This window comes from Oerskovia turbata (genome assembly GCF_000718325.1).
In the GTDB taxonomy this organism is placed as follows: Bacteria; Actinomycetota; Actinomycetes; order Actinomycetales; family Cellulomonadaceae; genus Oerskovia; species Oerskovia turbata.
The window spans coordinates 1-43704 of record NZ_JOFV01000022.1 but is presented as its reverse complement, the minus strand read 5'-3'; the positions used below and the strand labels follow the sequence as shown (position 1 = coordinate 43704).

The 43704-nt window shown below is 71.6% G+C and carries 38 protein-coding genes, 1 pseudogene and 1 riboswitch; of the genes and pseudogenes, 25 read left to right on the top strand and 14 right to left on the bottom strand.

Going from position 1 to position 43704, the window contains the following annotated elements; genetic code table 11:
* From IE95_RS20245 to IE95_RS0117635, 4 genes and pseudogenes are all read right to left on the bottom strand, one after another.
* A pseudogene (locus tag IE95_RS20245) lies at positions 1-98 on the bottom strand (superoxide dismutase); the annotation flags it as partial.
* A 214-nt stretch (positions 99-312) separates the two neighbouring features.
* Positions 313-954 carry a lysophospholipid acyltransferase family protein gene (locus IE95_RS0117645; protein ID WP_030153363.1) on the bottom strand — a complete coding sequence of 214 codons (642 nt, stop codon included), beginning with the start codon at positions 952-954 and terminating at the stop codon, positions 313-315.
* Between the two features lie 172 nt (positions 955-1126).
* Positions 1127-2677, bottom strand: coding sequence for an outer membrane protein assembly factor BamB family protein (locus IE95_RS0117640; protein WP_030153362.1), 1551 nt, complete (start codon positions 2675-2677; stop codon positions 1127-1129).
* A gap of 43 nt (positions 2678-2720) precedes the next feature.
* Entirely contained in the window at positions 2721-3953 is a 1233-nt protein-coding gene (locus tag IE95_RS0117635) for an NYN domain-containing protein (protein WP_030153361.1), read from the bottom strand.
* Between the two features lie 125 nt (positions 3954-4078).
* Between IE95_RS0117635 and IE95_RS0117630 the strand changes: the two genes are divergently transcribed.
* The 9 genes from IE95_RS0117630 (at position 4079) to metE (ending at position 17885) form a co-directional block, all read left to right on the top strand.
* Positions 4079-5311: an ROK family transcriptional regulator gene (locus IE95_RS0117630; protein WP_051703271.1), complete on the top strand. Its 1233-nt coding sequence runs from the start codon at positions 4079-4081 to the stop codon at positions 5309-5311.
* A complete protein-coding gene (locus IE95_RS0117625; RefSeq protein ID WP_084690401.1) occupies positions 5311-6291 on the top strand; it encodes a carbohydrate ABC transporter permease in 981 nt (326 codons plus the stop codon). Before IE95_RS0117630 ends, IE95_RS0117625 begins: the two co-directional genes overlap by 1 nt.
* On the top strand, positions 6284-7180 hold the full coding sequence (locus tag IE95_RS0117620) for a carbohydrate ABC transporter permease (RefSeq protein WP_084690400.1): 897 nt from the start codon (positions 6284-6286) through the stop codon (positions 7178-7180). The genes IE95_RS0117625 and IE95_RS0117620 overlap by 8 nt, the downstream gene beginning before the upstream one ends.
* 42 nt (positions 7181-7222) lie before the next feature.
* Complete coding sequence (locus tag IE95_RS0117615) at positions 7223-8488, top strand: ABC transporter substrate-binding protein (protein ID WP_030153357.1); 1266 nt, start codon at positions 7223-7225, stop codon at positions 8486-8488.
* Positions 8489-8574: 86 nt separating this feature from the next.
* Positions 8575-9768 (top strand): glycoside hydrolase family 15 protein, encoded by a 1194-nt coding sequence (locus IE95_RS0117610; protein ID WP_030153356.1) that lies wholly within the window; start codon positions 8575-8577, stop codon positions 9766-9768.
* Positions 9765-12035 (top strand): glycoside hydrolase family 31 protein, encoded by a 2271-nt coding sequence (locus IE95_RS0117605; RefSeq protein ID WP_030153355.1) that lies wholly within the window; start codon positions 9765-9767, stop codon positions 12033-12035. Before IE95_RS0117610 ends, IE95_RS0117605 begins: the two co-directional genes overlap by 4 nt.
* A 369-nt stretch (positions 12036-12404) precedes the next feature.
* Positions 12405-14000 (top strand): Abi family protein, encoded by a 1596-nt coding sequence (locus IE95_RS0117600; RefSeq protein ID WP_084690399.1) that lies wholly within the window; start codon positions 12405-12407, stop codon positions 13998-14000.
* Positions 14001-14245: 245 nt separating this feature from the next.
* Positions 14246-14348, top strand: a riboswitch (SAM riboswitch).
* A gap of 112 nt (positions 14349-14460) precedes the next feature.
* A complete protein-coding gene (locus IE95_RS0117595) occupies positions 14461-15510 on the top strand; it encodes a methylenetetrahydrofolate reductase (protein ID WP_036572560.1) in 1050 nt (349 codons plus the stop codon).
* Positions 15511-15530: 20 nt separating this feature from the next.
* Positions 15531-17885: a 5-methyltetrahydropteroyltriglutamate--homocysteine S-methyltransferase gene (gene metE, locus IE95_RS0117590; RefSeq protein ID WP_030153352.1), complete on the top strand. Its 2355-nt coding sequence runs from the start codon at positions 15531-15533 to the stop codon at positions 17883-17885.
* Positions 17886-17990: 105 nt separating this feature from the next.
* On the opposite strand, the gene IE95_RS0117585 is transcribed toward metE, so the two are convergent.
* Positions 17991-18200 carry a hypothetical protein gene (locus IE95_RS0117585; RefSeq protein WP_030153350.1) on the bottom strand — a complete coding sequence of 70 codons (210 nt, stop codon included), beginning with the start codon at positions 18198-18200 and terminating at the stop codon, positions 17991-17993.
* 374 nt (positions 18201-18574) lie between these two features.
* Between IE95_RS0117585 and IE95_RS0117580 the strand changes: the two genes are divergently transcribed.
* Positions 18575-18844 (top strand): GlsB/YeaQ/YmgE family stress response membrane protein, encoded by a 270-nt coding sequence (locus IE95_RS0117580; RefSeq protein WP_030153342.1) that lies wholly within the window; start codon positions 18575-18577, stop codon positions 18842-18844.
* A gap of 145 nt (positions 18845-18989) precedes the next feature.
* Here IE95_RS0117580 and IE95_RS0117575 read toward each other — a convergent pair whose 3' ends face one another.
* The 7 genes from IE95_RS0117575 to IE95_RS0117545 all read right to left on the bottom strand — a co-directional run bounded on the left by IE95_RS0117575 (position 18990) and on the right by IE95_RS0117545 (position 25812).
* Positions 18990-19301, bottom strand: a complete 312-nt coding sequence (locus IE95_RS0117575; RefSeq protein WP_030153341.1) for a metal-sensitive transcriptional regulator — start codon at positions 19299-19301, stop codon at positions 18990-18992.
* A 167-nt stretch (positions 19302-19468) separates the two neighbouring features.
* Positions 19469-20722: an MFS transporter gene (locus IE95_RS0117570; protein ID WP_051703270.1), complete on the bottom strand. Its 1254-nt coding sequence runs from the start codon at positions 20720-20722 to the stop codon at positions 19469-19471.
* Positions 20723-21874, bottom strand: coding sequence for an FAD-dependent oxidoreductase (locus IE95_RS0117565; protein WP_030153337.1), 1152 nt, complete (start codon positions 21872-21874; stop codon positions 20723-20725). It abuts the gene before it with no gap.
* Between the two features lie 138 nt (positions 21875-22012).
* Positions 22013-22282 carry a YHS domain-containing protein gene (locus IE95_RS0117560; protein ID WP_030153335.1) on the bottom strand — a complete coding sequence of 90 codons (270 nt, stop codon included), beginning with the start codon at positions 22280-22282 and terminating at the stop codon, positions 22013-22015.
* Between the two features lie 53 nt (positions 22283-22335).
* On the bottom strand, positions 22336-24606 hold the full coding sequence (locus IE95_RS0117555; protein WP_030153333.1) for a heavy metal translocating P-type ATPase: 2271 nt from the start codon (positions 24604-24606) through the stop codon (positions 22336-22338).
* Positions 24607-24652: 46 nt separating this feature from the next.
* Positions 24653-25609, bottom strand: a complete 957-nt coding sequence (locus tag IE95_RS0117550; RefSeq protein ID WP_030153331.1) for a hypothetical protein — start codon at positions 25607-25609, stop codon at positions 24653-24655.
* On the bottom strand, positions 25606-25812 hold the full coding sequence (locus IE95_RS0117545; protein ID WP_030153329.1) for a heavy-metal-associated domain-containing protein: 207 nt from the start codon (positions 25810-25812) through the stop codon (positions 25606-25608). Before IE95_RS0117545 ends, IE95_RS0117550 begins: the two co-directional genes overlap by 4 nt.
* 288 nt (positions 25813-26100) lie before the next feature.
* On the opposite strand from IE95_RS0117545, the gene IE95_RS0117540 reads away from it, so the two are divergent.
* The 3 genes from IE95_RS0117540 to IE95_RS0117530 all read left to right on the top strand — a co-directional run bounded on the left by IE95_RS0117540 (position 26101) and on the right by IE95_RS0117530 (position 28781).
* A complete protein-coding gene (locus IE95_RS0117540; RefSeq protein ID WP_030153327.1) occupies positions 26101-27531 on the top strand; it encodes an MFS transporter in 1431 nt (476 codons plus the stop codon).
* 57 nt (positions 27532-27588) lie between these two features.
* The gene (locus IE95_RS0117535; RefSeq protein WP_051703269.1) at positions 27589-28137 is read left to right on the top strand and encodes a universal stress protein; all 549 of its coding nucleotides are present in this window, start codon (positions 27589-27591) and stop codon (positions 28135-28137) included.
* Between the two features lie 104 nt (positions 28138-28241).
* Positions 28242-28781, top strand: a complete 540-nt coding sequence (locus tag IE95_RS0117530; RefSeq protein WP_030153323.1) for a carboxymuconolactone decarboxylase family protein — start codon at positions 28242-28244, stop codon at positions 28779-28781.
* Positions 28782-28852: 71 nt separating this feature from the next.
* Here IE95_RS0117530 and IE95_RS0117525 read toward each other — a convergent pair whose 3' ends face one another.
* The gene (locus tag IE95_RS0117525; protein ID WP_030153321.1) at positions 28853-29539 is read right to left on the bottom strand and encodes a rhomboid-like protein; all 687 of its coding nucleotides are present in this window, start codon (positions 29537-29539) and stop codon (positions 28853-28855) included.
* 84 nt (positions 29540-29623) lie between these two features.
* Here IE95_RS0117525 and IE95_RS0117520 point away from each other — a divergent pair, with 84 nt between their 5' ends.
* Both IE95_RS0117520 and IE95_RS0117510 read left to right on the top strand, forming a co-directional pair.
* Positions 29624-30040, top strand: a complete 417-nt coding sequence (locus IE95_RS0117520; protein ID WP_030153319.1) for a VOC family protein — start codon at positions 29624-29626, stop codon at positions 30038-30040.
* A gap of 705 nt (positions 30041-30745) precedes the next feature.
* Positions 30746-31240 carry an FBP domain-containing protein gene (locus IE95_RS0117510; RefSeq protein WP_030153317.1) on the top strand — a complete coding sequence of 165 codons (495 nt, stop codon included), beginning with the start codon at positions 30746-30748 and terminating at the stop codon, positions 31238-31240.
* Between the two features lie 85 nt (positions 31241-31325).
* Here the strand turns inward: IE95_RS0117510 and IE95_RS19855 are convergent, their stop codons facing one another.
* Positions 31326-32267 carry a sugar-binding transcriptional regulator gene (locus IE95_RS19855; protein WP_030153315.1) on the bottom strand — a complete coding sequence of 314 codons (942 nt, stop codon included), beginning with the start codon at positions 32265-32267 and terminating at the stop codon, positions 31326-31328.
* 202 nt (positions 32268-32469) lie between these two features.
* On the opposite strand from IE95_RS19855, the gene IE95_RS0117500 reads away from it, so the two are divergent.
* From IE95_RS0117500 to IE95_RS0117455, 10 genes are all read left to right on the top strand, one after another.
* Positions 32470-33843, top strand: a complete 1374-nt coding sequence (locus tag IE95_RS0117500; RefSeq protein ID WP_084690395.1) for an MFS transporter — start codon at positions 32470-32472, stop codon at positions 33841-33843.
* A gap of 37 nt (positions 33844-33880) precedes the next feature.
* Positions 33881-35506, top strand: a complete 1626-nt coding sequence (locus IE95_RS0117495; protein ID WP_051703268.1) for an FGGY-family carbohydrate kinase — start codon at positions 33881-33883, stop codon at positions 35504-35506.
* Entirely contained in the window at positions 35503-36519 is a 1017-nt protein-coding gene (locus tag IE95_RS0117490; protein ID WP_051703267.1) for an NAD(P)-dependent oxidoreductase, read from the top strand. Before IE95_RS0117495 ends, IE95_RS0117490 begins: the two co-directional genes overlap by 4 nt.
* A gap of 53 nt (positions 36520-36572) precedes the next feature.
* Positions 36573-37199 carry a class II aldolase/adducin family protein gene (locus IE95_RS0117485; protein ID WP_030153307.1) on the top strand — a complete coding sequence of 209 codons (627 nt, stop codon included), beginning with the start codon at positions 36573-36575 and terminating at the stop codon, positions 37197-37199.
* Positions 37200-37230: 31 nt separating this feature from the next.
* A complete protein-coding gene (locus IE95_RS0117480; RefSeq protein WP_051703266.1) occupies positions 37231-38409 on the top strand; it encodes a zinc-binding dehydrogenase in 1179 nt (392 codons plus the stop codon).
* A gap of 60 nt (positions 38410-38469) precedes the next feature.
* Positions 38470-38868 carry a VOC family protein gene (locus IE95_RS0117475; RefSeq protein WP_030153304.1) on the top strand — a complete coding sequence of 133 codons (399 nt, stop codon included), beginning with the start codon at positions 38470-38472 and terminating at the stop codon, positions 38866-38868.
* A gap of 75 nt (positions 38869-38943) precedes the next feature.
* The gene (locus tag IE95_RS0117470) at positions 38944-39891 is read left to right on the top strand and encodes a PhzF family phenazine biosynthesis protein (protein ID WP_030153303.1); all 948 of its coding nucleotides are present in this window, start codon (positions 38944-38946) and stop codon (positions 39889-39891) included.
* A 105-nt stretch (positions 39892-39996) separates the two neighbouring features.
* The gene (locus tag IE95_RS0117465; protein ID WP_051703265.1) at positions 39997-41238 is read left to right on the top strand and encodes an MFS transporter; all 1242 of its coding nucleotides are present in this window, start codon (positions 39997-39999) and stop codon (positions 41236-41238) included.
* A gap of 139 nt (positions 41239-41377) precedes the next feature.
* A complete protein-coding gene (locus IE95_RS0117460) occupies positions 41378-42091 on the top strand; it encodes a LytR/AlgR family response regulator transcription factor (protein ID WP_030153299.1) in 714 nt (237 codons plus the stop codon).
* Positions 42088-43485 carry an ATP-binding protein gene (locus tag IE95_RS0117455; protein WP_051703264.1) on the top strand — a complete coding sequence of 466 codons (1398 nt, stop codon included), beginning with the start codon at positions 42088-42090 and terminating at the stop codon, positions 43483-43485. Before IE95_RS0117460 ends, IE95_RS0117455 begins: the two co-directional genes overlap by 4 nt.
* The last annotated feature ends 219 nt before the right edge of the window (positions 43486-43704 follow it).

Genomic DNA, 43704 nt, shown 5'->3' with positions numbered 1-43704 from the left:
TGGTGCTTGGAGTGGTGCAGCTCCATGATGCGGCCGGAGATGTGGGGCTCGAGTGCGCCGTAGTCGTACGACAGCTCGGGAAGGGTGTAGACAGCCATGGTGAGTCCTCTCGTTCGGTGTCGGCCACGCTAGGACCTCAACCGTGGTTGAGGTCAAGTCGGAAGCCCTCGGGGCGCGGCGGTGGCGGGCGGACCCGCCGGGCGCGATCCCTGGGGCACGTGGCCCTGCCCCGAGCACATCACGACCGGGCAGGTCTTGCACGTCCTTCTCAGGAACGTGGCGTGTCCTGGCCGATCGGTGACCGGCGGCCGGTCAGCTCGCGCGCTGCTGGCCGCTCATCGCGTGGATCGAGTCCATGACCTGCTCGGTGAGCTCGCGGCGGGCCTGCGCGGGCTTGCCCGACGTGATCTGGCGTGCGGTCTCGATGGGCGCCCCGAACTGGACGGTCACACGGTGGATGCGCGGGATCCGCGAGCCGACGGGCTGGACCTTGTCGGTGCCCTGGATCGCGACGGGCACGATCGGTGCGTGGCCCGCGAGCGCGAGCCAGGCGACCCCGGTGTGTCCCTTGTGGAGCTTGCCGTCGCGCGACCGCGTGCCCTCGGGGTAGATCCCGAACGCGCCCCCACGGTTGAGCACCTCGAGCGCGTCCTCGAGCGAGCGCTGCCCGGCGCGCGGGTCGTCGCGCTGCACGGGGATGTGGCCGAGGGTCGTGAAGAACCAGCGGGAGATCCGCCCCTTGAGCCCGGTGCCCGTGAAGTACTCGGCCTTGGCGAGGAACGTGACGTGGCGCGGGGCGACGATGGGGATGAGGAGCGAGTCCACGAACGACAGGTGGTTGCTCGCCAGGATGACGGGGCCGCGGCGGGGGATGTTGTTGAGTCCGGTCACCCGTGGCCTCAGCAGCGTGAAGGCCAGGAGCGACAGGATCAGCTTCAGCACCCGATACGTCATCGGACCATTGTGCACCGACGTGCACGCGGGGCCGACAGCGGGGCTCCAGCCCCGGGGTCCGGCGCCCCGACGGGCCCCGGGCTTGCCGGGGAGAACGCGCAGCCGTGCACGGTTTTTCACGCATGGTGGGCCGTTGCGCATGGCTCGGGCGCCCGCACGAGGTGAGCCCGCGTCAGCCGAATGCCCTGATCCTCCCGTCTGCGGCGCTGACGAGCCTGCCCCCGACGGCCATGAACGAGTGGGCCTGGACCGGGATCGTCGTGGTCCACCGCACGCTGCCGTCGGCCAGGTCGATCGAGGTCCACCGCGTCCTCTCGACCGGCTCGACCCCGACGACGACCGTCAGCGCACCGCGGCCGGCGAAGGCCACGGTCACGTCGCTGGTCGACGATCCCCCGCTGTCGGAGGCGTTCCACGTCCAGACCTCCTCACCCGTCGCGTTGTCGATCGCCACCGCACCGGGGTAGGAGGCCACGACCGTCAGATCCTTCGTCACGAGCAGGACACGGGTGGCGTAGCGGGAGAAGGACCAGAGCTCGCGCCCGTCCTCGTCGAACGCCGTGAACCCTGAGCCGCCCTGCGCGAACAGGAGCGGTGGCGCCGTGCCGTCCGTCGCGAGGGGCTCGCTGACGAGAGCACTGGTGGACCAGAGCAGCGTGCCGTCCTCGTCCAGGACGTCCGTCGTCCGTCCGTCCCATGACGTACGGGCGAGCCGTCCGTCGCTCAGGGGCCGGGTGAATCCCCGGTCGGCGCCGCTCACGATCTCGCCCTGCTCCGTGAGCGACGCGTCCACGCCGCACCCCGCGACCGAGATGACGCCGACCAGGCTCAAGAAGTACACGGACTCCCGGTCCTCGACGGTCGACCCGTCCTCCTGCGTGATCTCGCAGGGCCCAGGTCCCTCACCGGGCTCGACCTGGGGGACCCTCGTCGTCCACCGGGCCTCGCCGGTCCGCGCGTCCTCGACCGTCACGACGAGGTCGCTGCCGTCCCGGGCCGCCCTGACCAGGTCGCCGTCGGGCAGGACCTCGGAGACTCCACGCGACGGGTCCAGGTCACGTCGGGCGAGCACCTCGCCGTCGGAGCCCAGGACGGCGACGGTCGTGGACGGCTCGCGCGGGAAGGCGTCCACCGGTCCGCCACCACCCAGGCAGGTGACGAACGAGGTCCTGAAGGGCACCTCGGCGAACGGGCCCACCGTGCCGCAACGGAACCCTGCCAGCTCCTCCCGGCGCCACGACACCTCCCCCGTGGACAGGTCGTGGCCGACCAGAGCGTCCTCGAGGCCCAGGAGCAGGAGGTCGTCGACGAACGCAGGCCGTGCCTCGCCGGTGCCCACGCTCCAGACCTCCTCGGGCGGCTGCGTCAGCCCGACGACCCCGCCCGGCGCCGTCCGCAGCAACGCGTCGGCCTGGCGGGCGCGGACCACGTCCACCGCGGTGAGCCCGCCGAGGACGAGCACGAGGGCCCCGGCCACGCCGGCGACGACCAGGCGTCGGCGGCGGCGCGCCCTCGGGTCGCGCGGAACCGGGACCATGCCGTCCTCACCACCGCTCGTGCCGACGCCGTCGGGTCCGGCGGGAGCGACGTCGTCGGGCGGGGTGTCAGGCCGGTCGGAGGGCGTGCCGGGACGCGAGGTCCGCGGCACGAGCAGGTCGTCGTCCAGGTCGTCGACCGCCTCGAAGGCGATCTGGCGGGGTTGCTCTCGTCGTCGAAAGGGCACGCCCGGAGCCTAGCGGCCGGACGTGCCCTGTCGGGTGGTGAGATCAGCGCGTGGCGACGGACACGAGGTAGTCGTCGGCGTCGTCGTCCCAGCGCAGGTCGATCGCGCCCGCGGTCTGCGCGGCCTTGCAGAACTGGAGGAAGCTGCGGTAGCCGAGCGCCTTCTCGCTGAAGTCGGGGCGCTTCTTGCGGAGCTGGTTCTTGAGGCCCGACAACGGCACCGAGTCGCCCTGCTCGCCCACGACGGTGCGCAGCAGCGCGAAGTCGTCGCCCGCGTGCCCGCGCTCGGGCAGCGAGACCTCGGGGTCACCCGTGGCGGGGCCCGCGCTGAGCTGCACGACACCGCGCTCCTCGAGGTAGCGCAGGAACTCGCCGAAGTTGCGGAAGCCGTAGTCGGCCTCGCTGAACGTGGGGTCCTTGCGCAGCAGCGTGCGCTTGAGCGTCGAGGCCACGACGGCCCCGCTCGACGAGCTCGACAGGTCGGCGAGGGTCTGCGCGACGAGGACCGCGAGGTCCTCGTCCTCGTTGGTCGAGGAGGCCCCGTGCCCGACGGCGGAGCCGAGCTCGGCCTCGACGTCCAGCGGGGCGGGGGTCGGCTCGGGATCCGACGGCGCCGCCTCGGCGGCCGAGGTGGTCGGCGCGGGCGCCGTCGCAGCCTCGGGCGCGGGGACGGCCGCGGCCTTGCTCGACGTGCTCGACGAGCCGGAGCTCGAGCCCGACGAGCGGCTCGACGACTTGCGGGTCGTGCTGCGGTTCGAGCTGTTCGAGGAGCGCTTGCGCTCGACGGGCTCGTCGGGGATCTCGACGCCCTCGAGGCGGTCGTAGAAGAGGAACTCGTCGCACGCGGGCGGAAGCAGCTTGGACGTCGAGTTCTCGACGCCGATCCCGATCACGCGCTTGTTGAGCTCGCGCAGCTTGTGCACGAGGGGCGAGAAGTCGCTGTCCCCTGTACACATCACGAAGGTCGAGATGTACTCACGCTCGAAGGCCATCTCGATCGCGTCGACGACCATCTTGATGTCGGCCGCGTTCTTGCGCGAGGCCCCCATGCGCTGGGGCATCTCGATGAGCTCGACCTGGTGGCGGGTCAGGGAGCGGCGGTCCTCGTCGAAGTAGGACCAGTCGGCGTACGCGCGGCGGACGACGACGCGACCGCGCGCGGCGAGCGCATCGGCGATCGGCTTGAAGTCGAAGGTCATCCCGCCCAGGTGGTCGCGCGCGCCCAGCGCGAGGTTGTCGTAGTCGAGGAAGACGGCCAGACGTTCTTCGGTGTCCATATCGGCCAGGGTATGGCCCGCCCGGTCCGAACGCCCATCCGCCACGGCGACCAGCACGTTTGACACATCTCGGCAGACCGACTTAGTTTGGGGCTAAAGATAGTTCCGAACAAAGGAGTTCTCCGGTGCCGACCACCACCGCTCGAAGCGACCACGGTGCCGCCGCGACGCTCGCTCTCCTCGGAACGCGAGGCCCCAGGAGCCGTGCGGCCATCGCCCGCGAGCTCGGTGTCAGCCCCGCGACCGTCACCCAGATCACCAAGGACCTCGTCGAGCGAGGCCTCCTGGTCGAGCTCGAGACCGTGCCGAGCCAGGGCGGACGCCCCGCCCGCCTCCTCGGGCTGAGCAGCGCCCCCGCCCCCCGCGCGATCGGCGCCAAGGTCACGGCCGACCACGTCGCGGTCGTGTCGGTCGGATTCGACGGCGAGGCGCTCTCGCAGTCGTCGCACCCGTTCGACCCCCGACGCCCCGACGCGCTCGACGCCCTCGGGCACCTCCTGCGCGACGTCCTCGCGGCCGAGGACGGCCCCGTCCTCGGCGTCGGGATCGGCATCCCCGGCTCGGTCGACGCCCAGGCCTCCGGGATCGTGACCGCCCCGACGCTCGGCTGGACCGCGGTCCCCGTCGGCGCCTCGCTGCGCCACACGCTGGGCGTGCCCGTCCTCGTCGAGAACGACGTCAACACCCTGGCCGTCGCCGAGCACCTGTACGGCACCGGGCACGAGCACGCGTCGTTCCTCGTCCTGACGATCGGTCGCGGCATCGGCTCGGGGCTCGTGGTCGACAGCACCATCCGGCGCGGCGCCGCGGGCGGGGCCGGCGAGATCGGCCACTTCCCCGTGACCGAGGGCGGCCCGCTCTGCGGGTGCGGCAACCACGGGTGCCTCGAGGCGTACATCGGCGACGACGCACTGCGCACCCGTGCGATCGCCGCAGGCGTCATCGGCCCCGACGGGACGGTCGCCGAGCTCGTGGCCCGCGCCGACGCGGGAGACCAGGGCGCCCGGGACCTGTACCACGAGGCCGGACGACTGCTCGGCCGCACCCTCGCAGGCGTCGTCCACCTCCTCGACCCTGAGCTCGTCGTCCTGCTCGGCGAGGGCATCGGCGCCTGGGCCCACTGGCAGAGCGGCTTCGAGAAGACGTTCCGGGCACACCTCCTGCCCTCCCGCCGGGCCATCCCGTTCGTCGTCGAGCCCTGGGCCGACGACAAGTGGGCCCTGGGCGCCGCCGCCCTCGTCCTGGCCACCCCGTTCGACGCCGCGGGCGCGTCGGGCGAGCAGGGACGGCTCGTCGTCGCCCGCATGCAGACCGACACCGGCAGCGCGCCGGCCCTCACCCCCACGAGGAGACAGTGATGTCCGTCCCCGCCACGGCGCCGCCACGGGCGGCTGCACCGAAGCGCCCGACCCCGCAGCGACAGAGCACGTCCTCACGGTCGCGGTGGCGCAACCGGGGGTGGGTCCTGTTCTTCCTGCTCCCCAGCGCCGTCCCGCTCGTCGTGTTCACGCTCGCCCCCATGGTGAACTCGCTCTGGGTGAGCCTGCACGACTGGAACCTCGTCTCGCCCATGACGTGGGTCGGCCTCGACAACTACGCCGACCTGCTGACCTCGAGCGACACGTGGCGGGTTCTCGGGAACACGCTGTTCTACATCCTGGGCTACCTGCCCCTCGTCTACGTGGGCGGCCTGGGCCTGGCCATGCTGCTCAACCGGGCTCTCAAGGGCCGCACGTTCTTCCGCGCGGCCTACTTCCTGCCCGTCATCACGAGCTGGGTCGTCGTGGCCCTCGTGTGGCAGTGGCTCCTCAACCCGTCCAACGGCCTCGTCAACCAGCTCATCCAGCCGGTGCTCGACGGGCTCAACGGGCTCTTCGGGACCGACATGACGGCCCCCGGGTGGTGGACCGACCCGCAGTGGGCGATGCCCTCGGTGATCCTCGCCTCGGCGTGGAAGGACCTCGGGTTCGTCATGGTCATCCTGCTCGCCGGTCTCCAGGCGATCCCCGGTGACGTGCTCGAAGCCGCCCGGGTCGACGGCGCGGGCGCCTGGAAGCGCTTCTGGCACATCACGTTCCCGCTGCTGTCCCCCTCCACGTTCTTCGTGCTCGTCATCTCGCTCATCAACGGCTTCCAGGTCTTCGACCAGGTGTACGTGATGACGGGCGGCGGACCGTCCGGCGCGAGCCAGGTCGTGGTCGGTCAGATCTACGACCTCACGTTCCGCTACGGCCGGGCCGGAGACGCGTCCGCACTGTCCTGGATCCTCTTCGTCCTGATCCTCATCGTCACCGCGCTCCAGATGCGCGGTCAGCGCAGGTGGGTGAACCATGCCTGAGACCCTCGTCCCGACAGCCCCCGTCAGCCCCGCCCCCGCGGCGGCCGATCCCCTGCGGCGCCCCCGGCGCTCCGCCGGTCAGATCCTCGGACGCATCGCCCTGTACGCGTCCGTCGTCGTCGGCGCGGTCATCATGCTCTTCCCGTTCCTGTGGACGGTCATCACGTCGATCACGCCGGCCGGATCGCTCTCGGGCGGTCCGTCGCTGATCGTCGAGGACCCGACGCTCGACGCCTACCGGACCCTCATGGAATCCATGCCGGTCTGGCGGATCATCGCGAACTCGTTCGGGGTCGCGGTCGTCGCGACCCTGCTGCAGATGATCACGGGCTCCATGGCGGCCTACGGCTTCAGCCGTCTGCGCTTCAAGGGCAAGAACGTCGTGTTCGCGGCCTACCTGGCGACCCTCATGATCCCGCTCCAGGTCCTCGTCGTGCCGCTGTTCATCCAGATGACCCGGCTCAACCTCAACGACACGTACTTCGCGCTGCTCGCCCCGACGATCGCGTCCGCGTTCGGCATCTTCCTCCTGCGCCAGGCCGTCGACGGCGTGCCCCGCGAGCTCGACGAGGCCGCGACGCTCGACGGCGCCGGTCACCTGCGGATCTTCGGCCTCATCGTCCTGCCCCTCGTCAAGCCCGCGCTCGCGACGCTCGCGGTCTTCGCCTTCATGGGCTCCTGGAACAGCTTCCTGTGGCCCCTCGTCGTCATCCGCTCCCCCGAGCTCATGACGCTCCCCCTCGGCCTGTCCACGCTCCAGGGCCAGTTCACGACCCAGTGGGACGTCGTCATGGCGGGCTCGGTCGTGTCGATCCTGCCGATCGCGATCGTCTACATGTTCGCGCAGCGCCACATCATCGCCGGCATGTCCCACACCGGCCTCAAGTAGTCCCCCGCAGTAGCACGCACCCCCACCGAAAGGAGAGGTCTCATGACCTCACGCTTTGCCAAGCGCACCGCCGCGCTGGTCCCGCTCGCCCTTCTCGGCGCCACCGTCCTCACGGGCTGCGCCCAGGGATCGGCCACGACGACCACGGGCGAGGACGGCAAGACCGTCGTGCGCTACATGAACTTCACGTCCAACGACGGGCACGAGAAGGACCTCGACACCATCGTCGCGGCCTACGAGAAGGAGAACCCGGACGTCGACGTCCAGGTCGAGACGATCCCGTACGCGGACTACTTCACCAAGCTGCAGACCGCGTTCGCCGGGAAGACCGTCGCGGACGTCGTGGACCTCAACTACGAGAACTTCGTGTCCTACGCCGAGTCGGGCGCCCTCGCGCCCCTCGAGGACGTGGACGCCGCCCCGTACAAGGACACGCTCCTGGAGTCCTTCACGCACGACGGCACCCAGTACGGGCTCCCGTCGTCGTACTCCAACGTCGTCCTCTACTACAACAAGGCCCTCTTCGACGCCGCCGGGCTCGAGTACCCCACGGCCGACTGGACATGGGCGGACGAGCAGGCCGCGGCGACCGCGCTGACCGACACCGCCGCAGGCGTGTACGGCGACTTCCAGCCCGTGACGTTCCACGAGTTCTACAAGGTGCTGGACCAGGCGGGGGGTCAGTTCTTCACCGAGGACGGCTCGGCCTCGGCGTTCGACAGCCCGGAGGGCGTCAAGGCGGCCACCTGGCTCGTCACCAAGCCTGGGACGGTCATGCCCACCGAGGCCGACGGGTCGAGCACGCCCGACTTCGACAAGGACCTCTTCTCGGCCGGCAAGCTCGGCATGTGGCACTCGGGCATCTGGATGTTCGACGCCCTGTCCCAGGTCGAGGGCCTCGACTGGGACATCGTCGTCGAACCCGGTGACGCCTCGAAGGCCTCGGCCCTGTTCACCAACGGGGTGGCCGTGACCGCCGCCTCGAAGGAGAAGGAGGCCGCCCAGGACTTCGCGGAGTTCCTCACGGTCTCGCCCACCGCGGTCGACACCCGGCTCGCGAGCTCGTGGGAGCTTCCGCCCGTCGCCGACGAGGAAGCCCTCGCCCCGTACCTCGAGCAGACGCCGCCCACGAACCGTCAGGCCGTGATCGACGCCCTCGACACGGTCGCGCTCCCGCCCGTGATCGCAGCCCAGCAGGAGATGCAGGACGCGATCAACGAGGAGCTGTCCAACGCGGCCGCAGGCCGCAAGACCGTCGAGCAGGCCCTCACCGACGCCGCCTCGCGCGTCGACGCGCTGCTCGGCTGACGCCCCCAGCCGGCGGGTCGTGGCGTCCCCCTGCGCCACGACCCGACACCTCCGAACCACCCACCCTCAGCACCAGGACGACATCCATGAGCCTCGCCCTTCCCACGACGACCGACGACCTCGACCACCTGCGCGACCTGGCGCGGACCAGCGCGGAGGTGATCGCACAGCACCAGGACACGGGCGGCGCCTACCCGGCCTCGCCCACGTTCAGCGCCTACCAGGGCTACGCGTGGTTCCGGGACGGGTCGTTCACCGCCGAGGGGATGTCCCGCTACGGCGACGTCGAGTCCGTCGACCGGTTCCACCGGTGGGCAGTGGGCGTCCTGGCGTCCCGCGGCGACCACGTCGCGGACCTCCTCGCGCGGGCCGACCGCGGCGAGCAGCTCCCCCTGACCGACATGCTCCCCACGCGCTTCCTGCTCGACGGCGCCGACGGCCAGGACCCCTGGTGGGACTTCCAGACCGACGGCTACGGCATGTGGCTGTGGCAGCTCGTGACGCACGCCGAGCGCCACGACCGCCCCCTCGACCCGTACCGCGACGCCGTGCAGATCGCCGTCGACTACCTCTTCGCGACGTGGCAGCTCCCCTGCTACGACTGGTGGGAGGAGCACGTCGAGGAGCGCCACCCCTCGACCCTGGCCCCGGTCCGCGCAGGCCTCCTGGCCGTCGCGGGCGCCCGGCTCGCCGACGGCTCCCCGCTGCTCGACGACGCCCGCTCGGCCCGCGCCCGCGAGGTCGCCGAGGCGATCACGGCACTCGTGCGCGCCGAGGGCATGACGTCGGGCCGCGCGAGCGACCCCGACGCCCCGCACCTCGCGAAGTGGTTCGGCTCGGGCGCGGTCGACGCGTCGCTCGCTGCCTGCGTCGTCCCGTTCGGCCTCGTCGAGCCCGGCTCTCCCGTCGCGGAGGCCACGCTCGACGCCGTCGCGCGCGACCTCGACGTCGACGGCGGCGTGCACCGCTTCCGCGCCGACGTGTTCTACGGCGGCGGCCAGTGGCTGCTGCTGTCCGCGCTCCTCGGATGGAACCACGCCATCGCGGGCCGGACCGACGAGGCGTGGCGCCACCTGCGCTGGATCGCCTCGCAGGCCCAGCCCGACGGACAGATGCCCGAGCAGGTCCCCGACCATCTGATGCACCCCGCCTCGCGCGACGAGTGGATCGAGAAGTGGGGGCCCGTGGCCCTGCCGCTCCTCTGGTCCCACGGCATGTACCTGATCCTGGCCGACGAGCTCGGCCTCCTGACCGACACGACGACGGAGCAGCACTCATGACCACCCTGATCCACCGCCCGGCCGGCATCGGCCACCCCTACGCCGCGTCCGCAGACCAGCGCGTGCCCGTGCGGCCGAACGTCGGCAGCCCCGTGAGCCTGGGCGTCGTCGTCGAGGACGCCCCCGCCGACGTCACCGTGACGTGCGAGTGGGACGACGGCGAGCAGGTCACGACGTTCGCCGCCGCGCCCGGGTCCGTGTCCCCCGCGGACGCGGCCGCGCTCGCGGGCGGCGACGGTCACCTCGCCGCAGCGCAGGCGGGCCAGCTCGCCGCCGACGGTGCGTGGCACGCCACGAGCCCCGACCTCGACGCAGGGCGTCGCTACCGCTACCGCTTCACGGCCGACGGCGTGAGCACCGAGTGGTTCGAGGTCAGCGCGGGGACGTGGACCTCGACCGCTCCGGCCGGGGCCCGCGGGGTGACCGTGGGCGGCGTGCCCGCCGACGAGCACCCGCTCGTCGTCCCCGGCTCGGTCGAGTGGTGGACCGACGAGGACGGCGCCCGGCGCGTGCGGTTCGCGTTCCGCCTCGCGGAGTCCGAGCACGTCGTCGGCTTCGGCGAGCGTTTCGACGCGGTCGACCAGCGCGGCAAGCGCCTCGATGCCGTCGTGTTCGAGCAGTACAAGTCGCAGGGCGCGACGGGCCGCACCTACATGCCCATGCCGTTCGCGCACGTCGTGGGCGGCTCCGGCTGGGGCTTCCACGTCCGCACGTCGCGCCGCACCTGGTACGACGTCGCCGCGTCCTCGCCCGACCTGCTCGTCGTCGAGACGGCGCTGGGCGACGACGCCGCGCTCGACGTCGGCGTCTACGCGGGCAGCCCCACGGAGGTCCTCAAGGCGTTCGGCGACGAGGTCGGCCGCGCCGAGGAGCTCCCGTCGTGGGTCCTGGGCCTGTGGGCGTCGGGCAACGAGTGGAACACCCAGCAGCTCGTCATGGACCAGATGGACGCGCACCGCGACCTCGACGTCCCCGTGAGCGTCGTCGTGATCGAGGCGTGGAGCGACGAGGAGGGCATCACGATCTTCCGCGACGCCCGCTACGAGACCAACGCTGACGGCGCCCCGCACGCCGCCTCGGACTTCACGTACCCGGCCGACGGCGCCTGGCCGGACCCGAAGGGCATGATCGACGAGCTGCACTCCCGCGGCATCAAGGTCGTCCTGTGGCAGATCCCGCTGCTCAAGACCGAGCACGACCTCGGCCCCGACGTGCCCCACGAGGCCCAGGTGCTCGCCGACGGGCGCGCCATGGTCGCGGCCGGGCACGCGGTCCGCGAGGAGGACGGCAGCCCCTACCACAACCGCGGTTGGTGGTTCCCGCAGTCCCTCATGGCCGACCTCTCGACCCCCGAGGGCCGTGAGTGGTGGACCGCACGCCGCCAGTATCTCGTGGGCGAGCTCGACGTCGACGGCTTCAAGACCGACGGCGGCGAGCACGCGTGGGGAGACGAGCTCCGCTACGCCGACGGGCGCCGGGGCGACGAGGGCAACAACCTCTACCCCGTGCACTACGCCCGCGCGTTCGGCGACCTGCTGCGCGCGAACGGCAAGGCTCCCGTGACGTTCTCCCGCGCCGGGTTCACCGGGTCGCAGGCCCACGGCCTGCACTGGGCGGGCGACGAGAACTCGACCTGGGAGGCGTTCCGCTGGTCCATGAACGCAGGCATCACGGCCTCTGCGTGCGGCATCGTCTACTGGGGTTGGGACCTCGCCGGCTTCTCCGGGCCCGTGCCCGGCTCGGAGCTCTACCTGCGCGGGGTCGCGGCCGCGACGTTCAGCCCGGTCATGCAGTACCACTCGGAGTTCAACCACCACCAGCGCCCCCTGCGGGACCGCACCCCCTGGTACGTGGCCGAGACCAACGACGACCCCGAGGTCGTCGACGTGTTCCGCGCCTACGCCCAGCTCCGCGAGCGCCTCGTGCCCTACCTCGCCGAGCAGGCGCGGCACTCGATCGAGACCGGTGCCCCGCTCATGCGCGGGCTGTTCGTCGACCACCCGCACGACGAGAACGTGTGGGCCCACACCGACGAGTTCCAGCTCGGTGACGACCTGCTCGTGCACCCCGTCACCGAGGAGGGCGCAACCACCTGGACGACGTACCTCCCCGCCGGGGAGTGGGTCGACGCCTGGACGGGGCGGCCCGCCACGGGCAAGGCCCACGGTTCCGGGGTCCTCGTGACGCGGGACGTCCCGCGCGACGTCATCCCGGTGTACGTGCGCACCTCCGCGTGGGAGGGGCTGGCGGCGGTCTTCGCGCAGTAGTCGCTTGTCGGTCCGGCGGGCCGGCGGTCCGGCGGTCCGGCGGTCCGGCGGTCCGGCGGTCCGGCGGGCAGACGCGCAGCACCAGCGGTGAGCAGGGCCCCACCCGTCCGCAGGTGGGGCCCTGCTCGCACATGCTGTCGCTGCTGCCGGAAGCCCGCAGACGGATGAGCCCGGCTCTCGTCGTCAAGCCGCCAGCCCTGGTTCCTCTCAACGCCGGGATCACCGGGACCATGGCCGTCGCAACCCTTGACGCTCCTCCCCTTCGCCCGTAACCTGGTGGCAACACGACAGGCTCGCTTCTCTTGATGAGACGCGGGCCTGTTCTTTTTCGTTCTACCACTCCAGTGCCTGCTCCAGTAGATTGCGCACGTGACGAGCCTGGACAGCACTTACGCAAAGCCGTTCCTGACGGTGCCGGAGCAGGCTCGTCGTCTACGCGAGCGCGGGATGGACTGCAGCACAGCGTCCTTCGCATCCGGCATCCTGGAACGCTACGGGTACTACCGTCTCTCGGGCTACTGGCATCTGTATCGGGCACGACCGACGCCTCCCGAACCGCAGCTCGACGATGATGGGCGCGAGATCCGACTCGACTCGTTCGTCGACGGGACCAGTCTCGCGCACGTAGTTGCCCTCTACGACTTTGACCACGAGCTCCGTACGCGCCTGAACGACATGCTCAGCTCGATCGAGACCTCGTTCCGGTTCTTCATCGGCCACAGGCTCGGCAGGGCCGGCACGTTCGCGCATAGGTGTCCGGAGACTCTGGGAGCGGTGCACGATCCCGAACCCGGTGCGGTTCCCGAACCGACTGCGGCCTATCGCGAATGGCTCGAGGAGTACGACCGCCACGAGCGACGCGCACGGGACGTGTTCGTCTTGCACTTCCGCGAGAAGTACGGGCCACATCTCCCGATCTGGGTCGCAACCGAGGTGATGTCGTTCGGGGTACTCAGCAACCTCTATACCTTAATGCCGCAGGTCGACCAAGAGATTCTCGCTGCGCGATTTCAGGTCCACACCGCTGACGGTCGCGGGGACCGTGGGGCACTTGCAAACTGGCTCAACAACCTTCGGAACGTGCGGAATATCTGCGCACACTACGGTCGACTGTGGAATCGCACGTTTGACGTTCTGATCGACGCTCCGGGGCAGGCGCGGAAGGGGGCCGGCGACACCCACCTCGCTTGCCTCGCCGACACAGGAGTCAACAACAAGCTCTACGGCGTGGTCCTGATCATGCGCCATCTGCTCTTGAGCATCGCGCCGGGTCGGACCGATGTAGTCGATCTCGTCGACTTCATCGAGTCTCGGTCGCTGGGGCTTCGGTTCTCGATGGGTCAGCTGGGCTTCCCCACCGACTGGAGATCAAGTCCGGTCTGGGACCGCGGATTCAGGATCGACTCTGCGCCCATGCTGGCGGCGAACTTGCTCGATCAGACCGAGAGCCTCACCGCCGCCAAGACCCGCGCAGCGCTCGTTGACGTTGAATTCGAGGCGACCGGGACGCCACCGCCGTCGGAGCAGGCGGGACGCGCGAGGAAGAGGGCCCAGCGACAGCTGCTGAGGACCTATCGACATTTTGGGGTGGTGCTCGAGGTCGAGATCGGCGGGGCGAAGTACTATCCCGCGTTCCAGTTCCGTGACGGGAAGATCATTGATGCGCTCGCAGAGGTGAACAAGTTCCTCAGCGACACGTGCGTCGGCGCTCAACCCGTGCACGTCACGGCGGCCCTGCTCGACTGGTGGCAGACACCACACCCACGTTTGCCTCAGCAGACAGATGGCTCCTGTCAGTCACCTCTCGACCTGCTGAACTCGGTGTCCGAGGCCTGCTTTACACGGATCACCGAGGAGACCGGCGCCCTGACCAGTTTCGCGGTACAGCTCATGGCTGACTCACCCGTGCCCGCGCACGAGTCCGCGTCCGCGATGTCTGAGCCTGTGTCGACGATCAACCATTGAACCGCACTCGACAGCGTGAGTCACCCGGCACCGACAAGCCGGTGCGGCGATCGAGCGAGGTCGGCCCCCCAGTCCTCCCAACGCGTGAACAGGCGTACGTTGGAAGGACGACCGCAGGGCCCGAGGGAGCGCCCCGCGACCGCGTGGACGCACCGTGGACCCGGTCGCAGGACCACCCCGGACCCCTCCGTCTCACGCTTCGAGCAGATACTGGCTCAGATCATGGATTCCCCCTACGATCGTCAACACCATCCAGAGCGGTCGAGAGTCCTGGCTCGTTGACACCGCAGCAACCCCCCAACGGAAGCCTCCCGCGGGTACGGGTGCTACAGCCAGGTTCGATGGAGCGATTCATGACCGAGGCATCTTCCTGCGCAACCCCGCACTGCACCGGGTTCCCACGCGCCAACCGCACGGCCGTCCTGGCCACCACCAGCACGCCCCTCCCGGCGGTCGCGCGATGAGCATCGTCGACCTGGGGCACTTCGGGCACGAGGCACCGCGACCCACGGTGTCGTTCGAGCTCATGCCCCCGCGCCGTCCCGACGCCGCGCCCAAGTTCTGGGAGACGGCTCGCCGCCTCGTCGCGACGTCCCCCGACTTCGTGTCGGTCACGTACGGCGCGGCGGGCACGGACCGCGAGACCTCCCGCCGTGTCATCAGCCAGCTCCTGCACGGCACGCCCGTGCTGCCGATCGCGCACCTGACGTGCGTGGGTGCGTCGCGCGAGGACGTCGAGGACGTCATCACGGACTTCCTCGACGCGGGCGTGCGCAGCTTCCTCGCCCTGCGGGGCGACCCTCCGCGCGACCAGCCGGACTGGCGCCCCGCCGAGGACGGCGTGCGGTCGAGCACCGAGCTCGTGGCCCTGCTGCGCGAGGTCGAGGCGTCGCGCTGCGCCGCGAGCCCGAGCGTCGCGCTGCGCGGCGCGGCCCGCCCGCTGACCATCGCGGTCGCGACGTTCCCCGACGGGAACCTGGCCGCCGGGACGAGCCGCACCCAGGAGGTGCGCCGCCTCTGGCAGAAGCAGCAGGCCGGTGCGGACTTCGCGATCACGCAGCTCTTCTACGAGGCGTCCTCCTACATCGACTTCGTCGCCGAGGCGCGCGCCGCGGGCGTGACCATCCCGATCCTCGCTGGCCTCCTGCCCATGACGGACCCGGCCCGCCTCGCGCGCGTCGAGGAGCTCACGGGCGTCCCGGCACCGCGCCGCGTCGTCGAGGCTCTTGAGGCCGAGCCGGACCCGGACGCGCGCCACGCCCTGGGCATCCGGCACTCGGTCGAGCTCGCGCGCCGCGTCCTCGCGGCCGGCGCGCCCGGCCTCCACATCTACACGTTCAACAAGCACCAAGCCGCTCTAGACCTGCTCGAGGGAGTCGACCTCGGCGGTGGGGCAGCGGGGGACGCCGACGGCGTCTCGTCCCGCACCCCCGACCTGGCCAGCGGGCCGTGGGTCTCCGGCACTCCCCTTCCCTCCGCCGAGCCTGCCCTGGGCAGCTCCTCGGTCTGACCAGTTCAGAGGTATTCACCATGAGTGCACCCACGTTCCCGTCCGGTTCCGTCCTCGGATACCCCCGCATCGGCCCGCGCCGCGAGCTCAAGAAGGCCGTCGAGTCCTTCTGGGCCGGCCGGACCGCCGCCGACGAGCTCGAGGCCACGGCCTCGGCGCTGCGCGTCGCCGCAGCGAAGCGCCTCGTCGACCTGGGCCTCGACGCCTCGTCGGGCGCCGTACCCGGCTCGTTCTCCTACTACGACCAGGTGCTCGACGTCGTCGCTCTCCTCGGGGCGGTCCCGTCGCGCTTCGCGTCGCTCACCGACGAGAAGGGTGCGCTGGACCTCGCGGGCTACTTCACGGTCGCGCGCGGCGCGGGCGAGGACGCCCCGCTCGAGATGACCAAGTGGTTCGACACGAACTACCACTACCTGGTCCCCGAGATCAGCGAGTCGACGCCGTTCCGCTTCGCGGACGACCGCATCGTGCGCCAGTTCGTCGAGGCCAAGGACGCGGGCGTCGTGACCCGGCCCGTCGTCGTCGGGCCGGTCACGTTCCTCGCGCTGTCCAAGGCCGCCGACGACAGCGCACCCGGGTTCAGCCCGCTCTCGCGCCTCGCGGACGTCCTGCCCGTGTACGTCGAGCTGCTGCGCGCCCTGGCCGCGGCGGGCGCACCGTGGGTGCAGCTCGACGAGCCCGCGCTCGTGTCCGACTCGATCGACGTCCCGGCCGCCGAGGTCCATGCCGCGGTCACCGAGGCGTACCGCGTGCTCGCGAGCGAGCTCGCGGTGGGTTCCGAGCGTCCCGCGATCCTCGTGGGGGCGCCGTTCGGCGGTCTCCAGGGTGAGCACGACGGCCTCGCGCTCCTCGCCGCGACCGACGTCGAGGCGATCTCGCTCGACCTCGTCAAGGGCGCCGTCCCGGCGGGCCCCGTCGCGGGCCTCGCGGACAAGACTGTCGTCGCGGGCGTGGTCGACGGCCACAACGTCTGGCGTGCCGACCTCGCGGCGAAGCTCGCCCTGGTCGAGGGGCTGTCCGGCCTGGGAGCAGGCGCCGTCACCGTCGGCACCTCGACCTCGCTCCTGCACGTCCCGCACGACGTCGAGGACGAGGACTGGACGACCGGCGCGATCGACGTGCGCCTGCGCGACTGGCTCGCGTTCGCCGACCAGAAGGTCGGGGAGGTCGCGGTCCTCGCGCGCGCCCTGACCGAGGGCCGCGACGCCGTCGGCGCCGAGATCGAGGCGTCCCGCGCGGCCGTCGCGAGCCGCGCCGAGGCGAGCGGCGTCGTCGTGCCTGCGGTGCGCGAGCGGGCCGCGGCCCTGACCGAGGGTGACTTCTCGCGCGGCGACTACGCCGAGCGCGCGGCCGCCCAGCAGGCCACGCTGAACCTTCCGCTGCTGCCGACCACGACCATCGGGTCGTTCCCGCAGACCCCGGAGATCCGCCGGGCGCGTGCGCTCAACGTCAAGGGCGAGCTGTCCGACGCGGACTACACGACCGCGATGCAGGACGAGATCCGCCGCGTGGTCGAGCTCCAGGAGCAGATCGGCCTGGACGTCCTGGTGCACGGCGAGCCCGAGCGCAACGACATGGTGCAGTACTTCGCGGAGAACCTCGACGGGTTCGCGGTCACGGCGAACGGCTGGGTCCAGTCGTACGGGTCGCGCTGCGTGCGCCCGCCGATCCTGTGGGGCGACGTCACGCGTCCGGCCCCCATCACGGTCGACTGGTCGACGTTCACGGCCTCGCTCACCGAGAAGCCGGTCAAGGGCATGCTGACCGGTCCGGTCACGATCCTCGCGTGGTCGTTCGTGCGCGACGACCAGCCGCTCGGGGACACGGCGAACCAGGTGGGCCTGGCGCTGCGCGACGAGATCGCGGACCTGGAGGCGGCCGGCATCGGCATCATCCAGGTCGACGAGCCCGCTCTGCGCGAGCTCCTGCCCCTGCGCAGGGCCGACCAGGCCGCGTACCTCGACTGGTCGGTAAGCTCATTCCGCCTCGCGACCGCAGGGGTCGTGGCCGAGACGCAGATCCACACGCACCTGTGCTACTCGGAGTTCGGTGAGGTCATCGGCGCGATCGACGGCCTCGACGCCGACGTGACGTCGGTCGAGGCCGCGCGCTCGCGCATGGAGATCGTGCCCGAGCTCGCCGAGGCCGGCTACGCGCGCGGCATCGGCCCGGGCGTGTACGACATCCACTCGCCGCGCGTCCCGTCGACCGAGGAGGTCACCGACCTGCTCGAGCTCGCCGTGAAGTCGATCGACCCGCGCCTCGTGTGGGTCAACCCGGACTGCGGCCTCAAGACGCGCCGCTACGAGGAGACCGTGGCGTCGCTCGAGAACCTCGTCTCGGCGACGAACGCGGTGCGCGCACAGCTCGGCTGACGCGCTCGACGACGCTCGACAGGCGGACGACGCCCGACAGACGAGGGAGGGGCTCCGCACCATCGGTGCGGAGCCCCTCCCTCGTGCGGCGGCCGTCGGGCCGGGTCAGCGGTCGCGGCCCGCCATCGGGACGAAGCAGCCGAGGGTGACCAGGAGGAGACCGGCGGAGAAGATGAGCGCGTGGTTCGACTCGACCGTGAAGGCCCACCCGAAGGCGACGATCCCGCCCACGAACAGGACCATCGCCACGAGGAAGCGGGCGACGGCCCCGGCTCGCTCGGTGGCCTCGTTGCGCTGCGTCGTCTGGCTGCTCATGCTCTTCGCTCCGTACTGGTCGTGTCGTGGGTTCACGGGTGGTTCTTGCGGGCCGCAGGAAGGGCCTTCCCGACGACGGCACGCACGCGAGGCGTCTGGCCGCCGGTCCAGGTAGTGCTCCACCGTACCGGCATCCCGGTTCGATGCGGCATCCGGATCACCGCGGGCTCGTGGCCGGCACCCGAGCCCTTCCTCACGGTACGACCAGGTGCGTGGGCGCGCGATGCCACCCGTCGCGGGCCCACGCAAGCGGAAGAGCGCGAAAAGTGACGTGTCCGACGTTCGGCGTCTTTCGACGTGCGAGCCGCCCGAGGCGGTGTCAAGGTAGGGACTCACCGGCCAATAAGGCACATACGGGACAAAAGGAGAATGACATGGGTTTCCTCGCATTCATCGTTCTGGGACTGCTCGCCGGACTCATCGCTCGCGCCATCCTCCCGGGCAAGCAGACCGGGTCGATCCTGATGACGATCCTCCTCGGGATCCTCGGCGCACTGCTCGGCGGCTGGCTCGGGAGCGTCCTGTTCTCGGCGCCGCTCGAGGAGTTCTTCTCGATCCAGACGTGGCTGCTCGCGATCGTGGGCTCCGTGATCGTGCTGGGCGTCTACGGCGCGATCCGCGGCCGCAACGGCCGCACCGCCTGACCGCACGGTCCCCCAGGCCGTCACCGCGCGCCCGTCGCGCCCCGTCCGGCCGCGGTGGCAACACGAAAGGCCCGCCTCCTCGTCGCGAGGAGGCGGGCCTTTCGTCGCGCCGGAGCGCCGGGCCGGTCAGGAGGTCGGGAACCGGTCAGGAGCGGACCAGTCGAGCGATCGCGTCGCTCGCCTCCTTGATCTTGAGCGCTCCGGCGTCCTCGCCCATCTTGGCCGCGTCGACGACGCAGTGCTTGAGGTGGTCGTCGAGCAACGCCAGCGCGACGACCTCGAGGGCGCTCGTGAGGGCGCTGATCTGCGTGAGGATGTCGATGCAGTACTTCTCGTCGTCGATCATCTTGGAGATTCCGCGGGCCTGCCCCTCGATGCGGCCCATGCGCTTGAGGTAGTTCTCCTTGTCGCTCATGTACCCGTGATGCTGCGTCGAGGGCTCGCGAGAATTTTCCATCGTGCATTCCTTACGTTCCGGCAGTGCGAGGACGTCGAGATCGGTGACAACCAATGCTCGGGCTGTTGACATAATACCAGCCGTCATCAATCACCTCTTTTCCGCACGACACGCGCTCAACGCATTCCTGCGGTCCGCCGGGTACCGAGATCCGGATGATCGCGCGTTCATCGGCGACCGGCCCGCACGGAACCGTCCGAGACCGACGCCGGCGCCCGCGGGCCGTCCAGGCCCTGGTCGTCCCGGACGCGCAGGCGTGTCACGGTCGCCACCAGGCACAACCCGACGATCACCGCGCCGAGGACGGTCATCGCCCCCGCGAGCGAGACGAGCGGGACGAGGAGCCCGGCAATGATCGACGGGACCCCGAAAGCAAGATAGGAGATGGTGTACATGACGGCCATGACGGCCGCTCTCTCGGTCGGCGCGACGCGGGGCATCAATGTCTGGAGAACTCCCATGAAAGCGGTCCCGAATCCCGCACCGAGAATCATGGCGGCAAAGATGTAGACGGGAAATGAATGCACCGCGAGCGCCGCCACGCTCAGCGCGGTGCCCGCACCGAGGGCGGACGTGCCGAAGACGCTGACGACCCGGGCCGGCCGTCGGCGGAGCACGACGGACGTGACGATCCCCGAGGCCGCGAAGACGGTGATGCCGAGGCTCTGCCCGACGTGCGTCGTCGCGCCGAGCTCGCTCGCGACGACCGACGACCCGAGGGCGAGGAAGAGCCCGTTCGTCGCCCAGCCCGCGACGATCGCCGGAGTCGCCACCGCCAGTCGCCGACGCACGTGCCGGGGGACGCCGAGCCGTGGGACCGTCCACGGTGTGCGCGCGGCGGGGGCGCGCACGACGTCCGGGGTCGACCAGACGACGGCCGAGACCAGGAGGAAGACCGCGGCGAGCGCGCCGAACACGACGTCGGCGGGTTCGCTCGCGTGGTCGAGGGCGAGCGCCCCCGCGAGCGCCCCCGTCCCGAGCCCGGTCATGGGCGCGACCGTGTTCCACAGCGCCGCTGCCCCCGGCCGCCGCGGAGAGGCGAGGTCGACCACCATGGCGGACAACGCCGGGAGCAGCAGGCCGGCCGCAACACCCTGGAGCGACCTGGCCAGGAGGAGCGTGGCCAGGCCGTCCGCCTGCCAGAACAGCACGAGGCTGACGACGAGGACCACGGAGCCCACGGTGATGACGGGCCGGCGGCCCACCACGTCGGAGAGTCCGCCCGCGACGAGCAGCGCGCCGAGCATCGTGAACGCGTAGACGGCGAAGACCGACGTCGTCGCGACCGGGACGAGCCCGAGCCGCTCGGTCAGCTCCGGGTAGAAGGGGGAGGGAGCGCTCGCCGCGACCATGAGCAGGAACGTCCCGACGACGGCCAGACGCGAGCCCCGGCGTCGTGCCCCGGTGGTGAAGGACTGCATCTAGGCTCGCGCCTCGTGGAGCCGGCTGCCCCACCCGTAGACCTCGCCCACCGCTTCGACCCCGCTGACGCCGACGACCGTGCCCTCCTGCTCGTGCAGGACCACGAGCCCGTCGGTCTGCGCGACGCGCGTCCCGGGGTGTCCCGTGTACCCGACCCCCGATATCAGCCGACCGTGGATCATCGCCATGTACGCGCTGCGGGGCCGGTACGGGCCCGGGTCCTCGCCGCGGCCGAGGTCGTGCAGCACCGTCTGCGCGGCGTGCACCCCCTGCGCGGCGCTGTCCTCCCAGTGGTCGATGCGCCACGTCCCGAGGTGGTCGTCGTGATGCACGGCGGCGCCGCCCGCCGCGTACACGGCCCCGTGACCGGAGACACGGAGCCGGTCGTCGACGGCGACCCCGTCGCGCCAGGGTGATGGAGCCGCAGGCGTCGTGCCGAGCGCGACGACGACGAGGTCGACCTCCAGGTCGGTCCCGTCGTCGAGGGTCACGACCGTCGCGTCCGGTGTCGCGAGGACGCGACGGACGGTGCGGCCGAAGTACGTGGTCACCCGCGCCTCGTGGTCGGCGGCGACGCGCTCGGCGACCGGCCGTCCGAAGCCGGCCACGCCGGGGACCCTGCTGCGGGCGACGAGGCTGACCCGGTGCCCCAGCGCCTGCAGCGTCGAGGCGGTCTCGGACGCGATCAGCCCGCCCCCGTAGATCGCGACGCGCGCGGACTCCCCGCACGCCGCGATCGCCTCCCGGATGCGCACGGCGTCGTCGAGCGAGTGCAGCGTGAGCAGGCGGCCCGCCCGGACGGCGTGCTCCACCCCTGCGACGTCGGGGTCCAGGCCTCGGGGCCGGCTCCCGGTCGCGACGAGGAGCGCGTCGTAGGTGATCGTGGCCCCCGAGGCCAGGTGGACATCCTGCGTCGCGGGGTCGACCCGCTCGGCGGTGTCGGCGACGAGCTCTCCGTGAGGGGCAGGCAGCCGGATCAGCTCGGGGGCGGCCTGCCCGTAGGCGACGTTCTTGACGAGCATCCGCGAGTACGGGCTCTCGCCGGTCCGTCCGACGACGGTCGTCCGGACGTCGCCCCGACCGGCGAGGGCTCGGGCGGCGGCCGTACCGGCCGATCCTGCCCCGAGGATCACGACGTGGCGTGCGGTCATGGGGTGCGTTCTCCAGGTTCGGATAGGGGCGCCGCACCCGCGAGGGGCGGCGGCGAGCTGCGGGCTTCCGGGGAAGGGCGAGGTTGACGGGCGGGGTCCGCGGCACACGAGGGCGCCGCGGACCCCGCGTCCACGTCGCTACGCCATGTTGGCGGCGTACTTCGCCGGGTCCGAGTCGAAGGCCGGACCGCATCCGCCGCAGCAGAAGTAGTACCGCTCACCCTCGTGGTCCCGGTACAGACCGGCCGCCTCGGCCGCCTTCTTGCTGACGGGGCTGCCGACCATGACCGGGCAGGTGGTCATGTCGTCGCTCGCAGCGCCGAGCAGGTTCTCGGTGCCGTCGCCCGCCGCGGCGGGGTTGGACGCACCGGTGCTGCAACAGCTGGTCGCCTGAGGTTCGTTCGCCATCGTGGGTGGTTCCCTTCGTGCTTCTGTGGGTGGTGGTGTGAGTTCCGGGGGCGTCATGACCTGGCGACGCTCCGGAACCCGCGCAGGCGCAGGCTGTTGCCCACGACGAAGACGCTCGACAGCGCCATCGCAGCCCCTGCGAGCATGGGGTTGAGCATGCCGAGCGCCGCGACGGGGATGGCCGCGACGTTGTAGGCGAAGGCCCAGAACAGGTTGGTCTTGATCGTTCCGAGCGTCTTGCGGGACAAGCGGATCGCGTCGACCGCGCTACGCAGGTCGCCGCGCACCAGGGTGATGTCGGACGCCTCGATCGCGACGTCCGCACCGGTGCCCATGGCGAGGCCGAGGTCGGCCTGGGCGAGGGCCGGGGCGTCGTTGACGCCGTCGCCGATCATCGCGACGACCTTCCCCTCGGCCTGGAGCCGGGTGACGACGTCGACCTTGTCCTTGGGGAGCACTTCGGCGATGACCTCGTCGATGCCCACCTCCGCGGCGATCTGCCGGGCGACGGCCTCGTTGTCACCGGTGAGGAGCACGGGGGTCAGTCCGATCGCCTTGAGCTGTGCGATCGCCTCGGCGCTCGTCGGCTTGACCGTGTCGGCCACGACGAGGATGCCTCGTGCCCGGCCGTCCCAGCCCACCGCGACGACGGTCTTGCCCTCGCCCTCGGCGCGCGCCTTCGTGGCGGCCAGCTCGGGGCTCAGCTCCTGGGACCACTCGGCGAGCAGCGACTCGCGGCCCACCAGGACGGCGTGCCCGTCGACGACGCCCTGCACGCCCTTGCCCTCGATGTTCGCGAAGTCCTCGGGCGTGAGCAGTGCGCCGACCTCCTGCGTCGCCCCCTTGGCGATCGCCTGCGCGATCGGGTGCTCCGAGGCGTCCTCGAGCGCGCCGGCGAGTCGGAGCAGCTCCGTGCGGTCCGTGCCCGGCTCCACGACCACGTCGACGAGCGTCATCTTGCCGGTCGTGACGGTGCCGGTCTTGTCCAGCACGACGGTGTCGATCTTGCGGGTGGACTCGAGCACCTCCGGGCCCTTGATGAGCACGCCCATCTGCGCGCCGCGGCCGGTGCCGACCAGGAGCGCGGTGGGCGTCGCCAGCCCCAGTGCGCAGGGGCAGGCGATCACGAGGACGGCGACCGCTGCGGTGAAGGCCGCGCTCACGGGGAACCCCGCGCCCAACCAGCCCCCGAGGGCGGCGGCCGCGATCACGATCACGATCGGCACGAACACGCCCGAGATCCTGTCGGCCAGGCGCTGCACCTCGGCCTTGCCGGTCTGAGCGTCCTCGACGAGCCTGGCCATCTGCGCGAGCTGCGTGTCCGACCCGATCCGGGTCGCACGGACCACGAGCCGACCGCCCGCGTTCGTCGTGGCACCGGTGACGGTGTCTCCCGCGGAGACCTCGACCGGCACCGACTCCCCCGTGAGCATCGACTCGTCGACGGCGGACGTGCCCGTCACGACCACGCCGTCCGTGGCGATCTTCTCGCCCGGGCGGACGACGAATTCGTCACCGACCTGCAGGTCCTCGACGGGGATCTTCGTCTCGACGTCGCCGCGCAGGACCGAGACCTCCTTCGCGCCGAGCTCGAGCAGCGCGCGCAGCGCCGCACCGGCCTGCTTCTTGGAGCGCTTCTCGAAGTACCGGCCGGCGAGGATGAACATCGTGACCCCGGCACCCACCTCGAGGTAGATGTTCGCCGCACCGTCGGAGGGCGCCAGAGCGAACTCGAACGGGTGCGTCATGCCGGGGGTGCCCGCCGTGCCGAAGAACAGCGCGTACAGCGACCACAGGAACGCGGCGGACGTCCCCATGGAGATGAGCGTGTCCATCGTCGCGGTGCCGTGCTTGAGGTTCGCCCACGCCGCCTTGTGGAACGGCCACGCCGCCCACACGATCACGGGAGCGGCCAGCGCGAGCGAGGCCCACTGCCAGTAGGTGAACTGCCACGCCGGGACCATGGCCATCGCGATGACCGGAACGGTCAGCACGATCGCGCCGATCAGCCGGTTGCGCAGCGAGGTCAGCTCGGGGTCCTCACCCTCACCCCCGCCGTCCGACCCACCGTCCTTCTTCGCTCCCTTGGGCACGGGCAGCGCGGCGGTGTACCCGGTCTTCTCGACCTCGGCGATCAGCAGCGCCGGGTCGTACCCGTCCGGGACCGTCACCTTGGCCTTCTCGGTCGCGTAGTTCACGGTCGCGACCACGCCGTCGAGCTTGTTCAGCTTCTTCTCGATCCGCATGGCGCAGGAGGCGCAGGTCATGCCGCCGATCTCCAGCTCGACGCCCGTGATCACGCCCGGAGGCGCTGATGTGCTCATGTGCAGTTCCTTCTCTCGGCTGGTGGGAAAGGGCCCGACCTCTCGGTCAGTGCCCCTCCGGGTGCGTTCCGCCCTCGGGGTCCGTGGGGTCGGCGCCGGGAGCGGCGTCGAGCACGAGCTCGGCGGTGTGGACCTGGCCGTCGACCTGGAAGTCCAGGTACAGCAGGTAGCGGCCCGCGGTCGGGGCCTCGGCGGCGAAGGCGACGTCCGGCCCGGCCGTCTGACCGGCCTCCGGGTCCGCGCCGTCGGCGTGGATGTGCAGGTAGGCGAGGTCCCCGTCGCGCAGGGCGACGAGGTGGCCGAACGCTCCCAGGTACGGCTCCAGGGCCGTGACGGGCTCGCCGTCGCGGGTGACCGTGAACGTGAGGCCGCTCGAGGCGCCCGCCGCCAGCTCGCCGTCGACGGTCACGGTGTAGCCGTCGACCTGGGCGGTCCGGGTCGGTTGCTGCTCGACGGGCACGAAGCCCCCGGCCACCTGGACCGTGCGGGTCACCGTACGGGAGGACTCGCCCGCACCCGCGGGCGTGAAGTCCGCGAAGACGCGGTAGCTGCCCGCCGCGGCCCACTCCCAGGGGATCGACCAGGTGCCCGAGGTCTCGTCCAGCACGGGGTGGACGTGCCGGAACTGGCTGCCGTCCGTCCGGACGACGATCAGGTGCAGGTCCTTCTCGTGCGCGGTCGTGTACTGCGTCACCGGAGCGCCCGCGTGGTCCTGGACCTGGAAGCTCAGCTCCCCGGGCTCGCCGACCCCCGCGGGTGCGTCGACGGACGACAGGGCGAACCCGTCGACCCCGAGCGCGAGGCCCTTCACGCCGCTCGCAGCACCCCCCGCCGCTCCGGTGCTCGCCGCACCGTGTCCTTCTCCGTGCTCGTTCATCTCGCTCCCTTCGGTCCAGTCGGCGACGGTGCTCTCGGGCACGACGGCTCCGGCGACGCCGAACGCGCCGCCGAAGGCCACCACGAGCCCGAGGCCGTAGAGGGTCAGTCGTGCGCCCGTCCTCATGCGGACCGCACCGCCGAATAGCCGGCCTCCTCGACGGCGGCCAGGACCTGCGCGTCGTCGACGGGGCCCGTCACCACGAGCCGTCCCGTCTGCGCGCTGACCTGGATGTCCTCGACCCCGGCGACCTGTCCGACCTCCTCGCGGATCGACAGCTCGCAGTGCCCGCACGTCATGCCCGTCACCTGGTACTCGTTCGTGGCCATGGCGGAGCCTTCCTCTCGTGAGACTTGATACCCCCACCGGGTATCTCTCTCTCGAACATATACCCCAAGGGGGTATCGCGCAAGCATGGCCCCCTGCTCAGGGCGAGGGGCCAGGCGAGTCGCCCGAGTTTCCGACCAGGCGCGTCCACTCATACCCCTACGGGGTACGGACCTTCGAGGCGCCACAAAGCATGCCAACGGGTTCAGGCGGTCTTGACACCCATACCCCCCATGGGTATACCTTTTGCCGACGCCGGGCGTGCCGGCCGTCCCTCAGGAGGAGATCTCATGTCTACCCATCCACCACTGTCGCCGGCGAAGCGGTGGCTCGGCCTCGCGCTCATCGCCACGGCACAGTTCGTCGTCATCATGGACACCTCGATCATCGGCGTCGCCCTGCCGGACATCCAGAGAGACCTGGGCTTCACACCGGAGTCCCTGTCCTGGGTGTTCAACGCCTACGTGGTCGCCTTCGGTGGCCTGCTCCTGCTCGGAGGACGCCTCGCCGACGTCTTCGGTGCGCGCAAGATCTTCGTGCTCGGCTGGCTCGTGCTGATCGTCGGGTCGGTCCTCGCGGGAGCCGCGAGCACCATCGGGCTCGAGATCACCGGCCGCGCGATCCAGGGGGCTGGTTCGGCGATGATCGCACCCGCCGCGCTGACCCTGCTGATGATGCTCTTCGGCGGCACACGTGACCTTCCGAAGGCCTTCGCCGTCTACGGCGCGGCCGCACCGGTCGGAGGCAGCGCCGGAGTCTTCCTCGGCGGAGTCCTCACCGAGTACGCGAGCTGGCCCTGGGTCTTCTACGTCACCGTGCCGATCGCGGTCCTCGTGCTCGCGTTCACCGCGTCGACCCTCCCCCGCACCGAGAAGAAGGCGTCGGGGTCGATCGACATCGCGGGTGCGCTCACCGTGACGGCAGGGCTCGCAGCCGTCGTCTACGCCGTCGTCAACGCCCCGGAGGTCGGCTGGCTCACGCTGCCCACGCTCGGCGCCCTGGCCGCGGGCATCGTCCTGCTCGTGATCTTCTTCGTCATCCAGGCGCGCAGCCGCAACCCCCTGCTCCGTCTCGGTCTGCTGCGTGCACCCCTGCTCGGCGCCGCGAACGGTGCACAGCTCCTGCTGGGTGCTGCGTGGGTCTCGATGTGGTTCTTCCTGAACCTGTACCTGCAGCAGGTCCTCGGCGCGAGCGCCTTCGCCGCCGGCGCCGCGCTCCTGCCGATGACCGGGCTCGTCGTCCTCGTCATGCTCGCGCTGGCTCCCCGGCTCCAGGAGAGGTTCGGCGCGAAGTCCCTCATCGTGACGGGCCTCCTGCTGCTCGCGGCCGGGCTCGTCTGGCTCTCGTTCGTCCGGCCTGACGGCAGCTACGCCGTCGACGTCCTGCCCGCCTCACTCCTGGCCGCGCTCGGCATGTCCCTCGCGTTCGTCCCCTCGCTCGGCACGGCGATCAACGCCGCACCGGCGGCCGAGACGGGCGTCGCGTCGGGGCTCGTGAGCACGAGCTACCAGATCGGGTCCGCGCTCGGGCTCGCGGCGCTCACGGCCATCGTCTACGTCGTGTCCGGCACCGATCCTTCGCGGGTCGAGCTCACGCAGGGCTACTCGGCCGCGTTCGTCGGGGCGGGGATCCTCGCCCTCGTCGGAGCGATCGTGACCGCCGTCGCGATGTCGAGGCCCCGGGTGCCCGCCGCCGCGACGGACACGTCGATCGGCCGCTAGCCGCACGGAGCCCGGTCCCGACCGGCTCCCTCACCACCACCTCGAAGGGAAACACCCATGTCCACTCCCCGCCTGCTCATCGCCTACGACGGATCGCCCAACGCGCACAGCGCGATGCAGACCGTCGCCGGGCTCTTCCCCGGCGCCACCGCGGTCCTGCTCTACGCCCGTCAGCCCATGGAGGGGTTCGCGGCCCACCTCGAGGGCCACCCCGCGCTCGAGCAGCTGCAGGGCCTCGACGCCGCGGCGCTCGACGTGTCGGAGCGGATCGCCTCCGACGGCGCGCAGGTCGCCCGCGACCTCGGGCTGGTCGCCGAGCCCCACGTCTCCTCGACGATGGCCACGGCCGCCGAGGCCATCGTCGAGGCCGCAGAAGAGCTCGACGTCGACCTGATCGTGCTCGGCTCCCGCGGCCGACGTGGCCTCAGGGCGACCCTGCTCGGCAGCACCTCGGCCAGCGTCCTGCACCACGCCACCCGCCCGACCCTCGTGATCCCCTCGGACGCCGTGGCGCTGGCCCGCCGCACCAGCCGGGCCGCAGGCAGCCCGGCCGCATCGGACGGTCGGGTCCCGTCAGAGGTCCGTGTCGCGTCCGACGCCGGCTGACCGCTCCTCGGTGACCGCCCGGGTCCGCCAGGCGCTCCTGCCTGGCGGACCCGGCACCGGACCCACCGCCCCGTTCCGTTCCCCTCGACGTGAAGGAGACTGCTGTGCCCCGCCTTTCCCGCCTGACCCCGGAGACCACCGTGGGCGCCTCGAAGGACCTGCTCGCCGAGCTCGTGGACCGCCACGGCAGCGTGGGTGACATGGTCTCGACGATGGCGCACTCCCCGGCCGTGCTCGGTGGATACCTGCAGCTCAGCCGTGCCATGAGGCGCGCCAAGCTGGACCGCAGGACCAGCGAGCTCGTCTCGATCGCCGTCCAGGCGCAGCAGGGCTGCGGCCTGTGCCTCGCGTCGCACGTCGGGGCCGCTCGGGCCCTCGGAGCCGGAGAGGACGAGATCGCGCTGGCCCACGACGGCTGGTCCGCCGATCCCGCGGTCGCCGCGATCGTCGCCTTCGGCGTCCAGGTCTACCGCGACCCGACGTCGATCACCGACGAGCAGGTCGACACCCTCCGGCACCACGGCTACAGCGACCGCGAGATCGTCGACGTCGTCGGCGTCGTCGCGCTCAACCTCCTCACCGGGGCGTTCAACCTCGTCGCCGGGCTCACGCCCGGTGCGCCCTCGGTGCGGCGCAAGGCCTGATCTCCCGGGGACGTCCCGGCCGCGTCCCGTGCGGGCTCTCGTCCGGTCCGACGACCCGTCGAGCGGCTCCGTCACCGCCGCCCCGGGACGTCCCCCGACCACCCGGCCGCCTGCCGGGTCCGGCCCGCGACGAACGCGACCGTGAGCCCGACGACGAGCGCCGTCGTGTGCCCGACCGCGGTGAAGTTCCGCACGACGAGGCCCGGCCCCACCCAGTAGACGACGACGAACGCGACCCACCACCAGCGCCAGCGCCTCGGCACGACGACGCTCAGGAAGCCCATGACGGTCGCCATGACGTAGCTGACGCCGACGTCGTCGACGGTCGCGACGCTCGGGTTCACGAAGCCGTGGAAGATCCCGGTCGTCAGGACCATGGCCGTGAACACCGTCGCGCCGACGTGCCCCATGAACCCCACCGCGAGCGACGCGAGCCGCCCGACGAAGCGCTGCGCGTAGGCCAGGACCACGAGGAGCTGGAGCACCAGGAGCACCTCGCTCGGCGAGGAGATGACGAAGGCGCTCGCGAGCAGCACCGAGATCGGGCGGTCGCGCAGGTTTGCGAGGTTGGTGCTCGTGTCCTCGTACACCTGGTCCCGCGTGCCCTCGGGCAGCATCCACAGCACGATCGCGACGAGCAGCACCACGGAGCAGTAGACGATCGCGAGGTCGGCCCGCCGGACCGTTCGCCACAGGTCGGCCAGGGCGTGATGCAGGAGGTGAGCGGGTGTCGCGCCGCCCGTGGGGCCGTCCGTCATGCCGTCACGCTACGCCGGGACGCGGCCGCGAGCGCCCGGAAGCCGGCCCTGTCCCCTGGCCGGCCGTTCCCCTACGGTGGGGGCATGAGCGTACGGATCGGTCGACTCGTCCTGACGTCCCGCGACCTCGACGCCTCGGCGGCGTTCTACGCGGACGCCTTCGGGTTCCGCACGCTGCACGACGCGAGCCCTGACGGCTTCCGGCTGCTGCACGTGGGCCCGGGCGACGTCCCCGACCCGGGGCTGTGGCTCTTCGGTGTCGAGGACGGGACGTCTCCTGGCGGGTCCGACGGCGCCCCCGCCCTCGTCCTGTACGTCGACGACCTGGGTGGCACGGTCGCGCGGCTCGCGGTCCTGGGCGTCACGCCTCACGTCCCCGTGACGACCGACGCGACGAGCGGGCAGTCCTTCGCGCACGTGCTCGACCCGGACGGTCACGAGCTGGTCCTCGTCGAGGGGGTCACGCCGCAGGGTGGGTCGTCGTCGGGCGCGCGGTCCTGAAGGGCTCGCGTTCCTGAGGGGTCCGCGTTCCTGAAGGGGGTCGCGGGGGCCCCACGCCTCCTTTCACGGCCTCCGCGGTGGTTCCTCGGCGCGTCCCGACGCCGGACTGGACTTCCTGTGGGTCTTGGCTATGGTGGCCGGTTCACCTGCAGGCTGGAAGGAGGTGAGCCACATGGCCAAGAACGACAAGAAGCAGCCGTCGCTTTCCCTGAAGGACAAGCGCGCACAGAAGCGCGAGAAGGCAGCCGAGACCACCGCGAAGGTGCGCAAGCGATAGACCCTGCGCAGCGGGCGGGTCGTCGTCACGTGCATGGGCGGCGACCCGCCTCCGCAGCACCTCCCCAGAATTCTCGTGGGAGATACGGGTGCCCGGGCGTACGATCGACGGTGAGCTGTGCCGTGGGACGAGCCCCGGCCACTGATCGGGAGCGCATCTTTCATGCAGCGAGGAAGCGGGGCGGCCGTCCTGGCCTGCTCGGGCGCGGGCCGCAGGCCCGCCCAGCACGCCTGACGCCCGACGGCGCCACCCACCGGTGAACCTTCGAGGCTCACCGGACGATCGGCGTACCTCGGCGGGTCCCCTCCCCGGTGGGTCCTCGCGACCACCGGCGTACCCCGACGTGCCGTCCTCCGCCCCCGCCCGACCTGTCGGTCCTGGGCCGCTGCGGGCGGGACGGCCCCCTCCTGCACGAGAGCCGTAGAACCATGATCCCCCTGACCGAGAAGCAGATCCGCGCGTCCTTCGTGAACGCCTCGCGCCGCGAGTCCTCGCAGCTGACCCTCCCGTCCGACCTCGCGGACCTCCGCTGGGACCGCCTCGACTACCTGGGCTGGGTCGACCGCAAGGCGCCGCTGCGCGCCTACGCGGTCGTGCCTGTCGACGACACGCTGGTCGGGCTCGCGCTGCGCGCCCCCGAGGGTGCGGCGTCGCGCCGCCGCGCGGTGTGCGCGTGGTGCGAGGACGTCGTCGCGACCGACGACGTGTCGCTGTACGTCGTGCGCCGGGCCGGTGCGGCCGGGCGCAACGGCGACACGATCGGCACCCTGATCTGCACGACGTTCGAGTGCTCGAAGAACGTCCGCCGCAAGCCGACCGTCGTCGAAGCAGGTCAGGACCCCGCGGGCCTGGTCGAGCGTCGCATCGAGGGTCTGCGCGAGCGGTCCGCGAAGTTCGCGCGCGAGGTCCTGCGCGAGGTCTGACCCGGGTGCGCACCCTGGGGCGCGCGGGGCGTGGCGGTGCCGGTCCTGGCACCGCCACGCCTCGCGGAGCCCTCGGAGCGAGCCGTCAGGCCGTCCGGGCGCTGGGCGCCGTGCGCTCCAACAGGTCCGTCGCGCTGTCGACGTCGGTCACGACGACGTTGACCAGCCCGCAGGCGAGGGCGGTGAACAGCGCGTCGCGCTTCTCGGGGCCACCGGCCATGGCGACCCGGACGTCGATCGAGCGCAGCTCGTCGAGCGTCAGGCTCACGACACGTTCGTCCACCTCACCGTGGACCGTGTTGCCGTCGGCGTCGAAGAAGCGTGCCGAGACGTCGCCGACGGCTCCGAGGTCGCGCAGCGCCTCGAACTCGCTCTCGGTGATCCATCTCCGCAGGGCCTGGGCAGCACGCTGGTTACCGCCGATCCCGACGACCAGGACGTCGGCTGCGGCCGCGGCCTCGAGCACCGCTCTGGTGTCGGGGTCCTCGCGGACGGCTGCTGCGGCGTCGGGGCCGGCCGCGATGAGCGGGGCGGGCAGGTGGAAGGGGGTGCCGCCGGTGACGTGCGCGAGCGAGGTGACGAGCTCGTGGGGGTCGGCGCCGTTGGCGCGGCCGGCTCGGCTGCCCGCGAGAGGGAGGATCTCGAGCTCGGGCAGCTCGAGCGGCCGGAGCTGCGCGATGCTCGCTGCGACCGAGCGGCTGAGCCCGACGGCGACGCGTCGGGCGCGCGGCAGCACCGCGCCGAGGGCGTCGGCGCCCGAGAGCGCGAGCGAGGCGGCGGCGCGGTCGTCGTCGGACCTCCCCGACGGGCTGACCCAGGCGCTCTGGAGCCCGAAGCGCTCGACGAGCGCTTCCTCCAGGTCGGCGAAGGGCCGTTCGTCGCTGTGGACCGTGATCTCGACGATCCCGCGGCGCCGGGCGTCGGCGAGCATGCGCGTGACCTTGATCCGGGACACGTCGAGCATCGACGCGATCTCCGCGTGCGTGAGCCCGTGCTCGTAGTAGAGGCGCGCGACGCGTCCGATCATCTGGTGATCATCCGTTCGCATCCACGCACCTCCGTTCGCCGGGTGCCCTCAGGCTATCTCACCTGCGACGACACCCGTCGGCAGGCACCTCCTGCCGGGTCGGCACGCCCGACCGGTCTTGACACGACGCGAAGTTGGCTCACAATGGTTGAACCACCGTTCGTTCACATGAACAAATGTACATGACTCAAGGAGGAGTCGCATGTCCAGTGTCGAAGCACCAGCCGGCGGAGCGTTCGCCCGCTTCCTCACCTCTCAAGGGATCTCCCGACCGCTCGCCTGGGGGTTCGTCGCCCTCATGCTCTTCATGGTCGGCGACGGGATCGAGCTCAGCTTCCTGTCCAACTATCTGACCGAGGGCGGATTCAGCGCCGGACAGGTCGCGGGCCTCTTCAGCGCCTACGGCATCGTCGTCGCCGTCTCCGCCTGGCTCGCAGGAGCCCTCGCCGAAGCGTGGGGCCCCCGCCGCGTCATGCTGCTCGGGGCAGCCGTCTGGATCGTGTTCGAGGTCGTCTTCCTCGCGTTCGGCGTCATGCCCGGCAACTACCCCGTGATGGTCTTCGCGTACGCCGTCCGCGCCATCGGCTACCCCTTCTTCGCGTACGGCTTCCTCGTCTGGGTCACCATGGAGACCCCCAACGCCGTCATGGGCAAGGCCGTCGGCTGGTACTGGTTCTTCAACGCGATGGGCCTCGGTGTCATCAGCGGGTACTTCGTCGCAGGCGCCATCGACCCCCTGGGGTCGCTCGGGACGCTCTGGTCGGCGCTCGCCTTCGTCGTCGTCGCCACCGTGATGGTCGCGCTGCTCGTCCGCACCCGCTCGGGAGCCCACAAGATCAGCCGCGAGGAGACGGTCAAGGGCCTCGTCCGGAGCATCACGATCATGCGGGACCGCCCGAAGGTCGCGGTGGGCGGCGCCGTCCGCCTCATCAACACCATCTCCTACTACTCGTTCGCGGTGTTCCTGGGCGTCTACATGGTCGGCACCGTCGGCTTCACCCAGGCGCAGTGGTCCTCGATCTGGGGAACCATGCTGCTCGCCAACGTGGCCGCCAACCTCGTCTCCGGATACGCGTCGGACAGGTTCGGCCGCATCAACGTCATCGCCTGGGGCGGTGGTCTCGCGACCGCCATCACGGTGCTCGGCTTCTACTACGTGCCGCAGGGCCTGGGTGCGAACTTCCCGGTGATCATGGCGCTCGGCATCGTCTACGGGCTGGCGCTCGGCATGTACGTCCCGCTGTCCGCCGTGGTGCCGCTCCTCGCGCCCCAGAACAAGGCGGCCGCCGTCGCGGTCCTGAACCTCGGCGCAGGGCTGTCGAACTTCGTCGGGCCTGCGGTCGCCGCCCTCGTGGTCCCGCTGGGCGTCGCTCCTGTCGTCTGGATCCTCGCGGGCTTCTACGTCGTCGGCCTGTTCCTGACGTTCCTGCTGCGCGAACCCGGCATCGAGGCTGCGGACCACCTCCCAGGGGCCTCCGACGGCGCGACCCTCGGAGCGAGCGCGGACGACGACCCCCGGACCACCACCTCGGGCCCCGGGACCACCGCGGTCGACAGCACGGTCGTGGGTCGTTGAGCCCGCGCCGCGACCCCCGAAGGGAAGATGATCGGGCATGACTCGTACGCCTGCCGTCCTCGGCATCGACGCCGGGACCACCTCCGTCAAGTCCGTCGTCCTCTCGCTCGACGGGGAGGTGCTGGGATCCTCGCGGTCCACCGTCCGCATCCGTCGCCCCCGCCCCGACCGGGCCGAGCAGGACATGGACGAGGTCTGGTCTGCCGTCGCCGCCACGATCTGCGCCGCGTGCGACGAGGCGGGTGACGTCGAGCTCATCGGAGCAGCCGTGACCGGGCAGGGTGACGGCGCGTGGCTCGTCGACGAGGACGGCAGGCCCGTCGGCCCCGCTCTGCTCTGGCTCGACGGACGCGCCGCGCCTCGGGTCGCCGCGTGGGGGCGCGACGGCCGCGGCGCGCTCGTCCGGGAGATCACGGGGTCTGCGCTGTTCCCCGGCGCCCTGCCCGTCCTCCTCGAAGAGCTGGAGGAGAACGACCCCGGGCTCGTGCGCTCAGCCGCGACCCACCTCAACTGCAAGGACTGGATCCGTTTCCGGCTCACGGGCCGGCGGGCGACCGACCCGTCCGAGGCCTCACGCACGTACCTCGACGTGGCGCAGGGCACGTACTCGCCCAGACTCCTGGCCGGGCTCGGCCACGAACGGTTCGAGCGACTGCTGCCGCCGCTGCTCCCCCCGGGAACCGTCGCCGGGCACGTCACCGCGGCCGCCGCGCGGGAGACCGGGCTACCGGTCGGCCTGCCCGTCGCCACGGGCATGGTCGACACCCCCGCCGGTGGCGTCGGGCTCGGGGTCATCGACCCCGGGCAGGTCTACGCGATCCTCGGCACCACGGCGTTCGTGGGTGCCGTCCAGGACGGTCCGCGTGCTCCGGCCGACCTGCCCGTCATCACGGTCGCGCTCGGCGAGTCGGACCACGTCGTCGAGTGCCTCGCCCCCATGAACGGGACCCCGAACCTCGACTGGGCCCGGCAGGTCACCGGGCTCGACTCGCTCGACTGGGAGGACGTCGCACGGATCGTGCGGGCCGAACCCGCCGGCGCAGGCGGCGTCCTCTACCTCCCCTACGCCGGGGTCAGCGGCGAACGTGCCCCGTTCGTCGACACCGACGCGTCGGCCGCGTGGCTCAACCTCTCGGTCCGCACGACACCCGGCCAGCTGCTTCGCGCGGTCTACGAGGGGATCGCCCTCTCGCTGCGGGAGTGCATGGACCTCCTCGGCGTCGACCACGACGCCACCGTGCGCCTGTGCGGCGGCGGCGCCCAGTCCTCGCTCGTGTGCGAGATCGTCGCCGACGTCACGGGTCGTCCCGTCGAGCGCTCCACCGTCGCCGAGCTGGGCGTGCGAGGCGTGGCCGCCCTCGTCCTCGTCGCGACCGGTCGCGCCCCGGACCTGCGCGCCGCGACCGGACGGCTGGGCACCGACACGCACCGGTTCGAGCCGGACCCTCGTCTCCGCACGCTGCACGACGCTCAGGCCACGGTGTTCACCGCGGTCCGTGAGGCGAACCGTCACCACTGGGCCTCGCTGCGCGACCTGCGCCAGGCCTCCCACCAGATCGACCAGGAAGCGACCCGGCGGGAACGACCCGCGCACACGGTCGTCGCCCGCCCGCCGTCGGGCACCTCCCGCACGACGGCGAACCACGACAAGGAGCTCCCATGACCGCCCCGACCACCCCGCACCTGCTCGTGACAGCGCCCTTCGACGCCGCTCGTGCCGAGTCGCTCGGCGAGCACTTCGCCGTCGACGTCGTCCAGCCGTCGCTCGACGGCGGCTCGCTCGCCGAGCGCGGCATCGACGACCTGCTCGCGACCGCGACCGTGATCGTCGCCGAGCTCGACGTCGTCGACACGGCGACGCTCGACAAGGCACCGGGGCTGCGGGTCGTCGTCTCGTGCCGCGCCAACCCGGTCAACGTCGACGTCGCCGCGTGCACGGAACGCGGCATCGCCGTTCTCACGACACCCGCACGCAACGCCGAGGTCACGGCAGACCTCGCCTTCACCCTGATGCTCATGACCGTCCGGCACGCGGGCGAGGCCGAGCGCTGGCTGCGCAGCGGCGCGTGGTCGCCCGACGACGTCTTCGAGCCCTACTCCCGGTTCCGCGGCATCCAGCTCGCGGGCCGGACCCTCGGCATCCTCGGGGGCGGGGCGATCGGCCGTCGCGTCCTGCGCCGCGCCCGCGCGTTCGGCATGGACGTCCTCGTCTACGACCCGTTCCTCGCCGCCGACGCGTTCGGGGACGAGGCCACGGTCACCACGCTCGACGAGGTCCTGTCCCGGTCCGACGTCGTGACCGTCCACGTGCCCCTCGCCGAGAGCACGATCGGGCTCCTCGGAGACCGCGAGCTGCGCCTCATGCGCCCCGACGCGTACCTCGTCAACGCAGGTCGCGCTGCGGTCGTCGAGGAGGACGCGCTCGTCGCCGCCCTGCAGGAGGGACGCCTCGCGGGCGCCGGGCTCGACGTCTTCTGGACCGAGCCGGTCCCGGCGGACCACCCCCTCCTGGCGCTCGACAGCGTGACGCTCACGCCGCACATCGGGGGCGCGTCCGACGACGTCGTCGCCGAGCACTCGCGCATCGCCGCCGACGGCCTGCTGACGTGGCTCGACGGCGGGCGTCCCGCGACGATCGCCAACCCCGACGTCCTCGCCGCCACCGCCCGCGCCTGACCCTGCACCCGCGTCGGGCACGCAGTCACCGACGCACGACGGAAGGAACCACCATGACCACGCTCGACGACCTCGTCCTGGAGCTGTGCGACGTCGGACACGACGCCGTCGACAAGGGCCTCGTCCTGGCCAGCGGAGGCAACCTCTCCGCGCGCCTCCCGGGGGGCGACGTGTTCGCCGTGACGGGCTCGGGGACGTTCCTCGACAGGCTCACCCCCGCCGACTTCACCGTCATGACGCTCGACGGCGAGGTCGTCGGCGGCTCGCCCCGGCCCTCGTCGGAGTGGAAGCTGCACCAGCGCACCTATCTGGCGCGCCCCGACGCGGGCTCCGTGATCCACGTCCACCCGCAGTACGCGGTGCTGCTCGACGCGCTGGGGCACGAGATCCGCCTGTTCACGCTCGACCACGCGTACTACGTGAAGTCGGTCGGCCGCACGCCCTACTTCCCGAACGGCTCGGACGAGCTCGCCGACAGCGCGGCGGCCGAGGCCGCGACGCACGACTGCGTGATCCAGGGCTTCCACGGCTGCTCGGCCGTCGGCCCCGACATCGCCATGGCCTACCGCCGCGCCCTCAACCTCGAGCAGGCCGCCGAGGCGACGTTCCGCGCGTTGCAGCTCGGCGACACCACGACGTCCTTCCCCCAGGAGCACTGGGCGACGCTGCACCACGCGTGACCCGCTCCCACCACCTCACCCTGGAGACCGCATGACGCTCGCACGGACCGGCACGACCCCCGACACGCACCCCGCGGACGACTACACCGCTCCCTTCCCGGCCAGAGCCGTGGTCTGGAACGGTCCCGGCAAGGGCCTGAGCATCGAGGACGTCGTGCTCGACCCACCCGGCCCGGGCGAGGTCGCGGTACGGATGCTCGCGAGCGGCGTGTGCCACTCGGACCTGCACATCCTCGACGACGACTGGGACCTGCCGAGCCCGCTCGTCATGGGCCACGAGGGCGCCGGCATCGTCGTGGCCCTCGGCCCGGGGGTCGGTCGACACCCGGAGGACCCCCGCGTGGGGGACCGCGTGGTCCTGGCGTGGACCGCCCCGTGCGGCCGCTGCGCCCGGTGCGCCGACGGTGACGGGCACCTGTGCGCGGCGCCGGTCGGGGGCGACCACCGCACGTCCCCGGACCAGGTCCGGGTCCGCCGCACCGACGGCACCCCGCTCGGCATCCACTGCGGGATCGGGACCATGTCGACGCACCAGGTCGTGGCGGCCGAGGCCGCGGTCCGCGTCGATCCCCGGTTGCCCGCGACCCAGGCGTCGCTCGTCGGGTGCGCCATCACCACCGGCGTCGGCGCCGCGCTGTGGACGGCCGGCGTCGAGCCCGGGGACGAGGTCGTCGTGATCGGGCTCGGCGGGGTCGGCCTCTCCGCCGTCATGGGCGCGGCGCTCGCCGGGGCGTCGCGCGTGATCGGCGTCGACCGCGAGCAGGCGAAGCTCGACCTCGCTCTCCGGGTCGGGGCCACGCACGGCGTCCTGGCGACGGACGACGCGCAGACGACCGCCGCCGTCCGGGAGCTGTGCGACGACGGCCCGGACCACGTGATCGAGGCCATCGGTCTGACGTCCACGATCGAGCTCGCGACGCGCCTCGTCCGGCCGGGAGGCACGACCACGCTGGTCGGCCTCACCCGGGCCGGCGCGACCGCGGCGCTCGACACCTACCAGTTCGTCTTCTCGGGAGCGCGCATCGTGGCCTCGATCTACGGTTCGGCCGTCCCGTCCACGGCGTTCCCGCGCCTCGTGCGCCACGCGATCGAGGGGCAGCTGCCCATCGACGCGATCGTCAGCCAGGAGATCGCGCTCGACGACGTCGCGGCAGCGTTCGACGCGATGCGCCGCCGCGAGGGGGCACGTCAGGTGATCGTCTTCGGCTGACCGCCTCGCCGTGCCCTGTCGGGGCGCCCGCACCGGCAGGGCACGGCTACGCTCCACGTCATGCTGAGCCTCGAGAACGCCACGTACCTGGTGCACGACCTGGACGACGCCATCGCCTTCTTCACGGACGCGCTCGGTTTCACGCTCCGCCAGGACGAGACGTTCGAGGGCGGGTGGCGGCGCGTCGTCGTGAGTCCGGGTGGCGACGACGTCCCGGGCACCGGGCTCGTCCTCGCCCTGGCGACCTCCGACGACGCGCGCGCCCGCGTGGGCCGACCGGTGGGCGGCGAGGTGGCCTTCTTCCTGCGCACGGACGACTTCGCGGCCCAGCACGCCCGCATGCTCGCGCACGGCGTGACGTTCCGGGAGGAGCCGCGGCACGAGCCCTACGGCACGGTCGCGGTCTTCGAGGACCTGTACGGCGCGCCGTGGGACCTGATCCAGCCGCCGAGCGCCTGAGACCCCGGGCGCGCCGACCCGCGGCGGACCCGGGGTCCGCGGCGGAGGTACGGGCACGGCAGTAGCGTCGGACACGTGAGCAACCCACCGCGCCTTCGCCCGTTCTCGCAGGTCGACGTCTTCACGACGACCCCCTACCGGGGCAACCCGGTCGCGGTGGTGCGCGACGCCGTCGGGCTGGGGGACGAGCAGATGGCCGCGTTCGCGCGCTGGACCAACCTGTCCGAGACGACGTTCCTCCTCCCGCCCTCCCCCGAGGGCGCGGCCGCCGGGGCCGACTACCGCCTGCGCATCTTCACACCCGCGGGCGAGCTCCCGTTCGCCGGGCACCCGACGCTCGGCTCGTGCCACGCGTGGCTCGCCGCGGGCGGCACTCCGCGCGAGCCCGGGGTCGTGGTCCAGGAGTGCGGGATCGGTCTGGTCCCGCTGCGCCGTTCCCCCACGGACGCCGTGCCGGCCCTGCCCGACGGCGCAGCCTCCCCGGGCGGCAGGCTCGCCTTCGTGGCCCCCGACCTCCTGACGGACGAGCCCGTCGACCTGTCGACGCTGGCCGCGATCACGCGCGCGCTCGGGCTCGACGCGCACGACGTGGTCGACCACCGCTTCCTCGACAACGGGCCGGGCTGGCGCGTGCTCCTGCTCGGCTCGGCCGAGAAGGTCCTCGCGCTCGACCCCGACTTCACGGGGCTGGGCGACCTGGCGATCGGCGTCGTCGGACCGTACACCGCGCTCGGGGACGGGAGCTACGACGGCCCCGACGGGGCCGCGGTCGAGGTACGCGGCTACGCGCTCGACATGGGCATCCCCGAGGACCCCGTGACAGGCAGCCTCAACGCCGTCGTCGCGCAGTGGCTCCAGCCCGACGGCCTGGTGCCCGCCGAGTACGTCGCGAGCCAGGGCACGGCGCTCGGGCGGGCCGGGCGCGTCCACGTGCGCCGCGTCGGCGACGACGACGGTCGCCCGGACACCGTGTGGGTCGGCGGCGACGCCGTGACCTGCATCGACGGGACCGTGCTGCTCTGACCCGTGCACCCGCCGAGGCACGGCGGGGCCGCACCGCCGGACTCGGGCGTCCCGCCCACAGAAACCCGGTGAGGACGCAGCCGCACGCGGCATAGAGTTCACCGAATGTCAGGAAACCTTGCAGTCGGTCGCGCCCGCTGGTCGTTGATGGCGCTCTTCGCGCTCTTCGGCATCGTGGGCACGAGCTGGATGACGCGACTGCCCTCGATCCGCGAGGCGCTCGGGGTCTCCTCGGCACAGCTCGGCCTGATCCTCATCGTCGGCGCCGTCGGAGCACTGTTCGCCGTCATGTCCACGGGTGCGGTCGTCGCCCGGTTCGGGAGCCGCCGGACCCTCGTCGCGGCCACCGTCGTCAACCTCGTCGCGCTGCTGCTCGTCGCGTGGGGCACGGCGACCGGGAGCGTCGGCATCTTCGCGGTCGGTGCGTTCACCAACGGCGTCAGCGGCGCCCTGATGAACGTGCCGATCAACCTCAACGGGGCCATGGTCGAGCAGCGCGTCGGCCGCGCGATCCTCCCCCACTTCCACGCGGCCTTCTCGATCGGCGCCGGCGCCGGTGCGCTCGTCGGTGCCGCCTTCTCCTGGGCGCAGATCCACATCGCGGTCCAGCTCGTCGTCATCACGACCCTCGTCGCGATCGCCCGCGCCTTCCTCATCGGCCCGGCGACCGTGTTCGCCCCCGACCGGCAGGCCCCCGACGGCGCGGACGAGGCGACCCCGCGCCCGACCAGGCGTCGTGGTGCCGGGCTGCGCAACGCCCTATCGGCGTGGCGCGAGCCGCGCACCCTGCTCATCGGCCTGGTACTGCTCGCCGCGTCCCTATCCGAGGGATCGGCCGGCAACTGGCTCTCGATCTCGATGGTCGACGGCTTCGCCGTGCGCGAGGCCGTCGGCGCCATGGCCTACGGCACGTTCGTCGCGGCCATGACCGTCTTCCGCTTCGCCGGGACCGGACTCATCGACCGGTTCGGTCGCGTCACGATCCTGCGGGCCTCCGGGATCTCTGCCCTCGTCGGGCTGCTCCTGTTCGGCCTGGCCCCCGGGCTCCCGCTCGCCTGGTTCGGCATCGTGCTGTGGGGCTGCGGGGCCGCGCTCGCCAACCCCATCGCGATCGCCGCCGCGTCGGACGACCCCCTGCGGGCCCCGGGACGCGTGTCGGTCGTGACGTCCTTCATCTCGTTCGGCCAGCTCACGGCACCGCCGCTCCTGGGCCTGCTCGCCGACTCGATCGGCGGGCGGCACGCGCTGCTCACCATCACGGTGGCCACCGTCCTGAGCATCGTGCTCGCGGGCTGGGTCAAGCCGCTGCCGCAACCGAGCAGGAGCATGATGGCCGACCGGGTGTGACCTTCGCCCGCAGGACCGGACCCGGGCCGCCCGGTGCCCGAAACCGCCGTTTCGCGCCGATCTCGGCGCCGTATCGCTTGGTATCTTGGGGGGTCAACCGGGGGGTCGTCGGGGGTCGTCGTGAAAGAGGTTCGGCAGCATGATCCGCATCGGTGTCGTCGATGACGAGTCAGCGAGCAGAGACGTCGTGCTCGGTCACCTCGACCGCTTCCAGGTCGAGAACGGCGTGACGTTCGACGTCCGTACCTTCACCGACGGACGTGAGCTCGTCACCGGCTACCGCCCCGACTTCGACATCCTCTTCCTCGACGTCCAGATGAACGACCTCGACGGCCTCGACACCGCACGGCAGATCCGCACGCTCGACTCGCGGGTCGTCATCGTCTTCGTCACGAACATGGCGCAGTACGCGATCCACGGCTACGAGGTCGACGCGCTGAGCTACCTCCTCAAGCCCGTCCCCTGGTTCGCGTTCTCCCAGGAGCTGCGCCGCAGCATCGACCGTGTCCGGCGCAGCGGCACCGACTCGCTCATGCTCACCGTGAACGGTGCGCTCGCCCGGGTGGACCTCCTCGACGTCGTCTACATCGAGAGCATCAAGCACCGGGTCGTCGTCCACGCCGTCGACCGGACCTACGCGTTCACCGGCACCCTCAAGGCCTTCGAGACCGACCTCGCCGACAAGGGCTTCTTCCGCAGCAACAGCTGCTACCTCGTGAACATGCGCCACGTCCTGGCGGTCGACCAGAGCACGTGCGTCATGCTCGGCGGCGACGAGCTCCAGATCAGCCGACCGCGCAAGCGCGCCTTCCTCGACGCGCTCGCCGACCACGTCGGCGGACGCGTCGCGTGATCCAGGACGTTCTCTCCGCCACCGCGGAGGTCCCCACCGACATCCCCCGCGGCTTCACGGCCTTCGCCGAGTGGTCCGCGTGCCTCGTGTACATCCTGCTGCTGCGCAAGAGGTTCACGCCGCCCGTCCTCGCCCTCCTGCTCGGGCTGGGGCTCGGGCTCCTGTGGGCAGTCCAGTCCTTCGCGGACGAGCTGCCGATCCCCCTGTGGACGTTCGGCATGGCGCTGGCGGTCACCGCGATGTACAGCGTGGTCATGATCTGTGCCGACGTGTCGACGCGCGAGGCAGGCTACTTCACGGCACGGGCCTTCGTGCTCGCCGAGCTCGTCGCCTCGCTCCACTGGCAGCTCTACAGCTACGCCGTCGACCAGGGGTTCACGGGCGCAGGGGTCCAGGCGGGCCTGCTCGTCCTGGTCTACGGCACGGCGTTCACCGGGGCCTACCTCATCGAGCGGCGCCACTTCCCGCCCGACCAGCAGCTCGAGGTCGACCGGCGCGGCCTGCTGAGCGCGTCCGCGATCGCCGTCGTCACGTTCCTCATGAGCAACGTGAGCTTCGTCAGCTCGAACACCCCGTTCAGCGCGCAGTTCGGTCCCGAGATCTTCTACATCCGCACGCTCGTGGACCTCGCCGGGTACGTCGCCCTCTACGCCCAGCAGGGCCAGCGGCTCGAGCTCCAGCGTGCGGTCGAGGTCGAGGCGATGAACCGGATGCTGCGCTCGCAGCACGAGCAGTACCTGCAGTCCAAGCGGAACATCGACATCGTGCACCGCAAGTACCACGACCTCAAGCACTTCGTCACCGCGATCCGGACCGAGAGCGACCCAGCGGCCAAGGCGACGTACCTCGACCAGCTCGAGGAGAGCATCCAGGGATACGGGTCCCAGGTCGAGACGGGGAACCCCGTGCTCGACACCATCCTCACGTCGAAGACGTCGCAGTGCGCAGAGCTCGGGATCACCCTGACGTGCGTGGTCGACGGTGCAGCCCTGTCCTTCATGGACGCCATGGGCCTGAGCGCGCTCTTCGGCAACGCGCTCGACAACGCGATCGAGAGCACGGCCGCCCTGCCCGACCCGGAGAACCGGCTCGTGCGCGTCGCGGTCTACACGCAGAGCTCGCTCGTCATGGTCCGCTTCGAGAACTACCACGTGGGCGACCTCGACTTCGACGACGGGATCCCGCGGACGACCAAGCGCGACGCCCTCAACCACGGGTACGGCCTGCGGAACATGCGTCAGGTCGTCGAGGGCTACGGCGGGTCGCTCACCGTGCGCACCGAGTCCGACTGGTTCGTGGTGCGGGCACTGATCCCGGTCCCCGAGGGAAGCCGGTCCCGACCCCAGCGGCGACGGCTCGAGATCCTGGGGCCGCCGGACTCGTCAGGACACTGAGGCATCCGGGGACCCGCCGGGACAGCCACGCTGCGCACTCCCTCGGCGCGCGACGTCCTACCTCGCGACCACCAGGCTCAGTTGAAGCCGATGACGCGTTGTGCGGCTTTGTAGGCCAGGACGGACAGGTGGCGTCCGGGTCTGCCGGGGAGGTTGGAGATCTGGTGCAGGGTGGTGCGGCGTAGTCGGCGGTACAGGGCGGGGTCGTAGGCGCGGGCG

Coding starts and splice junctions, on each gene's coding strand:
- IE95_RS0117565 (WP_030153337.1), bottom strand. CDS start 21,874: ATGACCGCACGCCACGTCGTGATCCTCGGGGCAGGATCGGCCGGTACG.
- IE95_RS0117595 (WP_036572560.1), top strand. CDS start 14,461: ATGAGCATCGTCGACCTGGGGCACTTCGGGCACGAGGCACCGCGACCC.
- IE95_RS0117620 (WP_084690400.1), top strand. CDS start 6,284: ATGCCTGAGACCCTCGTCCCGACAGCCCCCGTCAGCCCCGCCCCCGCG.
- IE95_RS0117585 (WP_030153350.1), bottom strand. CDS start 18,200: ATGAGCAGCCAGACGACGCAGCGCAACGAGGCCACCGAGCGAGCCGGG.
- IE95_RS0117465 (WP_051703265.1), top strand. CDS start 39,997: ATGTCAGGAAACCTTGCAGTCGGTCGCGCCCGCTGGTCGTTGATGGCG.
- IE95_RS0117510 (WP_030153317.1), top strand. CDS start 30,746: ATGATCCCCCTGACCGAGAAGCAGATCCGCGCGTCCTTCGTGAACGCC.
- metE (WP_030153352.1), top strand. CDS start 15,531: ATGAGTGCACCCACGTTCCCGTCCGGTTCCGTCCTCGGATACCCCCGC.
- IE95_RS0117610 (WP_030153356.1), top strand. CDS start 8,575: ATGAGCCTCGCCCTTCCCACGACGACCGACGACCTCGACCACCTGCGC.
- IE95_RS0117495 (WP_051703268.1), top strand. CDS start 33,881: ATGACTCGTACGCCTGCCGTCCTCGGCATCGACGCCGGGACCACCTCC.
- IE95_RS0117475 (WP_030153304.1), top strand. CDS start 38,470: ATGCTGAGCCTCGAGAACGCCACGTACCTGGTGCACGACCTGGACGAC.
- IE95_RS0117625 (WP_084690401.1), top strand. CDS start 5,311: ATGTCCGTCCCCGCCACGGCGCCGCCACGGGCGGCTGCACCGAAGCGC.
- IE95_RS0117490 (WP_051703267.1), top strand. CDS start 35,503: ATGACCGCCCCGACCACCCCGCACCTGCTCGTGACAGCGCCCTTCGAC.
- IE95_RS0117525 (WP_030153321.1), bottom strand. CDS start 29,539: ATGACGGACGGCCCCACGGGCGGCGCGACACCCGCTCACCTCCTGCAT.
- IE95_RS0117555 (WP_030153333.1), bottom strand. CDS start 24,606: ATGAGCACATCAGCGCCTCCGGGCGTGATCACGGGCGTCGAGCTGGAG.
- IE95_RS0117535 (WP_051703269.1), top strand. CDS start 27,589: ATGTCCACTCCCCGCCTGCTCATCGCCTACGACGGATCGCCCAACGCG.
- IE95_RS0117500 (WP_084690395.1), top strand. CDS start 32,470: ATGTCCAGTGTCGAAGCACCAGCCGGCGGAGCGTTCGCCCGCTTCCTC.
- IE95_RS0117580 (WP_030153342.1), top strand. CDS start 18,575: ATGGGTTTCCTCGCATTCATCGTTCTGGGACTGCTCGCCGGACTCATC.
- IE95_RS0117545 (WP_030153329.1), bottom strand. CDS start 25,812: ATGGCCACGAACGAGTACCAGGTGACGGGCATGACGTGCGGGCACTGC.
- IE95_RS0117635 (WP_030153361.1), bottom strand. CDS start 3,953: ATGGACACCGAAGAACGTCTGGCCGTCTTCCTCGACTACGACAACCTC.
- IE95_RS0117575 (WP_030153341.1), bottom strand. CDS start 19,301: ATGGAAAATTCTCGCGAGCCCTCGACGCAGCATCACGGGTACATGAGC.
- IE95_RS0117460 (WP_030153299.1), top strand. CDS start 41,378: ATGATCCGCATCGGTGTCGTCGATGACGAGTCAGCGAGCAGAGACGTC.
- IE95_RS0117540 (WP_030153327.1), top strand. CDS start 26,101: ATGTCTACCCATCCACCACTGTCGCCGGCGAAGCGGTGGCTCGGCCTC.
- IE95_RS0117645 (WP_030153363.1), bottom strand. CDS start 954: ATGACGTATCGGGTGCTGAAGCTGATCCTGTCGCTCCTGGCCTTCACG.
- IE95_RS19855 (WP_030153315.1), bottom strand. CDS start 32,267: ATGATCGGACGCGTCGCGCGCCTCTACTACGAGCACGGGCTCACGCAC.
- IE95_RS0117480 (WP_051703266.1), top strand. CDS start 37,231: ATGACGCTCGCACGGACCGGCACGACCCCCGACACGCACCCCGCGGAC.
- IE95_RS0117615 (WP_030153357.1), top strand. CDS start 7,223: ATGACCTCACGCTTTGCCAAGCGCACCGCCGCGCTGGTCCCGCTCGCC.
- IE95_RS0117550 (WP_030153331.1), bottom strand. CDS start 25,609: ATGAGGACGGGCGCACGACTGACCCTCTACGGCCTCGGGCTCGTGGTG.
- IE95_RS0117560 (WP_030153335.1), bottom strand. CDS start 22,282: ATGGCGAACGAACCTCAGGCGACCAGCTGTTGCAGCACCGGTGCGTCC.
- IE95_RS0117570 (WP_051703270.1), bottom strand. CDS start 20,722: ATGCAGTCCTTCACCACCGGGGCACGACGCCGGGGCTCGCGTCTGGCC.
- IE95_RS0117520 (WP_030153319.1), top strand. CDS start 29,624: ATGAGCGTACGGATCGGTCGACTCGTCCTGACGTCCCGCGACCTCGAC.
- IE95_RS0117605 (WP_030153355.1), top strand. CDS start 9,765: ATGACCACCCTGATCCACCGCCCGGCCGGCATCGGCCACCCCTACGCC.
- IE95_RS0117485 (WP_030153307.1), top strand. CDS start 36,573: ATGACCACGCTCGACGACCTCGTCCTGGAGCTGTGCGACGTCGGACAC.